Here is a 57671-nt window from a genome sequence, read left to right on the forward strand (position 1 = left end):
TCCTATTCCAACTCTCACCCTAATAAAATCATCACTCTGTAATTGAGCTATTAGACTTTTTATACCATTATGTCCTCCGGAACTTCCTCCCTTCTTTATCTTAAAAGTTCCAAATGGTATATCCATATCATCATATATTACTATTATATCTTCTATTTTTACATTAAAAAATTTTGATATATAAACAGCGGATTCTCCAGATAGATTCATGAAAGTTTGAGGTTTTAATAGTATCAAATCTATATTATTATATTTTGTTCTTGTAAACAAAGATTTTTTTTTGTTGTTATCGAATTTGAGAGATATGTTTTCTGCTAATTTATCAATAATAATAAAGCCTATATTATGTCTATGATTTTTATATTCTTCACCCGGATTACCAAGTCCAATTACTAATTTAGTCATAGATACTTCTTTTTAGATGTTTTATTATTAGATTCAAATAAAATTTTACATATGGCATTAACTACATCGTCAGTTATATCTTTTATTTTTTTTCTTTCATCTTTTGTGAAAGGGGATAAAACGAAGTCAGCCATTTCTTGATCTTCTGTAGGTGTACCTATTCCAATACCAACTCTAGTAAAATTATTGCTTTTTAATGATTCTTCTATACTTTTTATTCCATTATGCTTTATAGGGCCTTCTTTCTCTTCATTATCATTATCATCTGTATCATTTTTAGCAACTACGAGTTTAAACTCACCCACAGGTATATTCATATCATCATATATAACAATAATATCATCAACAGCAATTTTCATGAAACTAGCCATATATAAAGCGGCCTCTCCAGAAAGATTCATAAAAGTTTGCGGTTTTAAGAGAAGATATTCAATTTTACCATATTTAGCCTTGCCAAATACAGTTTTCTTTTTTTTAATATCTAATTCTACATTAAGTTTCTTGGCAACCTTATCGAGTATCATATAACCAACATTATGTCTATGATTTTGATATTTACTTCCAGGATTGCCAAGTCCCATAACTAATTTCATCATAAAATAAGATTATCCTGTAATATTATTATGCTTCAGCAGCAGCACCTTTGTTAGGAGTATCTTCTTCTTGTGTAGTAACAACAGTAACAACAGCTTTAGAGCCATCGCCTACAGGATCTACACCTTCAGGGAATTTAATATCGCTTATGTGTAAGCTGCTTCCAACTTTAAGTTCTGTAACATCAATAGTAATTTCTCTAGGTATAGAACCAGGGAAAGCTTTTATAGGTAATTCATATTCAACTTGTTCTAATGTACCGCCGCCTAAACGAACGCCTTCAGGGGTTCCTTCAATATGAATAGGTACGAAAGTTTTGATTTTTTTGTTTCTATCTATTTCGTAGAAATCTATATGTCTGATAGTTCTTTTAATTCCGTCTAATTGATAGTCTTTAACTAAAACTTCTCTTTTTTGATCATTTTCTATATCTAAAGTAATAATATCATGCTGTCCTGCTAAAGAGAATATTTTTACGAATTCTTTTAATTCTACAGCAATAGAATATTCTTTGCCTCTTCCATAAAGTGTAGCTAAAGCATATCCGTCATTGATTAATTTACGGCCAACGCTTTTTTTAGTAGTATCTCTTTGTAAAGCTTTAATAGTGTAATTTTCACTCATTTTCATTTCCTTCAAAAAATAATGTTTTACTGATCAAATAAAACGCTTATAGAACGTTCTAAATGTATATATTTAATAGCATTAGCAATAACAGGAGCAACAGAAAGCACTTCAATTTTACTGCCTAATCTATCTGTCATTACTCTTAAGCTATCAGTAATATAAAGTTTTTCTACTTCACTAGCATTAATTCTCTCATATGCATCGCCAGAACATACTGCATGAGTTATAAAGATGTATATTTTTCTCATACCGGCATCTTTAAGAGCTTTAATACCTTTAAGTAATGTTCCGCCAGTATCAATAATATCATCTATAATAATAGCGTCTTTACCTTCTACATTACCAATAACATTCATAACTTCGCATTCATTAGCTCTATCTCTTCTTTTATCTATAATAGCGATGTCAAGATTAAGAGTTTTTGCTATAAATCTAGCTCTTCCTACACCGCCTATATCTGGAGAAACAACCATAGCATTTGATATATCTATATCCTTTCTTATTTTATCTAAGAAAACATTTTTAGAAAGCATATGATCTACTGGTATATCAAAAAAGCCCTGTATTTGAGCAGCATGCAAATCAAGAGCTAAAACTCTGTGAACACCAGAAGCTTGTAAAAGGTTAGCCACTAATTTAGCAGTTATAGGTACTCTAGGTTCATTTTTTCTATCTTGTCTAGAATATCCATAATATGGAATAACAGCAGTAATTCTTTTAGCACTAGCTCTTTTTAAAGCATCTATTACACAGAATAATTCCATCCAATTTTCATTACTAGATGGTCTTCCTGTAGGCTGAATTATGTATGTGTCTTTATTTCTAGCGGTTTCTTCTATTTGAACAAAGGTTTCACCATCGGCAAATTTGCGTATCTGCATATTACCTAATCTAATACCTAAATTATCAACAACATCTTTAGCAAGCTGAGGGTTAGCTGTACCGCTTAAAACTAATATTTCTTCTTCTATACCCATAATTACAACCACATTAAAGAAAGTTGGGGTGGGAGGATTCGAACCCCCGAATAAATGGACCAAAACCACTTGTCTTACCGCTTGACGACACCCCAGTATTGATTTTTTATTTCTAAAAGCTTATGAGTACTGAATTATACTACATAATAAAAAATTGTCAAGAGTATTTATGTATTAATTTTAATAAATATATTGTATATTTTATTAGATAATAGTAAATATATTCTATATTTTATTAGATAATAGTATGAACTTTTATATTATTTGCTTGATATTTTGTGAAAAATTATTATAATTCATTTGATAAAATGGTAATTAAATTTAATATTATAAAAAGGAGAATTTTTTTATGGAGAAAAAAATAATAAAAACGCATAAAGCACCTCAGGCTATAGGACCTTATTCTCAAGCTGTTAAAAGCGGAAATTTTTTATTTGCTTCAGGTCAAATACCGCTAGATCCTGTTAGCGGTGCTATGGCTGAAAATAATATTCAAGCACAAACTGAAAGAGTAATGGAGAATATTAAAGGTTTATTAGAATCTGAAAATTTGACTTTTGCTAATGTTATTAAAACTACTTGTTTCTTAAGCGATATGGCTAATTTTGCTGCTTTCAATGAAGTATATGCTAAATACTTTACAGAAAATCCTCCTGCAAGAAGCACTGTAGCTGTTAAGACTTTGCCTAAAGATGCTTTAGTAGAAGTTGAAATTATAGCTGTTGTAGAATAATTTTATTTTTTAAGCCATGTGTTTTTATGCATGGCTTATTTATTTAATCACTTTAATAAAAAAATAAATCGCAAAAAAAATCTAAACAAAGAGAATAAAATGAACATAAGAAATTATATATCTTACCTTATTAAGGGAATGGCTATAGGAGTTGCTAATGCTATACCCGGCGTTTCTGGCGGTACTATAGCATTTGTTCTTGGAATATATGAAAATCTTACTTATGCTATATCTACTTTGCCTACTGCTATTATTAAATTAAAATGGAAAGAAGTAGGGGAGAGCTTAAAAATATTAGTACCTGTTTTTTTGGGGGCTGCTATTTCTATAGTGCTTTTTCTAAATATTATTAATTATTTATTTCAATACTATCCTGTACCTACTAAAATATTTTTTGTGGGGCTTATACTTGGTTCTTTTCCTTTTATTACTAAAACAGTAGATAAATTCGATTTTAAAGTATTTATATCTTTCTTTATAGGTGCTTTTATAATGGCTATATTTGTTTATTTTGATATTAATAAGCCTGCTGGAGAAACTACTTATACTGGAGATTTTTCTATATTTTATGGAATTAAATTATTTTTATGCGGAATAGCTGCTGCTGTTGCTATGGTGATACCGGGAATATCTGGTTCTTTACTTTTATTAATATTGGGCGAGTATGAGAATGTATCTAATCTTGTATCTACTCTTACTAAAAATTTTGCTAATGTGTATCCATTAATATTTTTAGCTTTTGGAGTTGCTATAGGTATTTTTACTATTTCTAAACTTGTTACTATTATTATACAAAAACATAAGTCTATTTTATTTGGTTTTGTGCTTGGTATAATAGTTGTATCTTTTTTAAGTTTATGGCCTAATATTACAACATTAAGTTTGGGAATGCTCACAGCAACAGTTTTATCTATGTGTTTTGGTTTTTTAATTGCCATAGTTATGGAAAAAATATAAAGTTTTTTATTTATTTTTTTATAGTAGAGTATAAAATTTATAATATATGCATCCGAGTATTATAGTAGTACAAAGAGGATAATAAGATGAAAAGATTAAATAACAATAAATTATATCTATTATTAACTTTAGTATTAGTGGCTTTTGCATACTTATACACTAGTTTGATTGCACAGACCTCTTCTGACAGAATCAGCATGGAAAATTATAATGATTTGCCTAACTCTAGAAGACTTGTAACTAAACTTAATATTAAACATATAGAAGAAAATAAAGTGGAAGTAAGCTGGGTTGGTATATATCACCCAAATTTGATGTACTATGTTTATAGAAGTGAAGACCCTATATTAAGTAAAACAGTACTTACTAATGCAAAAGTAGTAGCTTCAACTAAAGCAACTAACGCCTCTACTACATATACTATCTATGACAATTTGCCTAAATATGATAAATATTATTATGCAGTTATATCATATATAGATAATATTAATTTTTATACTGCTACTGAAAATATGGATTTGATGCAATTTGAATATTATGATCCATTTAAAGATAATATCACTGATTTAATAGATATGACTAACGAAATAAATGATATTATTACCAATGAAATGCTTACGAATGATATTATTACTAATGATTTTGATACTAATAATACTTATTTTACAAATGATATGATTACTAATATAGTAAATAGTAATGATTTTTTAAGTTATTATCCTAATACTAACTTATTTGATACAAATTATAGTATATTGCCTCCTACTAATTATGTTGATCTCTATTACACTACTAATAGAATAGACTCAAATAGGGGAATAGTTTTTACTACAAATTATTACAATTATACAAATTATTATAATTATACTAACAATTATACTAATTACTATAATACTACTAAAATATATATAATTAATCCCACTAATGATTCATTGAGTAATGAGATTAATACTAATGATTTGAATATTAATACAAATGATTTTATTAGTACTAATAACTTTACTAATCAAAGTCGTATGATTGAAAATGTTACCAATGAGTTACAAGTTACTAGTTTTACAAATGATAAGAATGAGAATATAGTTAATGTTGAAATAAAAAAAGATAATACTACTAAAACAACACCAAAAACAACAGCACCTACTGAATATCAGAGATATAGTTCTGAATATCAGAGGGCTTTAACACAATTTAAGGCTAATAATTATGCAGGAGCTATTACAATTTTAGAGCCTATATCAAGAAAAAAAGTTGATAGTGCTTTATATTATGACATTAATTTATTACTTGGTAAATCTTATAAGAATGCTGGAAGAAAAAAGAATGCTTTAGATACATTAAAAAGAATAAGATCTATTAATCCTAATGAAGTTAATTTCTGGATTAATCAAGTTTTAAGTGATTTATAATAAAAAGGAGAGATTATGAAAACTTATGCAGCAGTTCTAGCTTCCGTTATTACGGTTGTAGCTATATTGATAGGTGTTTTTATTACTAAAGTTTCTACTTTATCTTCTCCTGAAAGATATTTCCAGAAAGGAAAAAGATATTATGAATTAGAAAATTATAATGAAGCTATCAATAATTTAAATGAGTATTTGTCTATAGACAGCAGATCAAAACCTGTTAGTAATGTAGCTGAGTCTTATTTTATTGTAGCTGATTCTTTAAAAAAGATGAAAAATTATAATTTAGCTAAAGAACGTTTATCTGAAATAATAGATGGTGTAGGTTTTGAGGCTTATCAGCTTGATGCTATAATAGCTTATGCAGATATAGCAAGATTGCAAAACAGTGCTGATCAATATATTATCACTAAATTGCAAAATAATTTAAAACCTTATGATAAAAGTTTAGCTTCAACTATAAATATGCAATATGGATATCAGTTGTTCTTTGAAAAGAAATATGGTGAAGCTTTAAGTTATTTTTTAAGATCAGAAGGTGAATTAGCTGTTTTGGGAAGAGCTAGAGTTTATTTTGCTATGAATGAATATGACAGAGCTTTTGAAATATATGAGGATTTCTTAAAGTATTATCATACTAGCATATATTATAATGAGGTTTCAAGAACTTATCTTATTCAAGTGCCTGCTATAGCTCATAGAATGTACGTTGAAAAGAATTATGTTAAAGCTAGGATGTATTATAACAAAATAGCTACTCTTTTCCCTAGAACAAAATATCAGGAAGAGGCTTTATTTAAAATTGGTGAATCTTATTATAATGAGAAAAATTATAATAGTGCTGTAGATTATTTTAATAGAGTAAGATTAAATAATGTTTACACTCTTGATGCTGAGGCTTTGCTTTATATCGGATTATCATACTTCAAAGTTGGAAGATATTCTGATTCTTATAAAGCTTTAGATACATTTGTTAATAACTATCCAGATAATCCAAATGTTTTAAGGGCAAAAGATTATATGGCAGCATTACAAGAAACATTATTAACTATTAATTAAGTAAATAGTTTATTGATATATAAAAAGACCTTTAGCAAATTAATTTTTGTTTAAGGTCTTTTTTTGTTATTCTCTGAGCTTGATAACTTATTTATATCATCTATTAAATTAGATATAATATCCAATTTATTAGATTCAACTTTTTTTAATTTCTCATAAGTATTTAAAAGTTTATCATCTCTATTTTCTAAATTGCTGCTTTTTATAGTTAATAGACTTTCTGGAGTTGTTTCTAAGGCTCTTGCTATTTTATTTAATCTTTTTACTGATATATTTCTATTACCAACTTCTATACCTTGTAAATATTTACTAGAAACTCCTGCTTGTTCTGCTAAGGCATCTATAGTCATTTTTTTGCTTTTTCTAAGTAATCTTATATTATAGCCTAAATTATATAGTAATATTTCATTTTCCATATATAAAATCCTTCTGTAATAGAATATTTTATATTATATGAATTTTTAATCTTTAAAAAAACAATATATAAGTTGTATATTACATAAAAATACCTATTTTTTGTTTTAAATGTAGTAACTCAATATTAAATACTTATTGTATAAAAATATTGTGTAGAGTTTACATAATTTTTTGTATTGTTTTTTAAAAACTATCCGAGAATTATAGTAGTATTATGTAAACAATATATAAATAATAGGGGTAGTTTTTTAATGGTAAAAGCAATTATATTAGGATTCATTCAGGCAGTTACGGAATTCTTGCCTGTATCTAGTTCGGGGCACTTAAGAATAGCTGAGACTTTTCTTAATTTTAATACAACAGAAAATATATTATCTTTTGAAATAGCACTTCACTTTGGTACATTTTTAGCTACTTGTTTAGTATTTCGTAAAGATATTATCAATGCAATAGTTGGATTTTTTTCTGGATTAAAAGACGTTAAATATTCAAGTAAAAATAATGAAGGTTTTAGAGTTGGGCTTATGGTAATTATAGCTTCAATACCTGTTGCTATAGTGGGATTATTTTTAGAGGAATATTTAAGTAATATAGACACTCAAAGAGTTGGGCTTAACCTTATTATAACTGGTTCTATACTGCTTCTTACAAAAAGAGCTGACAGAGGAATCAATAAAGATGCCCTTACAACAACATATTATAATGCTTTATTGATTGGCTTTGCTCAGGCTATAGCAGTTTTTCCGGGAATATCAAGGTCTGGTATGACTATAAGTACAGCTTTATTTTTGGGGCTTAACAGAGATTTTGCGGGTAGATTTTCTTTTTTAATATCTTTGCCTGCTATATTTGGTGCTTTGCTTCTTTCTTTAAAAGATTTAACTGATTTCAATATTACTTATGTAATAGTTGGGCTTCTTACTTCTTTTATATTTGGAATTATTGCATTAAAGTTTTTGATGTCTTTTCTTAAAAAAGGAAAGCTCTATTATTTTAGTTTTTACTGCATAATAGTTGGTTTAGCTGTGTATATATATTTTTTTAATGTTTAAAAAATAGCTGGAGTTTTTATAATGTTTACTAAAAGAAAATTAAACATACAAAAAAGAGCTGAGAGCAAGAATATTTATCAATCTTATGATGATAAAAACAGAAATCCTATATATGATATTATTGGTTTTTTATGCATACTTTTTGCAGGAATATTAATTTTATCATATTTGAGTGCCAATATTGGAGAGATGAATACTACACTTACAACAAAAAATTTACTTGGTAAGTTTGGAGCTTATATTGCCGAGTATTCATTTTCGGCTTTTGGAGTTTCCTCTTTTGTAATACCTGCATTTTTTGTATATGCGGGAGTAAATATTATATTAAAAAATTCTGTTAAAAATATTTTGATGTTTGCTCTTCTTTTATCATTTGTTATGATGTTATCCAGTATACTTTTTGATATATTGCTTGGAGAGAGAGCATTTTATTATAAAGGCGGAATAATGGGAGAAGTTATAGGAGGTTCACTTGCTTCATTATTTGGAAATATTGGCTCTATTATAATAACTTCTGCTATACTTCTTATTACAATAATAGCATTTGCTAAGATTTCATTGCTTGATTTAGCTAATTATTGTAAGGATATGATAAAAAAGATAGACTTAGAAAAGATAAAAGATGTTGAGAGAAAAATATCTGATACTATAAAAACTAAAAAAGAAGAAATGAAAGAATATAAAAATGCAAAAGATGAAAACGAAAAAAATTATAAAGAAGAAAATAATAATAAAAAAGATACTTCATTAAATTACTTGCCTATGTTTAGCAAAAGAGAAGTATCAGATTTTGAGTTTAATAATACTCCATTTATAGAAAAAATATCTTTCAATCATTATGATTCATCTGAGAGAAAATACTATAACAAAAATGAAAACATAATGGAAGACTTTTTCAATAAGAGAAATGATTTTGATGATGATAAAAATAAAGAATTAGATTATATGGTTGAGAGTTTAAATAATTTGAAAAGAGATAATTATGGAAGAATTAATGTTAATGCAATAGAAGATAGAGAAGAGGATATGGGCAATTCTTTATTTGAGGCAGCATTTGGAAATGACATAAAAACAGATATAAAAAAAAAAGAAGACACTTTCAGTCAGTATGATGTATTAAAACAATATGATGATGAATATAATAAAAATGTTCATGAAGCAATAGAAAATATTGATTGGGATTTTAGCATTAATAGATCTAAGAAGTCAGATTTTAAAAAGGCTGCTTACGAGGATAATGTTAATTATTATGATACAACAGAAAATTATTTGAAAGCAGTAAATAGTATAAGTAGCGATTATGATGAGAGTGTTATACTTGAAAATATATATAAAAACAGAGAGAGAAAGCTTCAAGAATTAAATAATAATAATGGTGATGATAAATTAGAAAACAACAAAATAGAATATATTGAAGACTTAGATAAATTATATAAAGAGTATAAAGAGAAAACTCTAAGAAAAGAAAATACTACAAATCATCAGCCTTTTAATGATTTAAATAATACTAATGTTTCATATAAAACTTCTGTTAATACTGATAATAAAGAAAATATATTAGATAAATTGAGAAGAGTTGCTAATGAAAATAAGCAATTAAAAGAGATGTATGACAGAGAGCATGGAAAAATAAAAAGAGGAAGCAGCAACAAAGAACAATTAAATTACTCAGAACAGACAACTAATAAAAGCAGTCATTTTGAGTTTCCTATGGGCTATGCTTCAAAGAGAGCATATAGAAGAGAAGACCATATACCAAACTACAATAATCATGTCATTGAAGATGATGATAGTATATTAAATTGTTTTGATTTGGACGAAGAAGAGCTTTACAATGTTGATAAATCTTATAATGATATAGAAGACGTAAAAATAAAAGATGATTCAAGAGAGTTAAACAATTTTTTAAATGATTATGAATATCATAACACAACTAACGAAGAAGAGTATGATGTTGAAAAAGAGCTTCAAAAATATGCTGAAAAACTAAACTCTATAGAAGATATAAAAAACGATAATGAGGCTAGCACTGGTTTTATAAATATAGAATCAGAAAAAAAAGTAAACACACTAAAAGAGCCTCAAAGACCTATAATACATAAAAATCACAAAAATGATTTTGACTTAATACAATCAAACTTTAACAGCAAGTATGTAGATAAGCATTATAAAGCTCCTCCATTTGATTTGCTCAATAGATCAATTCCTGTAAATGATAATGCAATGCTTGAATCTATAAAACAAACAGCAATACAATTAGAAAATACATTGCTTGATTTTAATATAGAAGCTAAAGTTACAGGAGTATCAAGAGGACCAGTTATTACAAGATATGAGCTTGAATTAGCGGCAGGAACTAGAGTGTCAAAAATATCAAACTTAACAGACAATATTGCTTTAGCACTTGCTTCAGAGAGTGTGAGAATAATAGCACCAATTCCGGGACGCTCTGTTATCGGTATAGAGATACCAAACAAGGTGAGAAATGCAGTTTTCTTAAGAGATGTATTAGAAAGCAGCGATTTTAGACAATCTAAACTTGATATACCATTTGTATTAGGAAAGGGCATATATGGAAACAATGTTGTATCAGATATGTCTGAAGCTCCTCACTTGCTTGTTGCTGGTACTACTGGTTCTGGTAAAAGTGTTTGTTTATCTACAATAATACTTTCGCTTTTATATAAGTTTAGACCTGATGAGCTTAAGTTTATATTTGTAGATAAAAAGAGAGTTGAGCTTTCCATATATAACGGCATACCACATTTAATGTCTCCGGTTGTTTCTGATGAGAAGAAGGCTACTATAGTGTTGAGATATATTGTAGACATAATGGAGAAAAGATACGAAAGAATGGAGAGATTCTTCGTTAGAAATGTTAAGACTTACAATGAAAAAGTAAAACAGCTTCTTAAAGAAGGTGAAACAGAGTTTAACGGCGAGCCTTTAGAGTTATTTCCATATATAGTTTTGGTGATAGATGAGCTTCACAATTTGATGGTTGTTGCTTCAAAAGAGGTTGAGGATTTAATATCACGTTTGGCTGGTATGAGTAGGGCTGTTGGCATACACTTAATAATTGCCACACAAAGACCTTCTGCAGATGTTGTTACTGGTGTTATAAAGGCTAATTTACCAACAAGAATTGCATTCCAAGTGCCTAACAAAACAAACTCTCGTATTATAATAGATATGTCTGGTGCTGAGCAGTTATTAGGTAAAGGAGATGCTTTATTCTGTGCCTCTGGAAGTCAGATGCCTGAGAGGGTTCAGGGAGCTTTTGTTTCTGACAATGAAGTTAAGAAAGTGGTTGACTATTTATCTGGAGAGATGTCTCCTATGTTTGACGAGAGCTTGATTGCGGCATTAGAGGGAAGTGATGATGACAAAAACACCGATGAAGAGGATATATTAGACGAAGAGCTTTGGGAGGATGCTGTTGAGCTTGTTGCTAGAACTGGTAAGGCTAGTGCCTCATTTCTACAACGAAGATTAAAAATAGGCTACAACCGTGCCGCTAGAATAGTTGAGATTATGGAGCGTCAAGGTATTGTGGGTCCAGAAAATGGTTCTAAGCCAAGAGAAGTTTTAATTACATTAGATGATAGATAATAAGATTTTAAGGCTCGTTTACAGTTGGTAGGCGGGCTTTTTTATATAATAAAGTTTATATAAAAAAACTTATTTTGAATTGCTTTCTACTATTTTAGTTATATATTCATCATCTTGCAATCTATTGTTTATATTATCTTCTTTATTGTCTTTGTCATTGCAAGAAACAATAAAACTAAATAATATTAGAGTTAGTAATAATAATATTCTTTTATACATAACAACTCCTAATATTACTAAATATTATGTAACATACTTTTATATTATCGGAATATATATTATACAAAATTAATTAATTATTTTAAATATGTTTAACAAAATATTTTTTATTTTTTTTACTTTATTTTTTAAATAAAAAAGTTTTGAGAGTTCAACTCATTTTATTATTACTAATTATTTTTTTAAGAAAAATCTGTTCTAATATTTCATATTCCTTTAGTAAGGATATATTATTACATGTTTTACAATAATACCAATGAATATTATTAGTGTATCTTTCATATCCTTCAAAATTGATTTTCTTTTCTTCTATTTTTCTTAAAACTTTTCTAGTCCTTTTCTCATCGTTATAAGATATTTTTTTTCTCAAACCACATTCAAGACAATAACCATCTGTGGTAAATCCAACTAAAACTTCTTCGCCTGCTATTTCTATTTCTTTAGCCAGACTAACCCATTCATAACAATATAAAACTTCCTTATTTGGATATCTTAATATTTTTGATTTATCAGTAATTTCAGGATTATCAGCTCCATTATAATAGTATAATTTAAAGTCTGTATGTTTTTTCAAGAATTTAGCAAACATTGTATGCACTTTAGTTGACAATGGTATATCCCAATGAGTTCTAAATCTATACTGAGCATATAAATAATAACCACTATAGATATGTTGTTTTACTTCTCCTGAGTATGAATATTGATCATTGTATAAATTTGCACTGTTATTATTAACATCTTTAGCATCTTTTATTATCAAATATTTCCAATGACTATCTTCTTTATAATCATATATTATAGTATAGCATTTATCTAATACAGTTTCATTTATTTTATCATTAAATATAGCATTGATAAATTCTTTTAATTTATTTTGATACCATATTAATAATGTTTTATTATCATTATCTTTATTATTTCTAAATATGGATATGGTTGTAGAATAGTAAGGTCTAAAATATTCTATTTCATCATTACCAATGAATGCCAATATAGCCCTATGTATTAAATAATTTCCATTTTCATTATTAAAGCCATTTTTAGTAAAAATATAATCTACTACATCAACAATATTTTCATTATCTATATTGTCTAACAAGAAATCAATATTACCTTGTAAAAATATATTATTCTCACAAGCGTAAATTCTTTTTCTAATATTTTGATTACAACTTTTTAATATATTTAATTTATTTTTTTCTGATTCAACTATTATTTTCAATATCTCTTGATTATTATTGTTATAAGATTTTAATGATATTTCTCCATTTTCTATGAATGATTTTATAAAACTAATTTGGAATTTTAGCTCATCATCATCGCCAGTATGTTCATAATAAATAAATATAAAATTCCTTATAAATCTCAATATATCTTTATAATCTTTTATTTTTTCAATTATTGAATCTATATTTTCACTTTCTTTATAATTTTCTTCTTCATATATTTTATTTAAAATAATGAAAAAACTAAATAATAATATTTGATATTTCAAATCATAATTATTTATTTTAAGCAAAATAATATCTTCATCTTTTCTATCAAAAATATTTATATTTTTTTCAAAAGTAGATATTTTATTATCATAAATAATTTCATCATATATACAAAATATATTATTGAATAGTTCAATGTTTTTTTCAGGTTTTAATTTATAAAATATATCCAATATATTAATTATAAATTTTATATTACATTCTAACACAAAATTTTTACTGTCGTCAATATATTTTAACATTTTTTCATCTGTTTTTTTTACAAATAAATTAAAGAAATCTTTTAGATGTACACCTATTTTTTCATTTTTTTCTTTTATATATTCACATTGTTCAGAATATAACATTCCAAATACAAAATCAAAAAAGTTTTTAAAAAGACTGTCTATTTCAGGATTTTTATTATCTTTCACAAATTCCCAGAAAAAATTAGACCAAGTTGTATCTATTTTTTCTCTAAATTCTCTTAAAAGATTATAATCTATTTTTCCATCTAAAAAACTTTCGAGTTTTGATTTAAATATTTCAAAATCTGTTAATTGCTTTCCTCTTGAATTCATTTTTATATATAAATCATCAGGGTCGCCTTTTATATATTCATAGTAAAATTGTATCCTATTTAATTTACTGCTATTAATATCTTTTTTATTTTTAACTTTTTCATGAATATCATCTATTACCTGAAGCATTCCTTTAACTGTTGTATCTTTTTCCCAGAAATTTAAAAACTTAATATTGTCTTTTAATTTGTCTGATAAATTTTCATTTGATTTTAACTTAATTTCTTCTCTTTTTATGCTTAATAAAAATGATATAAAATTTTTTGATGAATTTCTAGTTTCATAAGTAAACCTTTTTAATATTTCATCATTAAAATTAAAATACCAATGAAATAAAAATAATGTTGTTAATCTTTGCTGTCCATCCAATAAATAAAATACATCATTATCTTCTACACCATATATATAATCTAATATTAATTCTTCTTTATCGTTTGATAAAAAATCAATAATAACATCTAAAAAATCCTCTCTTATTTTCCTTACTTTATGAGTCTTTCTACCCTGAGCATAACCTCTTTGTATAATAGGTACAACAACATTATTTTCATATTTCTCTAATAATGATATAAAATTTTCCTTATTGTTACTCATAATATTCTCCTTATTTATTTTTTAATCCCAAATAATCAGTTATTGAATCTATTATATTATTTAAATAATCATATTTATCAGTTTTTGTCCATAATAGTATATCTTTTGGTTCATTTGTATAATATTTTAAAAATACATTTTTTGTAGATATGGGAATATATTTTTTATTATTTTTAATTAAGTCTTTTATTTTTTTTAGCTTCATTGGAAAAATAGAGTTACTTAATGTAGTGTTATTATTCACATCTATTAATGCCAAATTAGAAATATTATTTTCATTATCTAAATTATAATTTTTTTCAAATGTAACTGAAGATTCACTATCTTCTAATAATTTTTTATATAATTTTTCATAAATAAAAAATAATGCATCTATTATATAATTGAAGTTATCCTCTATTTTAAAATTATTAAAAGCTTCATCTAGATTTTTATATTCATTTTCTATTAATTCTTTATTTTGAAGTATATATAATTTATTTTCTTCTATAAATTTTTCTTTTTCTTTCTCAGATAATTTTTTTGAGTTTCTAGCATGTATATGTTCTAAAGATGGTGTTATCTTTTTATATTCATCAAATGGAAATCTTATATTTTCTTTTGAACTATCTATTATATTGAATAGTAGTAATATTCTTATTATTTCAGAATTATTTATATTATATTCCAATTCTGATATATTTTCTTCTAACTGTTTATAATTATGAGCTTTGATACTTTCTTTTATATCTTTTTTTATTTTAGTCTTAAATTCTTGTTTAGTGTTTAATTTTTTGTCTTCTGCATAAGATAAAATAGTTTTTAACTCTCTTGAACCTGAGGCTATTAAATAACCTATATTATTATATAATTCATCATCTTCATACCATTCTTTTAAAAGATAAAAATATTTTGAAAGCTCTTTCCATTTTTCATTTAAATTATTTTGATTATTTTTAAACTCTTTATAAAAAGAATTAAATATTTTATATTTTGTATTATCAGTGTTATTATTTTTTAGTTTTATATTATATATTAACTCAAATAGAAAATCCATTCTAATATTATTATCATCATTGTTGGAAATAAAATACCAGAATTTATCGTTTTCTAATTCTATCTCTATATTTTCCCATTGATTTGCGATATTTATTTGTTTTAATTCTTCCAGCTTTTTTTTATTATTACTTTCTTCTTGTTTTGATTCTTCTGCATTTTTATTGTTGCTGCTTTCTTCTTTAAAATTTGATTTATGTAAAAATATAGCCTTTATCAATTCACTATCAGTAAGTGCTATTTTACCAGCATTAAGTCTTTGAAAAACTTCATTTTCATCATCTTCACCTACATTATACCATATTATATTTACATTATCTAATAAATTATCTTTAAAATCTTTTTTATCTATCTCATTTTTCTCAAACCATTTTTTTATAAATACATAAGCATTATAAATATGATAATAGTCTATATTTGATTTATAAACGTTTTCTGGGGTATCTTCCTTAATATTTTTTAAAACATTTGATTTTGTATCATAATTAATATTAAAATTATTATCTTCATTTTTTAATTTTAATTCTTTATTTAAATATTTTAATATCAAATAAATTGTAGTTAATCTTTGCTGACCATCTACTAAATTATATTGTTTATCATCTTTTTTTACAGCTTTTACAGCTATAGGATTAAGACAATACTTTTCATCTCCTTTTTTATTTTCTATAAACTCTTTTATATCTTCTAATAAAGCTTGAACTTCTCCATTTTCGCCTCTCCATCTATATCCTCGCTGATAACTAGGTATAACAAAATTATACTTTAATAATTTTTTTACAGAGCACATTTCTACTGATTTATTATTTGATTCATTCATAAATATTCCTTTTATTTCCTTTACTAAAAAAGAATTTATATTAAATTAACATTTTAAAATACTAAAAATATTTCTTCTATATATTAGAAGTTATCATAATATATTAAAGCTGCAGTATAACATATTTTTATAATAAAACAATAATTATTTTTTATTTATGATAATAAAAGACGGAATAACTATAGAGAAAAATATTGCCGAACAAAAAAGAAAATCTTTTATTGTAATGTTATAACTGTATTTTATAAAACTCTTGTCATGTCTAAATGGTGTAGGTTTAGAGTCTCCATCTGGACCTTTACATTCTTCTTGAGAGAAAATAACGATGATAGATAATATTGCTATAAATAAAAGTTTTTTCATAAAAATAAACTAAAGAAATAATTTTTTGCAATAATAATATATATTAAAAAAATATGCAATTATTGGTATTATAATAATTAAAAAATTTTATTTTTTATTAGAAATATAATATAATTCAGACATGAAAAAAAGTATAATGAAACTTCCACAATCTGTAGCAAATCGTATAGCTGCCGGAGAGATAATAGAGAGACCAGCTTCAATGCTTAAAGAACTTCTTGAAAATGCTGTTGATAGCGGTGCTGATAATATAGAAGTGAGAGTAGAAGATGCAGGAATAAAAACTATGATAGTAGAAGATAATGGAAGCGGTATAGCTTTTGATGAACTTCCTTTGGCAATTACTCATCATGCCACTAGTAAAATTTATTCTATAGAAGATTTGGATAATATATACACTTTAGGTTTTAGAGGTGAGGCATTAGCTTCTATAGGAGATGTTACCAATTTAGAAATAGTTTCAAAGAGTATTGATGAAAAAACAGGCGGGAAGATTGTTGTTGAGGCTGGAAAAATATTGGAGCATAAGCCTTATGCTTCTGTTGATGGCACTAAAATTACTGCTAAAAACCTTTTTTTTAATATACCTGCAAGATACAAATTTTTAAAGCATATATCAAGAGAGTTTTATTTAGTTAAAGAAGTGTTTGATATGGAGGCTTTGGTGCAGCCTAATATTACTATGAAGCTATATAATAATGGTAAGCTTGTAAATAGTTATTTGAAAGTTGATAATTTAAAAGATAGAATTGAAAATTATTTGAATGATAGTAATGTTTTTTCAAATTTAATAGAATTAAATATAGAGAAAAATGATATAAACATATACGGACTTTTTTCTAATTCTAAAATAAGTCAGTCTATGAGAAAGAATAATTTTATATTTCTAAATAATAGACCAATAGAAAATAGAGTTATTGCATACGCTATAAAAAATGCCTATTCTAACACCATACCAAAAGAGAGATATCCGTTTTTCTTTTTATATATTAATGTTGATACAAATAAGGTTGATGTTAATGTGCATCCAAGTAAGAAGGAAGTGAGAATAAAAAATGAAAGGGATATTTCTGGTATAATTTATAACGCCATATACAATAATATTAATAGTGTGAATAATTTCTCTTCTGTTAATATTGAAGTTGATGTTGATAAAGATATCACTCCAACATTTCCAGTACAAAGTAGTAATAATAATGTAACTACAAATAGTTCTAATAATAATTTTTCTAACGATAATTTTAATGAAACAAAAACTAGTAATAATTTTCAATTTAATAATGAATTAGCTTCTAATGTTAATAATGAGTTGTATAATAAAAACGATTTAAATAATAATAATCTAGAACCTCAAAAAAATAATATAGAGTTTGGTGAGTATGTAAAAGCAGTAGGGCAGGCTTTCTCTTCATACATCATAGCTGAGAGAGGAAATGAAATGTATATTATAGATCAGCATGCTGCATACGAAAGACTTAATTATGAGAGAATATACAAAACTTTAGTGAGCGGTAAATTAGAATATGAGAAATTGCTTATACCTTGTGAAATAGAATATAGAGATTATGAAATAGATATATTAAACTCTTCAAAAGAACAAATAGAATCTATAGGTATAAAGTTTGAAGCTAATTCAAAAAATAGCATTATAATAGATGAAGTTCCAATATATATTCCAAAAAATCAAAGAATAGAGAAAATTATTAAAGACATTTTGGATATATATATTTCTAAAGAGAGCAATAATAGTTTAGAGAAATTAATAAAACATACATGCAGTACAATATCTTGTAAATATTCACCAAAGGCGGGAGATAAACTTTCTCTTAATGATATGCAAACCTTGCTTGATTTGCTTGAAGAAGAAAATATATTAACTAATTGCCCGCATGGAAGACCATTTGTTTTAAGACTTTCAAAAGATTATCTCGATAAAAAATTCTTTAGATGATTCAGTTATTATATATATTTTAAAAGCGAATTAATGAATATTTATATTGTTTTTAGTTTAATATTACGCATGTAAAATATAGTTAGTATTATTCTCTTAACTTGCACTTTTTGCAACTTTTTGCGGCGTGAAAAAGTTGAATAAAATAAAAACTTACATTACAAAATATAGCTGTTTAAATACATGCTAAAATTAAATTTTAAAATTTATTATTTGTGGCGGTTTTGCCCCCTGCGAAGCGTGCCCTTAGGGTACACACCCCAAGTTCTTTTTGTGATCAAAAGAACCAAAAAGACTGCATTTGAGTGAGATAGTATTTAATTATAATCAAAAATACAATATATATTATGAATAACACTGAAATATTTATACTTTTTATTTTATTATATCTTAATGGATTTATTGCTTTTCTATAGATTCAAAATAACAAGCCATAAAGTCGCCTTCGCCGTTTTCAAAATCGGCTACCATAGAAGAAACTTTTTTGTTAAGTTCTTTTATCATTTTGTATGCTAATTCATTTGCTTTAGCTTCTGTTATATTAGGGTTGGTTTTTAATATTTGAGATATTACTTTATTGATATTTACTCTTTTATAAACGCCGTCGCTATCCATAAACCGCCTTTATCAATAAATAAAGTCTACAAAGTATATAATATAGCTATAATACTCTATAGACTTAAATATTTTTATATTTATTGATTAAATATTATTTTTTTAAGCCATAACGTTTTTTGAATTTATCAACTCTACCAGCAGTATCCAATATTTTTTGTTTACCAGTAAAGAAAGGGTGACAATTATGACAAATGTCAACGTGTAAAGTTTTTTGAACTGAATGTATTTTGAAATTAGCACCGCATGCACAATTTACATCAGTTTCATAGTATTCTGGATGTATATTTTTTTTCATTGATTTATCTCCAACAAATTAAATTATTCTAAACTATCTAAATTATTATATTATAAGTTAAAGTTTATTGCAATAGCATAAAACAAATTATTTACTATTTTCTAAAGCAATAGACAGTTCTATATAGCCTGCATTCATAAGGTTATTTAAATGCTTGAAGCCTTTTTTTAGCATATATTGCGATACAGCAAAAGAACGTCCCCCGCTAGCACAATATAATAAATATTCTTTGTCCCTATCTAAATTTTCTATAGTTTCTATAATTTGACGGTCGTTAGGGTCTAAAAGCATACTTCCTTTTATAAATCCTGTAGCTTTTGCTTCATATGGGCCTCTAATATCTAATAATTGTAAATCTTTATTTGTTTTTATTAATTGAACTGCAGTTTCTACATTTACACTATTAACTTGATTTTCCATTTATATTTATCCTCATAGTTTTTTGATTTATTATTTATCATTATAATATATTTTAGATTTTTTTAAATAATTGACTTTAATTAAAATTTACATTATTATAGATTCATATATTTTAAATTTTATAAGGGTTAATATAAGTTATGGAAGAGAAACAATACAGTTTAGAAGAATCTATAGAATTAATTTCAAGAGGAGCAAGCGAAATAATAGGCTTGGAAGAGATAAAAGAAAAACTAAAAAGCGGAAAAAAATTAACAGTAAAAGCAGGCTTTGACCCCACAGCTCCAGATATACACTTAGGACACACTGTACTTTTAAGAAAGATGAGACATTTTCAATTACTTGGACATAAAGTAGTATTTCTTATAGGAGATTTTACTGGAAGAATAGGAGACCCATCTGGTAAAACAAAAACTCGTCCTAGATTAAGCGAAGAAGACGTATTAAGAAATGCTGAAACTTATAAGCAGCAAGTATTTAAAATTTTGGACCCTGAAAAAACTATAGTTGAGTTTAATTCAAAATGGCTTGGTAAAATGAGTTTTGCCGATGTACTTGGACTTACTTCAAGATATACCGTAGCACAAATGATAGAACGGGATGATTTTTCTAAGAGGTATAAAAATGGTCAGCCTATAAGTATGATGGAGTTTTTATATCCATTAGCACAAGGTTATGATTCTGTTGCTTTAGAATGCGATGTTGAGCTTGGAGGTAATGACCAAAAGTTTAATTTGCTTGTTGGAAGAACCCTAATGAAAGAATATGGACTATCTCCTCAGGCTGTTTTAACAGTGCCTTTACTTGAAGGCTTAGATGGTGTTGAGAAGATGAGTAAGTCTTTAGGCAACTATATAGGTGTTTATGATAGCCCTAAAGATATGTATGGTAAGGCTATGAGCATACCTGATAGTTTGATTCTAAAATATATGGAATTAGTTACAGATATACCTATGAATGATATAAGAAATTATAAGAAGGCTATGGAAGAAGGGGAGAACCCTAGAAATATAAAATCTGTACTTGCCAAAGAAATTGTAAAATTGTATCATACAGAAGAAGATGCTAATAATGCAGAAGAGGAGTTTAAGAGAATATTTAGCTCTAAGGGTATACCAGATGAAATAGAAGAGGTTATTGTTAGTAAAGATGATAATGTTTTAAATATTTTATCTGTATGCATGAAAAATGAAAGTAAATCTAATTTAAAAAGATTGATTTCTCAAGGCAGTGTTACTTTAGATAATGAAAAGATTACGGATATAAACTCTAATATAAATAAAGAGGGTATACTAAAAATAGGAAAACGTAATTTCTTTAAAATAAAATTTTCTTAAAAAAGATAAATGTGATTTTTAAGAGGCAATAATGCGGGTCTTGATATTACTATTATCTTTAATAATATTTAATGCATACTTATATGCACAAGATAATAATCAAGATAATAATAATATTCCAAGAACAAACGAAAACGCATTAATGCAAATAAATCAATTTGATGCCAAAAGAAATCCTGTTTCTTTTATTAATATAGTTAATTTCACTCCATATTATGTATTAACAGAATATGCTAGAAATTACGGCATAGAGATTTACCCTTATGATGATGAGTCTAGTTTAAGAGCTAGAATTATCAAAAGACAAGTTAATGTGGACGTTGTAAAGATTGTAGGGGAAGATAATATAAGAAATGTAGCACGTGCTAGTATTAATACAGGCGGAGGGCAGATAGAGTTTAGAAGTGCTGATTATGTTGAAAGATATAGGATAGAAGAAGCTGGGGAGGAGTTAATAGCTCTATACGGAAATGTACAGCTTAAAATGTACAATAATGTTATGACAGCTGATAGAGTTGTTTATAGTTTAAAAACAGGTGAAGTATTTGCTTCTGGTAATTTGAGAGTTGAATCTGGAGCTAGTGTTTTAAATGGTGAATGGTTCATGCTTAATAAAGATGATAAGAAAGGTATTTTATATAATGGTAACACAAAATTCCAGAGTTTTACAGTTCAAGGTAATATAATAAAATTCAATGATCCTGATTTTTTTGCTAATGACAGCAGTGTAAGTTTTTCAAGGCTTACTCCTGTAGCACATGATTTTTTAGCATCAAGAGTTTATTTATGGGATACAAAAAAGATATTAATATTTAATAGTATATATAGAGTTGGAAGGCAGCCTGTATTTTATTTTCCTCTTTTTATTCAAAATAATTTTGGTACTGGTATTATAAGCACTTTCGGACAGAGTTTGAGAGAAGGTGTTTATATGCAAAACAGTAAGACTTTTGATTTATACGGAGTTAGCCATAGAATAAGATTTGATGCTTATCAAAAGTTAGGTTTTCTCATTGGAGATGAAATTAGATATACTAGTCAGTATCATAATTTGTCTTTAGATGCTATGTTTGCTTTGGGAAGACAATATTATTTGCTTGATTCTTACATATCTTCTAGTCTTGGTTTTGGTACTAGGTATGTTAACTATTTTGCTGACGGTAAGCCGGGTAAATTTGTACCTAGATATAAATTTCAATATGATCATACCATACAATTACATAATAGTGAAAATATTAATGCTTATCTTACTGGCAGGTTAAATTTAAATAGTGATTTATATTTTAAGTCAGATTTTTATAATCAAAGGGGTGCTTTAGATATATTATCATTATTTACTGCTATTACTGGAAATTTAAGCGATATAGGAGATTCGTATCCAGAAAGTTATATACAAAACTCTGTGTATATTAATAGTACTATATATGGTGTTAGTTTGAGTGCGGGTGCTGAATGGAATCTTACAGCTGTAAGAAATTTATCTGTAAATTATAATACTAATTTTGACTATTATATGCCTAAACCAAGCAGATTAGTTTTACCTTCTTTATCAGCAAGTTATAGCTCTGTTTTTGGAGATGAAACTTCTTATTATTTCCCTGATTTAAATATTAATTATAATATTAGCATGAATTATTCTCATACTATAGATTATAAAACTTCTGAAGGTATAGCATTTTATGATAATCCTAATCTTAATGAACAATTAAATGAGAAATTGGCTGAAAGAAATAATTTACAATTAAACGGCGGATTATCAAGGAGTTTTACTAATTTATTTATGAGATTTACTCCTAATTTTAATATTAATTATGCTTATCAAAAAAGTATTAATCCAAGATCTGAAGATTTAATTTATGATAGAGATAATACATATTTGGGTTTAGCTAGTACTATGAACCTTTCTGTATTTTTGCCTAATTCAATACTGCCATATAAACTTGATAATTATTTTTCTCCATCTGTAAGTTGGGATACATCATATAGTATTGGCTATAGATTTAAAGAAAAAGATGCTGCATATACTAATGAAAATCAAAGCGGAGATTTTAGCAGTCATAGTATTAATACAAGTTTAAATGCAGGAGGAACTGGTTATAGTATATTTTTTATACCTAATTTAAATTGGGATATTAGAGGAACTATTAGAACAGGTTATGACCTTATACCAACATATAATGCACAAACTAAAAATTATGAACTTATACATAACACCAATAGATTCTTAACAACGGAAGTAGGAGGTTCTACTAGGCTATATTATGATTCTTCTTATATTTCTTATGATTTATCTAAAAACTTATTAGGTACGAATTTTACACAAAATGCTATAAATACTCTCATACATGTACCTATTCCTATAGATAAGCTCACAGATTGGATATTAGTGAGAAATGGTAAAAAGAAATTTTTTGATGGTTATAAGAATGATTTTAGATTTTTCTTTGATATATCATATAAACATGATTTTATTAACTATAAATATAATTATGCCGCTTTTTCACTTGGATTTGAATTAAAAATATTAGAACAATTTACTTTTAGCTTCTCTACTACAAGCAGAAATGACAGAGCTTATAGATATATAAAATCTTATGCTGAAAGAGAAAATGAAACTTGGGTTAATCCTTTCTGGGATATTGTTGATTCATTTAATTTTAGAGATTCTCAAAAAAGGATAGATAGTTTATTTAAACTAAGTTCTATAAATACAAGTGTATGGCATGAATTAGATGGATGGCAATTAAGGGCTACTTTCTCTATATCTCCTTCTGCTCTTCCTTCAGATATTGCAAGCGGTTCTGTTAAGGGGGCTTATTGGAATAAAGAGTTTTGGATTGAATTTACTCTTACTGATTTCCCTAGTGCTGGTTTACCTAGAAGAGAATATGATCTTAATTCTACTATTACAGATTTGAGAGATAATCAAACTACTACTACTTTTTAATTTATGGGTATAAAATGATTAAAAAAATATCTATTTTGTTTATTATACTAATATCTGCTTTTTTACATGCTGATGAAAATTATATAAATAAAATATTTATTGCTATAGAAAATAATGATATTAATTATATAAAATATACGATAGAAAATGACTCACAAAGCTTAAAATCTAGGCTTCCTAAAGATTATGAAAACAATTTAGAAGGAGCTACTCCTTTACTTTATGCTATTTATAATGATAAAAAGGATATTATTAAACTATTTATAGATAATCTAGATACATTATATTTTAAAGAGAGAGATGACAAAAATTATAATAGTATTATGTATGCGGCTGCTTTTTCTGATATAGATATTTTAAAATTGTTAGCAGAAAAATCTCCTAGTCTAATTAATAGTGAAACAGAGTTTAGAGTTAATATACTTCATATAGCAAGCAGTCATAATAATTATGAGGTTATAGAATATATATGCACTAATTTTAATATTGATATTAATTCTCAGGATATTGACGGTTGGACTGCTCTTTATCATGCTGCTAATTCTCAAAGCATTGAATCATACAGGCTTCTTATAAAACTAGGAGCTAATACTCAGATTACAGACAATAATGGAATGTATCCTTCAACTAGGCTTAGAGAGCTTGTGATGATGAAATATAATGAATTAAGAGATATTGATAGGGAATTATTTGAGGCTATAAGAGATAATGATATAAAAAAATTAAAGAAGAGCATAGAAGAAGGTGCTAATGTTAATGCTGAAGATGGTTATGGGCTTAGTGCTTTGCATTTTGCTATAAGAAATAAAAACATAAAAGCGGTTGATGTTTTGCTTGACTGCGAGAATATTAATTTAGAAGCAACTCTTCCTAACGGATATTATACGGCATTAGATAATTTTAGCGGTGAAGCTGTATATATAGGAGGGGCTACTCCTTTACTTTATGCTATATTTAAAAGCAATGGAGACAGCAGAATAGTAAACAGGCTCATTAAAAAAAATGCTAATATTAACACTTCTGATGAAGAGGGCTGGAATAGTTTTTTATATGCGGCTGCTTTTGGTAATGTTCGTATAATTAGCAGTTTAGTAAACAAAAATAAGAGTTTAGTTAATAGCAGAACAAAAAAAAATGTTACTGCTTTACAAATGGCTGTTGTTTACGATAATATTAAAGTAATTAGTTATTTAGTAAAAAGGCTTCATGTTGATATTAACGCGAGGGACAATGATGGATGGACTGCTCTTTATTATGCTGCTGCTAACAACAAGGCAGAGGCGTATAATTTACTTATAGAGCTTGGTGCTGACAGAGAAATTGCTAATAATGAGGGCTTAAAGCCTGATGATATATTCTTTAATAATTAATTATATTTTTAAGTTTGTTATTTTTTTGTTGTTCTTTTTCCCGCAGCTACATACCGAAGGCACTTCCTACGGTCGCAAAAGAAGTGGGCGGTGTACCCTAAGGGCACGCTTCGCAGGGGGCTAGTCCCCACAAATTACAAACTAAAAAAAATTCTCACATAAGTTTTTTATTTTCTTCAACTTTTTCCCGCCTTCGCTGTGCGGACTTCGTCAAAGTTTTCGCCCTACGGGCACGCTTCGCGAAAGTGTAAGTTAAGCAAGTAATACTAACTATATTTTACATACTAAATATTAAAACAATATGAATATTTATTTTTTAGTTCTTAAACCATATAATAAATATATAAATATTTCATTATATGGTTTTATTTTTTTATTTTATAAATGTTATAATAATATTATATTTTTTCTTTATAATGTTGTTATTAACTTATTATTATTATATAATTTTTTATATTATGTTTACTAGGAAATTTATGCTATGATTAGAAATGTATTTTTATTAATTATATTACTTTTTTCTGTTAATTTTAACATATACGCTATAAATCAAAAAGAAAGTGAATTATTTTCGGCTATAAAAGAAAAGAAAAATGAAAGAGAGTTAAGAGAGATTTTAAAGTATAGAATAGATTTTTCTGCTACAAATGAAATGGGATTAACACCTCTTTTGTATGCTATTGAATGCAATAACGAAAGAGCCTTAAGGGTACTTCTTGAATATAGTAATGTTAATATTGAATATAGACTTCCTAATGATTTTGCTGCTTATCCGTTTGTAAATAAATATGAAGGAGACAGCGTTAATATTGGAGGGGCTACTCCTTTAATGTTTGCCATATTTAGAAATAATTCAAAAGCAGTTAAAGAGCTTATAGATAAAGGAGCTAATGTTAGAGCTAAAGACAATGAGGGAAACTCTGTATTTTTGTATGCATGCGGTTTTGGAGACAGCAATATTATAAGAATGCTTCTTCAAAAAGATAAACTGATAGTTAATGATAAAACTCCTAACGGCAATCTTAATGGACTTCATTATGCTGCTGCTTTTAATAATTTAAATACTATTAATTTCTTAGTTAAAAATGTTGATATGAATATTAATGACAGAGATTCAAATGGATGCACTGCTTTATATTATGCGGCATATTATCAAAAACAAGATGCTTATAATCTGCTCATTAAACTTGGTGCTAATAAAGACATAGGTGATAATTATGGAGTAGCTCCAGAATATATATTATCAGGCGGAAGTTCTGCTTTTGACTTAGAAAACAAAGAGGAAGATAATAATAATAATAATAATAATAATACAAATACTTACTACGAAAACATGTTTATTGCAAGGGTTATTCAAACTTCAGATACCAATGCATTAAGAGATATAATGATGTATTCTAACTTTAATATGAACTCTATAATTATGGCTTATGAAACTCCTCTCACTTATGCTATACATCTTGATAAATATGATATGGTTAATGAACTTCTTAAATATGAAATGAATAATACAAATATTATAAATATAGAAACTTCTTATATACCAGCTGATGAAGTTTATTTTAATGAAGATAGAGCAGAGTTTAGAGGCAATGTATATTTGGGAGATGTTAGCCCTTTGCAGTATGCTATATTTAAAAATAACACTAATATAATAAACACACTTTTACATTATGGTGCTGATATAAGCAGAAAAGACAGTTTAGGCGATAATGCTTTAATGTATGCTGCTAGATTTTCAAGTGCTGAAGTTATTGATACAATTTTAAATTATAGCAGTAATTCTTATAGAGTAGTAGATATATACGGCAACACTCCTTTACATAATGCTTCATCACTTGGAAACACTAATGCTTTAATTGCACTTATGAATAGAACTCCTATTAATATAAACATACAAAATATTGATGGAGATACTCCTTTGCATTTAGCTGTAAAAAATAATAACAGCAATACTTATAGATTTTTATTATTAAAGGGAGCTGATTATACTATAAAAAATTATGACGGCAAAACTGCTTCAGATTTGTTGTATGGGGATAATATAGAAAATATAATGGGTAGTTTTTCAGATACTAATATCTACAGCACAAATTCATATAATAATATAAATCCAGTTGAGGCAAATAATGTTAATAATATTGTAGAAGATTTTTTATATGACAATATGCCGGATGATGATGCCTCCTATTATAAAAAAGAAAATAATGAATATCAACCAGCTCAATTAGAAAGTAAGATTCTTTTCGATGCTATTTATAAAGATGATGCAGCTTTAATACATAATGCTATTTCTAATACAGTTGATCTTAATGCAAGAAACTCTGAAGGTTTTACTCCGCTCCTTTATGCTATTCATTATGACAAAACTAATGCCCTCAATATACTTTTAAGCTACACAAATAAAATTGATATAAATAAAACATTAGACAATTATACTAATTACTATTCTAAAAAAGGGGTTAACTTTAGCGGAGAATTGGTATTTGATAAAACAACTCCTTTAGAATATGCAATATTTAAAGGAAATATTGATATAGTATCTATGCTTATGAATAATAATGCTGATATATATCTTGAAGATTCAAAAGGATATAATGGAATATTTTATGCTTCTGCTTTTGGAGATTATGCTCTATTAAATAAAATAATGCAAAAATATCCTGCTATATATAATTTCAAAAACTCTAATGGCGACAGCGTTCTTCATATTGCAGCAAGCTATGGAAACAATAATGCTATAAGTTTTTATTTATACAATACATTTTTGAGCATAAACACAAAAAATAATGAAGGTAAAACTCCACTAGACTTAGCAAATGCCAATGGATATACTAACACCGTAGATTATTTAATAAAAGGCGGTGCTAAATACGGCAATCAATAAAATATTATTTTAGTTAATATATGTTATCCTATTAAAAACAGTATATGCTATCATATCCCTAAACAACTATACTTTGTTATGTAATTTTTTATTCAACTTTTTCCCGTCGCAAAAAGTGCAAATAAAAATAGTGCCAAATCATAATAATTGTCTATTAAATAAAATATAAAACCTTTATTTTAATATCTTCAAACAAGATTTAATAATTTTCAGTATTATAAAAAAGAGCCTCATAACAATGAAGCTCTTATAATTTTATTAAAACTAATTTTTTTATTGATTTTTTATTCTAAAAATAAACTAACAGCCTGTTCATTAGCACTATTAACGGCAGTAATAACAGAAGTGCTTGATATAGTAGCTCCACTTATGGCAGCTATTTGAGCATCAAGTGCTTCTTCTGGTTTTATACCTTTTACAACAGTAAGAGGTACAACAGAACTCTTATTAGTAAATTGATTTCTAAAACTCTCCTCTACAATTTTTGCACCAAGTCCGGGAGTTTCAGCTTGCTCAGTAACAACAATTCCTGTAACAGTAGTAGCATCGCCGCTAAAACCAACTAACACCTTATTTTGACCATTATATCCGCCAGCAGAAGAAAGCACAGCATAACCTGCCACAGAACCATCAGCCTTTTTACCAATATAATATGGATAAGTAGCATCATTAATAGGCCCTTCTATATTATCAGCATCAGGTATAACAGCCTTAACACCATTTAATACAGTCTTTTCATTGTTTGCTAAAATATCTTTCTCAAAAGAAGAATAAACAAATGATAATAAAAATCCAGCAATTAGAGCAGTTATTGTAACAGATATTACAGCTTTATATGTAACTTCTTTTTTCATTATTTTGCTCCTTGTTGTTGTTTTTCTATATTTATAGCCTCTTTCTTACCAAAAGGTTTAGGACGAGTATACATAGCTATTAAAGGCATAAACATATTTCCTATCAATATAGAATACATAGTATATTCTGGAGAAGAACCAAAAGCTCTAAGTATTGCAAGTACAGCACCTATTAAAAGAGCATATATCCAAGCACCTAAATGACTAGAAGGACAAGTAACCATGTCAGTAGCCATAAAGAAAGCACCTAAAACAAATCCGCCTGCAAATATTTGATATATAGGAGAAGCAAACTCTCCGGGCATAGCAAGAGAAAGTATTAAACTTATTGTAACTAAAGAAATGAGCATTCCTAAAGGTATTCTCCAATCTATAGTTTTAGTAACAATGAGGAATATTCCGCCTATTGTAAGAAGTATAACAGAAGTCTCTCCTATAGCTCCGCCAGTGCTTCCTAATAACATTTGTAGATAATAATGTGATTCAAATTTAATTTGTTCTATTAGAGAAGTGCTAATTCCGTCAGCATAACTAAACTTCATAAAAGTTAAAGGAGTAGCCTGTGATAAAGCAGTAGTCATATCTATAGCTTGAGTACCGCCGCTTACAGTATTAACTAAATTACTAAGTCCATCAGCAAATAAATCAAAGAAAGGCACTCTAACAGGAGGAGTATAAGTACTCATTTGAGCAGGGAAAGCAACTTGTAAAAAAGCCCTTCCTACTAAAGCAGGATTAAATATGTTAGAACCCAAACCTCCAAAAACTTCTTTAGCAAATATAATAGCAACAGCACCGCCAATAACAACCATTGTTACAGTAGTGCTAGGAGGTAAAGTCATCACTAAAAGCAAAGCAGTAACCACTGAAGCATAATCAGGAAGTACAGGCTGCTTTCTCATCTTTCTAACAATTATATTACATAAAACACAAGTAATAATAGAAGCAAGATATAATATAATTACTCTATTGCCAAACAACACTACGCTATATATAATAGCAGGCAAAAGAGCAATAATTACTCTTAGCATAATTTTTTGTGTAGTATCTCCATCTTTTATATGAGGAGAAGATTCAGTGTATAACTTCATTATCTTATCTCCTTAACAAATCTTTACCGTATCTAATCCATTGTACCAAAGGTATTTTGGAAGGACAAATATAAGAACAACATCCGCATTCAAAACAAGTAGCTATATCCAAAGCATTTAATCTATCTTTAACTTTAGCCTTAGCAGTATGAGCTATCTCAGTAGGAGCAAGATGAAGCGGACAAGCATCAGCACATCTTCCGCATTTAATACAAGGATATTCCACTTCTTTAGGCAATTTATTTTTATCTAAGAAAAGTAAAGAGTTAGTACCTTTATTAACACATTGCTCCAAATTAGGAACACTTGCCCCCATCATAGGACCGCCCGCTATAACAAGCACATCTTCAGAAATAAGACCCCCACACTCATTAACTATATGAGAAATAGGAGTACCAAGAGGCACCCAAATATTTTTATGTTCTTTTATAGCATCGCCAGATACAGTAACAATTCTCTCTATTAAAGGTTTATCTTTAGCAACAGCTTCATATATAGCATATAAAGTAGCTATATTAACAACCAATACACTCACATCCATAGGAAGCTTACCTACAGGTACCACCCTACCAGTAGCAGCATCAATAAGCATTTTTTCAGCCCCCTGAGGATAACGAAGCCTTAAAGGCATTACTTCAACATTATAATTTTTAGCAACCTTGCCCATTTCTTCAATAGCCAAAGGTTTATTAGCCTCTATACCTATAACAGTTCTTTTTACAGAAGGAATAATTTTTCTTAATATTTCTATACCTTTGAATAAATCTTCAGTATGTTCCATCATAAGCCTATAATCACTAGTAATATAAGGCTCACATTCAACACCGTTAATAATTAAAGTATCACAATTGCCCTTAGCAGCACCATCAACTTTAACATTAGTAGGGAAGGTAGCTCCTCCCATACCAACTATACCGGCATTTTGAATCTTTTTAGACATTTCTTCTGCAGATAAAGTCATATAATTATTATTTAGAGTAAAATCAACATTATTAGCTTCAGCATCTAAATTAATAAGAAAAGCATTAGCCCCCCTTCCTAAAGGCGGAGGAGCAATTTCTATATTAGCAATAGTTCCGCTAACAGAAGAAAACACATTTCCAGATACATATCCGCTAGCCTCGCCAATCATTTCTCCTCTTTGAACTTTATCCCCTTTATTTTTTAACATTTTAGCAGGTGCACCTATATGCTGTGCCATAGATATTAAAACTGATTTCGGAGCTTGGGTCATAGTAGAAGAAGCTATCTGAGCAGTATCTTTGCTATCATGAGGATGCACACCCCCAAAACGAAATTTACCTAACTTCATAATATATGTCCTTATTTTTTACAATTTTTTATATAAACTAATATTTAATCAATATTTAGTCAATGTTTAATACAGCAACAGCTCTAGTATAACCGCTTCCATAACTGCATAAAGCTAATTTAGTGTTTTTCTTTATACTGCCGTCTTCTAAAGCCATAGAAAGAGCAACTCCAGAAGAAGCACTCAATGAAGAGTTAGCATTCTCCATTTTTGTATAAACAATGTCTTTAGGAACATTCAAAGTATTAACAAAAGCATCAAAAGCATTTTTACTAGAATATGAAGGTATGTAGTAAGTAGGTTCTATGTTATTTTTAGATAAAGTTTCTTTTATGTATAGAGCAGCTTTTTTTGCTTCTTCTTCAAATATATCATCATTTTTTATAGAAATGAAATGTTCTTTATTATTAACACCTTCTTTAGTGTATGGTTTAGCAGTTCCGCCCATAGGGATATAACAATTTTCTAAGGCACTGCCGTCTGTAACAGAATCTATGAAAGATATTTCAATATTTGATTTTTCATTAGAAACCATAGCAGCAACAGAAGCATCATCGAATCTATTAGTATCATCACAAATATAAAAAGATTCTGCAGCTACTACTAAAATATTTTTATATCTATTGCTTTTTACAAAAGCATAAGCAAGTCTTAAAGCAGATATAAAACCAGTAAAATCACTTTCTATATCAAAACAAAAAGCATTTTTTGCTTCAATTTTACCTGCTAATATACAAGCAGTAGAAGGATAAATATAGTCTTTAGTAACAGTAGCACAAATAATAGCATCTATAGATAAAGGATCTATGTCTTTTATAACATCTTTAATAGATTCCATAGCTAATTCAGATGCAGGCATAGATGTTTGTTTATTTTTATAAGTAGCCTTACAAGATTTAATATATACCATATATAAAAACCCTTTTAAAAAATTCTTCTTTTTACACCAGAATCTAAAAGTTCTTTAGATATTTTTTCATTTATTTTGGCATCTAAGAATTTATACATATTAAGCACAGCGTTAGTTACACCAGCTCCGCCAGTAGTACCATGTCCAACAAAAGCACCGCCATTTAATCCAAGCAATATAGCAGAACCATAAGAATCAGCACTCATTTGTGTCTTTAAATTTTTAAATACAGACTTCATCATAACCGCCCCCATCATATTAAGAGGGTTCTTTTTTATTTCAGTTTTTAGTAAATTTACCATTAAACTAGCAGTTCCTTCAATGCTTTTTAATACTATATTACCATCAAATCCATCTGCAAGTACAACATCAGCAATATCTGATTTAAGCATGCTGTTAGGTTCAACATTACCTACAAAATTTACTTTTTTCATTTTTTCTAGTCTTTCAAAGTATTTTTTTACAGCAGCATTTCCCTTACTGTCTTCTTCGCCTATATTTAAAAGAGCAACTCTTGGATTATTTATGTTCATATATCTTTTAGCGAATACTCTGCCCATAACGGCAAATTGAGCCATATAATCTGGAGTACAATCAACATTCGCCCCCATATCCATCATACAAAACTCCCCACCTATTTTAGGAAGTGTGGATACCAAAGGGGGACGCATAACACCTTTTAAACGACCTATTTCTGTAAGTGCAGCAGCCAAAGTAGCTCCAGTGTTACCCGGTGAGAAGAAACCTTCTGCTTTTTTGTCTGATACCAAACGTGCTGCCACTAATACAGAGGCATTTTTTTTATGTTTTACCGCAACAGCTGGAGTTTCTGTCATTTCTATAATAGAATCACTATGTTTTACATCTATACGATTCTTATCATATTTTAATGATGATAAAGATTTAACAATATCTTTTTCATTGCCTACTAATATTAAATTTACATCTCTATTTAAAGACAATGCTCCAATTGCACCATTTACTAATTCGTCTAGAGGTTTTTCTCCGCTAGCAACATCTATGGATAAATTCATTGATAATCCTAATTATTTTTATTAACCAGCATTTTGATTTTTATTAGCTTTTACTACTCTATCTTTATAGAAACCGCATTCAGGGCAGATTCTGTGCGGCATTCTTTCTGCTCCGCATTGAGGACAGATTGATAAAGAACCTAAAAATCTTTTATCATTAGCAGCTTGTCTTGATCTCTTTTTTGATTTCGATTTTCTATGCTTAGGTACAGCCATTTTTTTCTCCTTAAAAGTTATATATAATACTCAAATTCATAATAAGTAAACTCTATTTTACTATTATGTATCATTTTTGTCAAGTTTAATTCTTAGTTACTTCTATACCCTATATTGTTTTTAAGCATAATAGATATTATGAATAAATCCTAAAAAAAATTGATATTTCAAAAAATAGCTATTGGTATAAAAATAAAGTAATAAAAAAATATAAGGTATACTATTTTGTCTATCTTCACAGAGCTAAAATAAAAATATAATAGCAATATATTATATTTTATGTTATTATAAAAAGAGTATAATATTTAAGGTTTAATAAATGAAGAATATTGCTATACTTGGAAGACCTAATGTAGGTAAGTCCACGCTTTTTAATAGATTTGCAGGAAGAAGAAAATCAATAGTTGATCCTACAGCTGGAGTAACAAGAGATATAAGCATAGCAAAGACTTATATTGATGATATAGCCTTTAATGTGTTTGATACAGGCGGGCTTTTAGATATGAGTGAAGATGTTTTAAATGAAAAAGTGAGAGAAAAAGCATTAAAAACTGCTACAGATGAGGCTCACTTGCTTTTATTTGTTGTAGATGCTCATGAAAGCCATCCTGATGACAGGCATTTTATTAATACTATAAGAAAATTAAATAAACCTATTATACTTGTTGTAAATAAAATAGATTCTAATTCTCATAACAGTTTAATTAATGAATTTTACTCTCTTGGCATAAAGGATATTATAGCTATAAGTGCCGAGCATAATAACGGCATTGATGATTTGAGAGAAAAAATCCTTGAAGTTTTTGAGAGGGTAGGCATTGATTTAGAAGCAGAGAGGGAGAATACTAAAAGAGAAGAAGACAAGAAAAAAGAAGACAATGTTTTAGATGATGATGAATTGTTTGAAGAAGAAGATTTTGATGAAGAATATGATGATGATAGCGAAAAAGATAATAAAAAACAACGCAGACTCGATGAATATATATCAAAAAAGAAAATCATAAATATAGCCATAGTAGGAAAACCTAATGCAGGAAAATCTACTTTATTAAATACATTAATTGGCAAAGACAGAAGCATTGTTTCAAATATTGCAGGCACTACGAGAGATTCTATAGATGAAACATTTAATTTTAAAGGCGATGATATTTGTCTTGTAGATACTGCTGGTATAAGAAAGAAGAAGAATGTTAATACAGATGTTGAATATTATAGTGTAAATAGAGCTATAAAAGCGATAGAGGCTTCAGATGTATGTATACTTATGCTTGATGTTTTTGAAGGTTTAACCGACCAAGATAAAACTATAGCAAACTTAATAATAGAGAGAAAAAAGGGCATAATAATAGCGGCTAATAAATGGGATATAAGAGAGAAGGGCACTACTTGGAATGATTATGAAGCTTATATGAAGTCTGCTTTTCCTGTGCTTAATTATGCTTTTTATGCTAGGGTTTGTGCCGCTAGAAAAAATGATGCTGAGAAACTATTATCTTTGGCTGTTAGGGTTGCTAAAACAAGGCTTCAGAGGTTTGAAACACATGCACTTACAGAAACTATGGTGAGAGCCACAAGAGAATATTCTATATCTGCAGGAGGTAATCCATTTAAGATATTCTATGTTACGCAAACTGGTATTAATCCGCCTGCTTTTGCTGTATTTTGTAATCATCCTCATAAATTAAACTCACATTATAAAAGATATTTAGAAAACAGATTTAGAGAGATGTTCGACTTTAGAGGAACACCTATTATACTTAACTTTAGAAAGAGAGGAAAGAAATATGATAATTAAAATTTTAATAAGCCTAGTTATATCATATATAATTGGTGCTATACCATTTTCATTTATAATAGGAAAAATTAATGGTCATGATGTGAGAAAAGAGGGCAGCTGCAATCCGGGTGCAAGTAATGTACTTAGAGTATGCGGTAAAAAGGCTGGTATTGCTGCTTATATTTGCGACATAGGTAAGGGAATGATTGCTGTTATTGTACCCAGCATTATTCTTTCTAATATTATTTTAAGCCATAGCTATATTTTAATTTTTTGTGCTGTAGCTTCTATACTTGGGCATGTATTTTCTATATTTTTAGGTTTTAAAGGCGGTAAGGGAGTTGCAACTAGTGCTGGTTCTATGTTTATGCTTGCTCCAGTGAGTTTAATTATTACTATGGTGTTTTTCTTTATAGGTTTATTTGCTTCAAGAAAAACTGTTGCTGTTGGTTCTACTGTTGCTGCTTTGGCTTTTCCTGTTGTATTGAGTTTATTATATTTTAAAGCTAATTTCTTATATAGAATATTTTTTAATGTTAATTATATTGCTTTGCTTCCAATAGCTATACTCCTTGCAATATTTATTATAATAAAACATATACCAAATTATAAAAGAATATTAAAAGGTGAAGAGAATAGTTTTTCAAAAAAATAATTTTTATATAAAATTGACAATGCTTAAAAAATGTCTATAATTATACTATACTCTATGACAACTGTATTTATAAAAGATGTATATGAAGAATATTTTTCTAAAGATAAAAAAGAAGCTCCTTTATCTTTTTTGATGATTGTATCTGCTATATTAGGTATTATTATAATTATATTTGTACTAGTTGGATTTAAAGGGTCTGTAAAATCTGTGTTAGATGTTGTAGGGAGCTATATATCTTATTTTTCTGGTCCTGCATGCGGAGTTTTTCTCCTTGCAATATTTTCTAAAAAAGCTAATGATAAAGGTTCTGCTCTAGGTTTTATATTTGGTTTTATAATAGGACTTTATTTAGCTAAAACTTATAATATATTTTGGATAATTAATCCTGCTATAGGGGCATCCATTACTTTTATAACAGGATACATTTTTAGCTGTATTATACACAACAAAACAAATAAATCTGATATAGAAAAATACACTATTTTTGGAATATCAAAGCTTCAAAATCAATCTGAAGAAGATATGAAGTATGGAATACCTTTAAAATTTGATAGATATTCTGTATCTGTATTAGTATTTTTCCTTGTTCAATATGTTATTTTGTTTATACTGCAATATTATTAAGTTTGTGAATATATTAATTAAAAACTATATTTTTTGATTAGTAAGCAATAAGAAAAAGTTTATTTGTAAAAATAATTAAAAAGGCTTGAATATATATTCATACTCAAGCCTTCATTAAAAATATTTAGAATTATTTATTACAGATTAATTTCTAATATTTCTAATACCTTATCTCCAGCAGGCACTTTTATAGTAACAACATCTCCAACTTTTTTTGTAAGAAGCCCTTTAGCAATAGGTGTAACTATAGTAATTTCATTTTTAGACATATCTGCTTCCAACTCTCCTACAATTCTATACTCAGAAACTATATTAGAGTTTTTATCTTTAACTTTTACTCTTTTTCCAAAAGTTACAATGTCTTTATTCATTTTTGAAGGGTCTACTATTTCAGATGCTGCCAAATCGCTTTCTAATTTAGAGATTTGTGCTTGAAGAAGTCCTTGTTTTTCTCTTGCAGCATGATATTCTGCATTTTCTTTCAAGTCTCCTTTTTCTCTTGCTTCAGCTATTATAGCAGGTAAAGTATCAAACTCTGCTTTTAATTCTGATAGCTTTTCTTTTGCTTTATCGTATCCTTCTTTAGTTATAGGTTTTCTCATATTGATATATCCTCTCACAGACTTATTATAGATAAAACTTTATTATATAATAATTTCTAATATTTACAAGCATATAAATAAGGATTTGAATATTTATAATATATTCTATATTGAAAATTATTATAATTAATATATTATTATACCAAATAAAAAATATATATGAGGAACAAAAATTGATACGTCATTCTAGGCCTACTATAAGAAAAAAAGATTTAGAATCTGCTTTAAGGGTAATGATTAGCGATAATCTTGCCACTGGAGATATTATATATGAATTTGAAAGAACTTTTGCTAGTTATTTTGGTAAGAGTTTTTCTGCTATATTTGTTAATAGCGGTACTAGTGCTTTAGAATTAATATTAAGGCATTTAAATGTTGGAGAGGGTGATGAGGTGATTATGTCATCTTTTTTAAATAGTTCTCCTCTTCAGGTTGTTACAAATCTTAAGGCTACTCCTATATTAATAGATATAGATGAAGATAGTTTTCAAATTTCTATGGATAATGTTATAGAGGCTATTAATGAAAAAACCAAAGCTATTATAGTTTCACATATGTTTGGTAATTGTGCTTTAATTGATGAGCTTGCTGATATTAAAGTACCTGTGATAGAAGATGCTTCACATAGTTTGGGTGGTAAATACAGAGATACTTTGCTTGGAAGTTTTGGTGATTATGCTTATTTTTCATTATCTGCTACTAGAATGATTACTTCAGGCGGTGCTGGCGGAATGATACTTACCAAAAAAAAGGGAATGGACGCTATAAGAGATATTATTAATTATGATAAAAAAGATAATTTTATTCAGAGATTTAATTATTGTGCCACAGATTTGCAGGCTTCTATAGGTATGGAAGAGCTTAAACATCTTGAGAGAATGGTTGAGGTGAGGGCAGATATTGCTTCTTTTTATGATAGTGCTATATTAGAGAGTAATTTAATAAAGTTATCTATGCATGACAGTGAAAGTCCTTCTTATTATAGATATGTTTGTATGCTTAATGGGTCTATGAATATTTATGATGTAATAAAGATGTTTGAGCGTCATAATGTTGAAGTGGCTAGACCAGTATTTAAGCCTTTGCATCAGTATTTAAACTTGCCTAATGAAGATTTTCCTAATACTGAAAATGCATATTTAAAAAGCATATCTTTCCCAATATATCCTACATTACAAAAAAGCGAGGCTGAGCTTATTTGCAAACTTATAAAACAAATAAGATAAAATTGTATTAAAATATTTAAATAATTTTGAATACTAATCCAGCATCCATATTAAAATAAAGCTTTCCTGTAAATGAAGGGTGAGAAATATATTGACCTATTTTTAAGTTTACTTCTGTATAGAATCTGCTTAAAAACTCATATTCAAAATGAGCATATGCTCCTATAGAATGCCAAAGCTGTTTTGTGTTATTCATATAAGCTAACATATAATTGATACCTACTGCAAGTGGAGATAAATCAAATAGTATTAAGCTGTCAAGCTTATAAGATACATCATTTTGCTCTCTAACAAGAAGAAGCTCATAATCTAAAAAATATTTTCCTCTATTAATATAAGCATATTTGAATGTTAAACCAGCCTGTAATATTAAACCTGTGCCGTCAAAGAGATTATCAAATAAAGGAAGTATAAAAGTAGGAGTTATTTCTGCTTCAAAAGATGTATTATCTGTTTTTAATGCTTTATTTATTGCATCAGTGTTAACTGCAATATTTGAACTATCAAAATTAACAAAACCTCTTTTTGCTGAAGTATAATAATTCACTAAAGCAACACTGGTATTTATATTAAAATATTTTGAAATAGAAGAGTCCACATATATTTTTAACTTATTTCTTTCAGCATCCAAATGATCACTTATACCAACATCCGTTCTTATACCTTCCCATATGTAACCGGGGAAAACATCTGTAATAAATCTATAGTATAGCGATAATTGTCCGCCGCCATCTAAATATGGAAAGAAATATCCATCTAAATGACCTCTAATATAAAGCCCGGGCTGTATATTGGTTTGGGCATATAGTATTGATGTAATAATTAAATATATAACAATTAAAAATTTTATTAACTTCATTTACAAAACTAAAAAATAGTATAAATTATATTATATAATATATTAAAAAAAATTGCATATTTATTAAAAAAATTGGGGACAAGTTATAGGCAACCTATCCCCTTAATACATTTATTTAGTAGAAAAATTGAAAAAAGATAATGTCTTATTTATAGTCTATAAGAAAGCTGAGCACCCCAAGAGTCTATATTTAATAAACTTTGTGGTGTAGTAGTAATAGTACCTGTTGTAGGAGTAGTACGAGCAACTAAGAATAAGTCAATAAAGAAATCCTCTCCAACTATGAAGCCCATACCAGTAAATAGATTCATTGTAGATTCAAAAGCATAGCTGAAAGATTTATATTTTCCGCCAGCTAATACTTCAGTTGTTCCATTTTCCATAGCAAAACCTAATCTATAACTAACACCAGCTCTAAACTCAAACCAATCAACAGGTCTGAAAGCTGTACCAAAAGGAAGCTCAACATAAGGAGTAGTTACTATTAATGAAGTTTTGTCTCCTGAAGTAGTAGTATTTTCTGTTGCTGTTTGTCCTGTACTTTCTGTTTTTGATACAGTTTTTACATTACCAGCATTTGTAACAGCAATTGCAACACCAATTTTTGGCTCCATAATTAATCTTACTCTGTCATCAGCCAAGCTCCATTCTAAAGTAGGATAAGCATTAACATCAGCATACATATTAAATACTTTATCTTGAGTTGTAACTGAATTTGTTTTAGTTTCTGTAGCAGTGCCACTTACAGGAGTATATTTATATGTCTGATAATAATCAGATTTTTGTCCCATACCATATATATCAAAACCTAAAGTAAGACCGAAATTTAATCCAGTCATAGGGCCAGCTACTAAAGGCATATAAAACTCTGGACTTATAGAAAGATTCATAGGATTATTGCTTGTATTTGTTATTCCTGTTTGTCTTTCAGAAGAACTTACATTAGGTGTATCTGATTTATTTAAAGAATAAGATTTTGAATATGAGTTTCCTGCATCGTTTATAGTTAATCTTACAGGTATTTTTAATTTCATTTCACCAAATACTAAACCTACTGCTACTTCATGTACCCATTGAGAAGTGCCTGTAGTATTTGTAATAACTAAGAAATTTTTATCGTTAGTAGGATTAAAGCTTGTATATCCTTCTTCTACTTGTTTACTATTTCCTCTTGCTATTAAATAATGAATAGATATCATATCATTGATTTTGAATACTGGTCTAATAGCAAAAGTAGAACCTGTAGTAACTTCTTTWCCAAGAGTAAYTCCATTTATAGATGTAGTACCACTATATGGATTATAATCAATTCTTGATTCATTCATAGAATAAATACCAGCAATACCAAAATACATAGCATTATTTAATATAGGCACGCCGAAAAATGCTTGTACAGCAGTAGAATCACTAGAGTTAAAACCGGGTACATAACCAGCTGAGAATATTGTTCTGTTTAAGTCAAATATATCTTTAGCGTTTAATTTATCAGTGTCTGTAGAAAACTCGCCAGCAGTAGCTCTTTTTACAGCAGAGTTATCCAAGTTATCTATAAAAGTATTCATATTAGCAGTAGGAATTTGTGCGAAAGAATATGCAAAAGTTATACATAAAGCAGTAAGAATTAATATTAATTTTTTCATTTTCAATCTCCGTTTTTATATTAATAAAGCCATAGTTTATAATTACCAGATGTTGTAGTTGTTGTTAATGATATTATTCCAGTAGATGGTACTATGTTATAAAAATATTCAGCTGTAGCAGAATTTGGATTAACTACACATATATAAGTTTTACCAGCATCATTTTGAGTTAATGTTATTGTAGTAGTAGTAGAAGAAATTGTACCTTCTTGGGTTGGTTTTTCTATAATTTTATCTATATCCATATATTGATATTTTATTGTTACATTTCCAGTTATATTGTCTGGTATAAGTACTGTAGGACCACCATAATAATTAAAATGTATATCATTTCCTGAAGCATCTTTTACAGAGATTACATTTTTTTCGAATAGGAATAATGGATCATTTATATTAACAGATCCGCTAGTGCCAACTGTTGCAATAGTTGTTCTTGTTACTACAGGAGCTATTAAAGTTTTAGTATATTTATATATAACGCTACCATAACTTGGAGCAGTAACAGTAGTAGTAAATTGATATATGCTGCCGTCTGTATTTTTTGTAACATTTGCTGCTTTATATACTTTACCAGCACTGTCAACTACTTCAACTATTTCTGTTACTTTTTCTCCAGCACTTGCAAAATTTTCAACATTTACAGTAGTATTAACGGTTATAGAAGCTTTTTTTGTTCCTGAAGATACTTCTGTTTTTTTAAAGTTATAGGCATCTGATGGTTTTGTTGAGTCTGCTCCGCAGCTTATAACGAATAATGATGATACAAGCATTAGAGCTAATAAAGTGTTTTTCATTTTACTTTTTCTCCTTGTTTTTTTTGGTTTTTTTTACTTTATTTGAATATTATTGTTATAATAATATCAGCGAGTAGAATAGATTTTAAAATACAAAATGCAGCATACTTTTTGTGTAATGCTGCATTTTGTGTGTGCAATGAAAGTTTATAAATCTTTATGAAATAAATAAGATAATTGGCAATTTTTTTTAATGATGTGGTTATAGAATTAGTGTAGTGTAGTGTAGTGTAGTGTAGTGTAGTGTAGTGTAGTGTAGTGTAGTGTAGTGTAGTTACACATAGTAGTTATCCCAATAGCCATATTTGTAATTTTATAAGTGGTATTTTAATATAAAAACCTTAAAAGTCAAATGAAAATTTGATATTTATTTAATTTTTTTAAAAAAATAACTTTTTTTTCTACACTTTTTTTAAAATTTTATTAAATTTACCTTAAAATATAGTAAAAAATATTTTTGAATGTAAAAAATGTTTTATGCTAATAAATAAAATATTCTCGCACTTTTTATTAAAAACTATACTAAAATACATAGTTATTACTTTATATTTTTATAAAACTATTCAAATGTATAGAAATATATTATAATAAAAATTACTCTTCGCCAATACTCATAGGCATAATGATGAAATAATAATCTTCTCTCTCTATTTCTCTCACTATAGTAGGGCTTGAATCTTTATTTACCATAAATGTAACTATTTCGGAATCTATTTGCTTTATTACATCTTGAATATAAGTATAATTATAAGCAACAGAATGCTCTTCGCCTGTATATTTTATGTCTATCTCTTCTAAAGATTCTCCCATCTCTTGGTTTATACCTTTAACTTTTAAAGACTCCTCAGAAACAGTAAGTATCATTCTCTTAGAGCGAACATCATAAATCATAGGAACAACTCTTCTAATAGCATCAAGTAAGTCATTTTTGTTTACTCTAAAACTATAAGCAAACTCTTTAGGTATAACCTGTCTAAAATTAGGATATTTTCCTTCTATAAGGCTAGATACAAAGTCATATTTACCAACTTGGAAATATACCTGCTGACCATCAACTCCCATTTTTACCTGTTCAACTTCGTCATAATTAGCAGTAACTAATATTTCATTTAATACTTTAGGCTCTATGATTATTGAAAAAGAACCAGCTTCAATTCCTTCAAACTCTCTCTCTATAATAGCCATTCTTCTTCCATCTGTAGCAACTGCTAAAAATTTAGAGTCAGTTTTCTCAAAACATATACCTCTCAAAGCAGGCTTGAAAGGTTCTTTAGCTATTGAAGATATTGTTTTATTAATCATAGTAACCAATTCTTTTGTAGGAAGCATTATATAATTAATATCACTATTGCTTTCAGGATAAGCAGGGAAATCATCAGTTTTCATACCAATGATTAAGTGTTTAGTTTTACCATTTTCAGATTCTATATTAATTTTTTCATTTTCTTCAACGTTTATAGTAATCATACCATCAGGCATTTCTTTAAGTATAGAGCTTATTTTTTTAGCATATACAGCAACAGTACCTTCTCCCTCACAATCATCAAGCATAATTCTACTTCTTGCCCAAACAGAACCATCAGTAGCAGTTAATGTAAGCATATTACCAGCAAGATGAAAAAGCACATTACTTTCTATATTGTATATTACTTTTCCTTCAACAACGTTTTCTGTAACTCCAATAGATTTTACTATATCTTTTTTTAAACATCTAAATTTCATTGCTTCCTCTTTATTCTATAGAATATTGTATAAAACACTAGTTTATATAAGGCATTATTTTAACATAAAAAACTTTTTTTACAACACATTATTATATTATTAATTTATCTTATTGACCTATAAAAAATATTGTATATATTATAATTGATAGCTTTGAAATATATAAGGAGTGTAATTATGAAACTAGTAGAAAATAAAATAGCATTAGTAACTTCATCAACTAGGGGTATTGGTTTGGAATGCAGCAAGAAGTTGGCAGAAAATGGAGCTAAGGTTTATTTGGCAGTGAGAAGGCTTGATGCTGGTAAACAAATAGCTGATGAAATTATAAAAAATGGCGGTGATGCTGATGTTGTTTATTTTGATGCTGCAAAAGAAGAGACTTTTACATCTATGGTAGAAGATGTTGTAAAAAAAGAAAACAAAATAGATATACTTGTTAATAATTTTGGTACTACTGATGTTAATAAAGATTTAGATTTAGTTAATGGAGATACTGAGACATTTTTTAAAATTGTAAATGAAAATATAAAAAGTGTTTATTTGCCTTGTAAGGCTGCTGTAAAAAACATGAAGGCAAATGGGGGAGGAAGTATAGTTAATATTTCATCTGTTGGAGGATTATTTCCAGATATATCTCGTTTGGCTTATGGCATATCTAAAAGTTCTATTAATTTTTTAACTAAAAATATAGCAGTTCAATATGCAAGAGATAATATAAGATGCAATGCTGTACTTCCGGGTTTTGTTGCAACAGAAGCTGCTATGGAGAATATGTCTCAAGAGTTTTTAAGTGCTTTTTTGAAGAACGTTCCTTTAAATAGGCCTGCTACAACAGAGGATATAGCAAATGCTGTGTTATTTTTTGCTAGTGATATGTCTTCTTTTATTACAGGAGAGACTATGCCTGTTTCTGGAGGTTTTGGAGTGCCTTCTCCAATGTATGCTTTGTATCAGGATATGATGAAAAAAGGATAATAAAACTTTAATTAACATAATTATTTTAATTGACAAAAAATAAATTTATAATACTATTAAATAGTTTATTTTTAACAATTTTACATTTTTGTTAAAAATAAACTTATAATAATATATTTTATTTAAAGGCTTCCTGTTTATGCTATATGAGATTTTTTATCCGCTTAGAGAGAGTTTTTTTGGTTTCAATGTTTTTAGATATATTACTTTTAGAACTGCGGGTGCTGTTGCTACTGCATTGATTTTGGTATTGGTATTTGCTCCGAGTATAATAGAAAAATTAAAGAGGTTACATTTTGGGCAGGTTGTAAGAGATGATGGGCCAGAGACTCATTTAGTAAAAACTGGTACTCCTACAATGGGCGGCATATTTATAGTTGGAAGTGTGTTAATAAGTATATTATTATGGGGAAAATTGGATAACATAAAAATTATACTTCTTACTATATCTTTAATTATACTTTCTATAGCGGGTTTTTTAGATGATTTTCTTAAGATTAAATATAAAAACTCTAAGGGGTTGCCCGGTAAATATAAAATTGTGTTTCAGGTAATTGTTGGATTAATAATAGGTATATATTTATATTATTTTGATAAATCCACTTTTTTAATGAAGTTTGATTTGGAGAAGGGTATAAGTGTTTTGGAGGCAGTAAAAGTTGCACAGGTTCCTTCATCTACTTTATTTATACCATTTTTTAGCAATATTTATATAGATTTAAAAATGCTTTATATACCTTTTTCTATATTTGTAGTTGTGAGTATGAGTAATGCTGTGAATTTAACTGACGGACTTGACGGTTTAGCTATAGGTCTTTTAATAATAATGTCTATGGCTTTTGCTGTGCTTTCTTATGTATCAGGTAACTCTCTTATTTCTACTTATTTAAAAATACCTTTTATATCTGATGCTGGAGAGGTTACTGTATTTGTTGGGGCTTTGATTGGGGCTGGTTTAGGATTTTTATGGTTTAATGCTCATCCTGCACAGGTTTTTATGGGAGATGTGGGTAGTTTATCTCTTGGAGGTGTTTTAGGTATAATTGCATTATTTATCAAACACGAACTTTTGCTTGTAATAGTTGGAGCTGTTTATGTATCTGAGGCTTTTAGCGTTGTTGTGCAAGTGTTTTCATATAAGCTATTTAAAAAAAGAGTATTTAAAATGGCGCCTTTGCATCATCACTTTGAAAAGTCTGGTTGGAAAGAAACTCAGGTTGTTTTTAGGTTTTATATAATAGGTATAATAACTGCTTTAATTGGAATAGCAACTTTGAAAATAAGGTAATATAATTTTTAGTAAGTTATAATATTTATATATTTATGTAGGTGTGTGAAAGTTTTATGAAAGGAAAATTGATAGTTATAGAAGGAATAGATGGAAGCGGCAAGTCTACAATTGCAAAAAAATTAGCAGAAACGCTAAATAAAAATAATATAGAAACAATATACACCTTTGAACCTACCAATGCCTACTATGGTGCTAAATTAAGAGATACAATGCTTTCTAAAGACATGGATTTAAATAGAGAATTAGAGCTATTTGTAGATGATAGAAAAGAGCATATAAGACTCATGATAAAACCAGCTTTAGAAGAAGGTAAAACTGTAGTACTTGATAGATATATGTATTCATCTATTGCTTATCAGGGTGCTAAGGGTATTGATATAGAAAAAATAAAAAATATGCATGAAAGTTTCATTTTAACTCCAGATATAGTTTTTATTTTTCATCTGCCTGTAGAAAAATCTTTAAATAGAATCATAGAAAAAAGAGGCTTCATAGACAGATTTGAAAATGAAGAATATCTAAAAAAAGTAGACAGCATATTTAGCAGTTTTAATGAGCCTTTTATATATCATATCAACGCTGATAAATCTATAGATGATATACACAAAGAACTCATTGATATATTAAAACAAACTAAAATGCTTGTTCCAAACTTTCCTCTATAACATCCGATACAATTTGATTATTTGCACTGTTATAATAATTATTTTTTTCTATAGTTTTTTTATCTAAACTTTTTACTTCTAATGCAAGTATATAAATAGAGTTTTTTCTAGTTCCGTCTTTAGCAATATAAGAGTTCTGTCTTAATTCTCCATGTACTAATATATGTCTTCCTTTAAGAAGATTAATAGCAACTTTTTCTGCAGTAAATCCCCAAGATATTAAATCAAAAAAGTAAACCTCTTTTTGCAAACTTCCATTAACATAATAATATCTATTGTTCGCTATAGAAAACTTGCATAATGATTTGCCATTTTTAGTTTTTATATATGAAGGGTCTCTTGTTAGTCTTCCTTCTACTACTATTATATTAGCATTTCCAGACATAATTTTTACTCCTAATTTTTATTATACTATTAGTTAAACAAAAATTATGAAAAAATATGCCTGATTTTATTTTTATTTTTTTAAGAATTTATTAATTTTTATAAAAATTATTAATCTTCAGAATCTTCGCCTTCATCATCATCATCTCTGTTTCCAGAAGCTTCTCTTAATACTTGTTTTATAGCATCAAAAATCTCTCTTGCCTTAGCTTTATTTATTTCAGTAGTTTTAGTTCTTTTAGTTATAGAAGCCCTTTTTAATATCATATCTCCGTAAGTGTCTCCTATACCGCTTATTATAAGAGGGTTTTTAATAAGTTTCTCTACAGTTGTAGGATTATCCGCAAGCAATTGGCAAAATAAATTATAATTAAATTGCTTAGTGAGAGGGTCATAACCTACTTGAGGCATTGTAGTATAATCTTTCCATATAGGTATAATGAGGGTAGCATCATCTTTATCTTTACTTTCATCTACAACAAAGAAATTGCCATTATCTGTTTCTAATTTTATTATAGCATTTTTGTAAGTACTATTTTCTGTAAGTACAAAAGAACCGCCAGAACCCAAATCTACAAGCATAGCATCTTGTGAGAACTGAAAATGCATATATCCGCCATGTCTTAATACATCTATTATTTTCTGTCCCTTAACATCTTCAAGCTCTTTGTATTTTTTATCTAAAGCAACAACATTATTAATATAAGAATAACAAATCTCACCCTTTAAAGCATTAATTAAATTAATTAAATATGGTAGTTCTTTCATACACTGCAACTCCGCATATATTATGTTTACTTTGATTTTAACATTTTTATAAAAAAAAGCAATCTGAATAAATGCTATATTGTTTTATAATGCAGTAATTTATTAAAATTATGTATATTATAGTTTATTGTGAAAAAACTACAAAAATAGTATAATAAAAGCACTTTAAGGAGTATGCATGAACCTAACTATTCCATATGAAAACAAAATAAAAGAATCTGACAAAAAAATAATAGAAGAATATATAGAAAATAATGTAGAAGAATATAAAAATAATTATGCTAAATTAACAGAGCTTACAATGGATGCTGTATCATCATTGAGTGCTTCTAAATCTAGAACACAATTTATTGCTAATCAGGGATTTATTAAAAATATATTAAATACAATTACAGGGCAAAATAGAAAAATAAGATATGAAATTGATTATAATTATTCTATAGTAAAGAATGCTTCCATTAAAATGATAGAAACTTTAGCAAGACAAAATAAAATAACTTATGAGGGTATAATATATTTAAACAACAAGCTCAACAACATAGGAAAAGATATAGATGAAGAATTAATAGCAGTATGCGAAAATGTGAGAGAGTCATTTAATGTTTTATTAAATAAAATAGATGAACAATCAAGCAGAATAGATAATATAGAAAAGAAGGTTCAGTTATTAGAATTTAAGGCTGCTAAAAATATATTAGAATATAATGGAATAAAATATATTGAAATGGACGATATAGAGAGATTAATATGCTTATCTAATGATTTGTATCATAGTATCACTTCAAATAATAAAAAAGATAATTTAGTGTTTAAAGATAATATTTTTATGATTAAATCAATATTATTTGATTTTAATATAAACTTAGAAGGCTCTACATCTTTAAAAGATTTTTATCTTAAATTTATTGAAAGACCTTATTTAATAGATAAATTATTTTTTTCAATTGATATTAATAATGATGTTGCTCAAATATTTATACCAATACTTGGTGCTGTAAAAAAATTAGAAAAGTTAAACGGTGAAGAGAGTTATATAGTATCATCCATATTAGAGAAACTTACTGCTTCAAATATAAAAGCCAATATAACAGATATAAAATTTGATTTAATAAAAGAATATGGAAAAAATATCTCAAATTTTGATTATGAAACAACTATTAATAATTATGAGCTTATAGTTTTAATAATGAATGAATTGAAAATAATATCAACAAAAATAGAAGCACCAGCTATAAGTTTAGAAAATAGTTTGGAGTTAATAAAAGAATATTATTCTTCAAAACAATATTTAAAAGTTATATTAGAAAGTAGTAAAATAAAAGGAAATAACAAAGAGATTTTAAATATGAAGATTGATTCTTTATATAAAATATTAATAAAAGAAGTATCCAAAACTAAAGACTATAAGGAAATTGCAAAAGTATATTTAATGAAAAGCGAATATGATAAATCTATAAAATATTTAGATAAATATTTTGAAGAGCATTCTAATAATAAAGAATTGTATAAGTATAAAAATAGATTAAAAGAGCTATATGATAAAACAAAAAAATATCAGGATAAAATATCTAAGCAAATAGAAAAAACTAAAGATGATAATAAAAAAGAGTATTTAGATTTTTTGAATGATTTTTGGGGACTTTATTTAAGTAAGTAAGATAAAATAGTTTGTATGATTTTTTGGAGATTATATAATGAATAAATTAGGATTAGTTTTAGGAGGCGGAGGCGGACTTGGAAGCTATGAGATAGGGGTATGGAAAGCTTTGAGAGAATATAATATCGATAGACAGATAAAGGCTATATCAGGGGCTTCTGTTGGTGTATTAAATGCATGCTTAATGGCACAAAATGATTATACTATAGCAGAGCATATTTGGACCAAAGAAATAGAAGATAAGATATTATCCAAAAAAAAGATAGACAGTAAAAACAAAAGCATATCAGCAAATGGAATATTCAGCAGAGAGGGACTGCTTGAGATTATAGATAAATATTTAAATATAGAGACTGTATCAAATTGCAAATATCCAATATATGCTGCGGCGGTTAATTTAGAGAGCATTAATGTTGAGTATTTTAAGTTAAATGGAAAAAGTGTAAAAGAGATAAAAGAGATAATGATGGCTACTAGTGCTATACCTATAATATTTGGAAGGCAGGAGATTAATGGTGTTAATTATGTTGATGGAGGTATTGAGTTTCTAAATGGAAACAATTTGCCTCTTACTCCTTTATATGAATATGGGTGTGATGAGATTATAGTTGTTAATTTATATAGAGATGCTATAGTTGAAAAGTCTGAAACTTGTAAAGTTTATGAGATTGTACCTAATGAAGATATAGGCAGTTTTACTAATGGAGGTTTAGATTTTACTTTAGATGGGGCTATGTATAGAATAGAGAGAGGATATATTGACACTATGGAGATATTGAAAGCCGTATTTGAGTTTAAAATTATGGAAGATGAAGTTAATTATATGAGTGATAAAATTAAAGATTATAATATGAAAAGTTATAATGAAAGAAGCAAATTAAAAAGTAAATTGTATAGAGCTATAGATGATTTGAAAATAGATGATTAATAAAATATGGAGCAGCAGAAGATGAAAATTTTATTTATAAGACATGGTCAAACAAAAAACAATGCAGAGCAAAGATGGCTTGGCTCTACAGATGTTTCACTTTGGCAAGAGGGGATAAATGCTTTATTAAAAAATAAAAGCACTATAGATAAATATAAGCCTTTTGATAAATTATATTCAAGCCCGATGAAAAGATGTGTTGAAACTGCTAAGATATATTTTGATGATATGAGTTTTGAAATTATGAATGATTTAAGAGAGAGAGGATTTGGAAAGTTTGAGGGTATGACTTATAGTGAGCTTAAGGATAATCCTTATTATAAAGAGTTTATTAAAAGTTATTGGAGAAGTGAAGTACCAAATGGAGAGCTATCTAATAATTTTTTTAATAGAGTTTATAATGTATATTTAAGTATAATAGAAGATATGAAAAAAAATAATTTAAAATACACTGCAGTGGTTACTCATGGAGGAATAATTATGACTATATTAGATAAATATAATATAGAAAAACATCCATTTTATGATTATCTTTTACCTAATGGTTGCGGATATCTTACCGAAATTATAGAAAATAACAATTTAAAAATAATAGAGAAAATTCTATTATAAAATAACGGAAATTAATTTTATGCAAACTTTATTAATACTCCCTATATCATTTCTTTTAAATATTTTTGTGTATAAGTTTAAAATTGATATATTTCAATATATAAAGATTCCAATAGAAAAATTGCAATATTTATTAAAAGATAAAGTTTATAAAAATAATGAAACATTAGAGCTTATTTTAGGAATAATAGTATCTTTAATAGTTTTATTTATTTCTTTTGTTGTGCCATATTTTTTATTTTATCTTTTATATAAAGTTCATTTTTTATTAGGAATTATAATAGAGCTTATAGCGGCATATATTATTATAGGAATAAGAAAACCTTTTGAAGTTAGCTCTTCAATATATTCTTCTGTTAAATATGTGAATTTAGATGAGGCAAAGAATATTTTGAAAGAAAACACTAATATAGATGTTAATGATATTGATAGAGAAAATATTATTAAAAAGACTATAGAATATTCTTCTATTAGTGTGGGAGAAGATTATATATATACTTCTATTTTCTTTCTTTTGGGAGGGATACCTCTTTGTTTCATGTATAAAATATTATGCATGCTTTCTGATATATCATCAGATAACGATGTTGCTATTGATGAAAACAGAGTTAAAGATAAATATGGAATGTTTAATATTAATTTTGCATACTATATTAATATGATACCTTCTATATTTGCATTTTTATCATATGCTGTAGCGGATTTTCTTTTGGGATATGATATAAAAAAGGCTTTTATGGTTTTTAAGAGAGATGGAAATGATAATAAAGCTAGGTTGGAATGTGCTGTTGCAGGAGCTTTGGATATAGAGCTTGGAGGAGAATATTTAAAAGATTCTGAGATTCATGATAGAATTTTAGTTGGAGATGCTGTTAACAAATTAGAATCTAGTCATATAGTAGCATCTAATAAAATACTTATTATGGGAGCTATATTTGCTTTATTTGTATTGATTGTTTTAAAACTATTATTTATGCTGTTTGGTATTATTTTTAATAAATTATTTTTTTAATTATTTATTGGGGGAATTTTTATGCAAGAAGATATTTTATTTACAAGAAGAAGTATAAGAAAGTATATTAAAGACAAGGCAGTAGAAAAAGAAAAGATAGAGTATATATTAAAAGCTGCCATGTATGCTCCTTCTGCAAACAATAGAAGAAATTGGGAGTTTATAGTTATAGAGAAAAGAGAGACATTAGATAAAATAGCAGATGTTCACCCTTATGCTAAAATGCTATATACTGCAACTTTGGCTGTTATAGTATGTGGAGATTTATCTGATGAATCTGGAAAACTTTATTGGCAGCAAAACTGTTCTGCGGCAATAGAAAATTTAATGCTAGCTTGTAAGGCAAAAGATTTGGGAAGCGTATGGCTTGGGGTGGCACCTCGTGAAGAGAGAATGAATGAGATTATCAAATTATTTAATTTACCAGATCATATAAAACCTCTTGGAATAGTTGCTGTGGGCTATCCTGACGGTGAAGTTGCTATGCCTGATAGATTTGAACCGAACAAAATTCATTATGAGGCTTATTAATTTTAATTATTTGATTATTTTATGAGGATTTATTTCCTCAATTTTATATTTTTATAATATGCATTAAATATATTATAAGAGATAAATTAAAGTAAAAATGCAGTTCTTTTGGTTCTTTTATACCAATAAAAGAACTGGGGGTGCGGGGGCTAGTCCCCGCAAATAATTAAAATATAAAATTTTTTCTATATATTAAAATAAGCTAGATGACTTTTTGGCATGTTCCAACAATTCTTCTGCATGCTTTATGCTTGCATCTGTTATTTCTTTGCCTGTTATCATTCTTGCTATTTCATTTACTTTATTAGAATCATTTAACTCTTCTATTGTTGAAGTAACCACATCATCTTTTTCATTTTTTATTACTTTAAAATGATTATTAGCATATATTGCAATTTGTGCTAAGTGAGTAATGCTTAATATTTGTTTTTGTTTGGATAATGCGGCAATTTTCTCTCCTATAACTTCTGCAATTCTTCCGCCGACACCTACATCTATTTCATCAAACACACAAGTCTCGCAGTAATCTCCGCTAGAAAGCACGCTTTTTAATGAAAGCATAATTCTTGATATCTCTCCTCCAGAAGCAATCTTTCTTAAAGGCTGAAACATAGCTTGCTTATTTGGTGCTATTATAAACTCTATATTGTCTATGCCATTAGAGTTTGCTTTTAAGTTTGTGCCGTCTATATTAAGTATGCCGTCTTCATCATCTTCATCATATGTAATCTCAACATCAAATTTTGTAGAAGTCATTCCTAAGTCGCACATTTCTTTTTCTATAGCATTTATAAAAACATCTTTCTTTGACTTTCTTATATCAGAAATCTCTTTTGCTAATATTGATGTTTTTGCTCTTATGTTTTCTATTTCCTCTTTTAATTTTAATATATCTTCTTCAGAAAAATTAAGAGACTCCAATTTTTCTTTAGCCTCTTTGGCATAATTAATAATTTCTTTTATATTGTTTCCATATTTCTTTTTTAATGTATTTATAAAGAAAAGTCTTTCATTGAGAGCTTGTAATTCTTCTGGGTCGAATTTGGCTTTCGCTCTTATTTCGCTAAATACTGTTTTTATATCTTCAAGATTTAATGATATAGCTTCTATTTGTGATGCCAAATCTGAAAGCCTATCATCATATTGAGAAATTGATTGTAATGTATTAATGCTTCTTGTAAGTTTTAAATAAGCACCAGATTCATTTCCAAATATATCTTTATTTATAACAGACAAAGCAGATGCTATATTTTCTGCATTAGACATCATTGCTATATCGTTTTTTATCTCTTCATCTTCATTATATTTTAAGTTAGCTTTTTCTATTTCTTCTATAGCATATTCTAAAAAAGATTTTTCTTTTAATATTGTATTTTTATTTTGTGATATTTCATTATATTGTTTTATTAGCTTTGTAAGTTTATTATAATTATCTCTATAAACTTGCAGCTTATCTTCAATATTTAAATAAGCATCATAAAAATTAATATGATTTGCAACATTAAAAAGAGATTGATGTTCGTGCTGACCATGTATATCTACTATTAAATCTCCTAACTCTTTTAACTCTGCCACACGCACACCAATGTTATTTATAAAAGAACGGCTCTTACCATCTTTTGTGATTTCTCTTTTTATATTAAGTTCATTTCCTGTAATTTCTATATTCCATTCTTTTAATTTGCTTTTTACTATATTTAATGATGATTGCAAAAAGAAAGTCCCTATTACAGTTAGCCTATCTCCATTTAAGCCTACCATTCTTGTAGAGCCTTTCTCACCTGTAATTAATTCTAATGCACTAATGATAATGCTTTTTCCAGCACCTGTTTCTCCTGTTAAAACATTAAATCCGTTTTCAAAATTGATTTTTACTTTATCTATTAATACAAAATTTCTAATATCTAAATATTTAAGCATTACTATATGCCCCAGTTAAGTTTGTTTCTAAGTATATCATAAAATAGTCTATTTGCACTCTGAAATATGTAACAATTTTTATCGCTTATACTTGCTTTTACAGTATCAGTTTTTCCAAATTTATATATATCATAACCATCTATTGTTATCATACCTTTTTTTGATTTTTGAGAAAGCTTTATCTCTACACTGTCGCCTTTAGGTATAACAAGCGGTCTAAATGTGAGCGAATGAGGTGCTATAGGTACAAAAGACATAGCATCTATTGTAGGAGCAATGATTGGACCTCCTGCACTTAAAGCATAGGCAGTAGAACCTGTAGGAGTAGCCACCACCACACCATCTCCAAGTATAGATGATATTTTTTTACCAGATATATTTATGTCCATATATATAGTTCTTCCATCTAGTTTGCATAATGCAAGTTCATTTATTGCTAAATAATTTTTTGTAGTTTTTGATGTTTTTATTTCTATGTCTAAAAGTGTTCTAGGCTCTATTTCATATAGAGTCTTTTTATTATTAAAATATTCCTCTATAATAAGATATGCTTCTTCTGGAGGAATTTCTGATATGAAGCCTAATGTGCCATTATATATAGGTAAAACAGATATATTATATTTAATAGCTATTTTTAATGCTGATAATAATGTGCCGTCTCCTCCTATGGATATAAGCATTGACACATTTTTTAATGTTTTTATTGCTTTATTAATATTATTATAAGATGATATATCATAATCTATAAGTATAGCATCTACATTATATTTGTTTATAATAGTTTTTATTTTTTTTACTATGCTATCAGTATTATTTCTGCTTTTATTTATTATGATGCCTATTGATTTATTTTCTAAATTATTATTTTTTCTCATCTTACTTTTCTTAAAATAAAGAGTTTTCAATTAGAATATTATATAAAACTTTTATTAATATATCAAGTAAAATAAAAATATATAATGTATTTAAAAGGCACAAAATATTATTTTTTATATTTATCTATGTTTTAACTCTATTCTAATTCCCTCCCTATTAACCTTTTTATATTATTAAAAATTTTTGCTTCAATATTTTATAATGCTTAATAAAAAAGCACTCCCGCCCAAGGTTTTTATTAAGCTTATTATATTATAATACCGCACGTTAAATAAAATAATAAATATAATTAAAATTGCATTTCAAATTAATTTATATTTCTTGCTTAGTTTACCGTGCGGTGAGTTGAATTTTAAAAATTATAAATGTTTTTTAAATTGAAAAATATTATTATTTTTTATTTAAAAGGAGGGGATTAAAAATCACCCTCTCAATTTAAATATTTTAATTTATTTAACTTCTTTTAAAGTACCTTTTAGTGTGAGAATATCATTTTCAAAAGTACCTTGTAAATCTCCTTGCCAATAAGTAATTCCATCTTTTGCCTTATCTGTAACCATTTCAATATTTGCAAAGTCTATATCATTAGAAATTTGTAATTTGCTCATTTTATTGTTTTCTAAGCCATAACCAATTTTAAATATTCCATTAGTATCAGACTTTAATTCATAAGCCCAAGGATAAACAGTAGGACCGCCTGCATGTGCATATCTAATGGTGATAACTCCAGTCTCATCTTTTGTAACACCTGTTCCTGTAACTTTTGGTCCATTAGTGCCGTCTAAAGTTTTTTGTGATATACCAGTTCCTGTCATACCGTCAAAAATGTAAGTTTGTGCAGGTGCAACTCCGTATAACACAAAAAATCCTAATCCTCTTTCAATTTTATTATTAGCAAATTGCTTATTTTGATATCTATATGAATCCCAAGATTTTGTAGCTCCTGTAGGTGTAGAAGCTCCTGTAACAGCATCTACTTTAGCATCTATGTCTCCATAACTTCCTGTAACTTTTAAATATGAGTTTTGCATTATAGTATTATCATCATTAGCTTTTTCACCAAATATAGCTTGAAAGTCTATAGCGAGTGTTGCAGGCTCTGTTGTAGTTTGATTGTTTGTTTCAGTGTTACTGCCACATGAAATAATAAAAACAGAGAGTGCTAAAATTATTAAATGTTTCATAAATATTATCCTTTTTATGTATTTTTAATTGATTATATATTATATACAAAAAAAATAAAATATTTTGAAATTTTAATAAAAAAGAGAGAAGCATAAAAACCTCTCTCTTTTTTTTAATATTAATTTCTATTTTCTATTAATCTAATTTATCTCCTACAATTTTACCACTATTATCTACATAAACTTCTCTATTGTTTCCTAGTTTTAATTTGTAGCTGCTATATTCTTTGCTTACTTCTAAAACAGGAACTTGAGGGTACTTAGTTTCTACTGCTTTCATTACAGCTGCAGGTATGAATTTTGTAGGTAAGGGCATTTTAGCAGATACATCAGTCCAATCACCATTTCTATCAAAGTCTATTTCAACTCCGCTAGCTAATTCCACCTTAAAGCTGTTTCTATCTTGTTCAGCATAAACTATCTGATCGCTTGGGAAATTAGCTGATACAAAATCTTGTGCTTTTTTTGGAAGCTGATTAGCCTGTATAGGCATGTCTGCTGCAAATACCGTAGCTATAGATAGCATCATAATAGAAGCAATTAGAATAATTTGTTTTACTTGTTTTTTCATTTTACTCTCCTTAACGGTTTTATTTAAGTATAATAATAGTATAGTATATTATTTAGCGTTTGTCAAGTTTTTTTACATTTTTTTGTAAAAAGTAAATTATTTTTACATAAAAAATGTAAAATTCTTTTTGTATTATATAAAAATCTTAATCTTTCAAATCTAAATATAGCATTTTATATATAAAAATTCTACAAGTAATAATAATTTATTTGACATTTTTTTTAAGC

Annotated in this window: 52 protein-coding genes and 1 tRNA gene (1 of these 53 running past the window's edge); 23 read left to right on the top strand and 30 right to left on the bottom strand. The window is 27.5% G+C overall.

The genetic code is table 11. From position 1 onward, the window contains the following. The 5 genes from pth (GQX97_RS09280) to GQX97_RS09300 all read right to left on the bottom strand — a co-directional run. Positions 1 to 405: the 5' portion of an aminoacyl-tRNA hydrolase gene (gene pth, locus GQX97_RS09280; RefSeq protein ID WP_157151656.1), read on the bottom strand. It extends 192 nt beyond the left edge of the window; 405 of the gene's 597 nt are visible here — the first part of the coding sequence; the start codon lies at positions 403 to 405; its stop codon lies beyond the left edge, outside the window. Next, positions 402 to 1001 carry an aminoacyl-tRNA hydrolase gene (gene pth, locus GQX97_RS09285; RefSeq protein WP_157151657.1) on the bottom strand — a complete coding sequence of 200 codons (600 nt, stop codon included), beginning with the start codon at positions 999 to 1001 and terminating at the stop codon, positions 402 to 404. Before pth (GQX97_RS09285) ends, pth (GQX97_RS09280) begins: the two co-directional genes overlap by 4 nt. A gap of 25 nt (positions 1002 to 1026) precedes the next feature. Beyond that, positions 1027 to 1623 (bottom strand): 50S ribosomal protein L25, encoded by a 597-nt coding sequence (locus GQX97_RS09290; RefSeq protein ID WP_157151658.1) that lies wholly within the window; start codon positions 1621 to 1623, stop codon positions 1027 to 1029. 26 nt (positions 1624 to 1649) lie between these two features. Next, positions 1650 to 2603 carry a ribose-phosphate pyrophosphokinase gene (locus GQX97_RS09295; protein WP_157151659.1) on the bottom strand — a complete coding sequence of 318 codons (954 nt, stop codon included), beginning with the start codon at positions 2601 to 2603 and terminating at the stop codon, positions 1650 to 1652. A gap of 23 nt (positions 2604 to 2626) precedes the next feature. Next, positions 2627 to 2698 (bottom strand) — tRNA-Gln (locus GQX97_RS09300). Positions 2699 to 2952: 254 nt separating this feature from the next. Between GQX97_RS09300 and GQX97_RS09305 the strand changes: the two genes are divergently transcribed. The 4 genes from GQX97_RS09305 to GQX97_RS09320 all read left to right on the top strand — a co-directional run bounded on the left by GQX97_RS09305 (position 2953) and on the right by GQX97_RS09320 (position 6758). Beyond that, positions 2953 to 3336 carry a RidA family protein gene (locus tag GQX97_RS09305; protein WP_157151660.1) on the top strand — a complete coding sequence of 128 codons (384 nt, stop codon included), beginning with the start codon at positions 2953 to 2955 and terminating at the stop codon, positions 3334 to 3336. A gap of 99 nt (positions 3337 to 3435) precedes the next feature. Next, complete coding sequence (locus tag GQX97_RS09310; protein ID WP_157151661.1) at positions 3436 to 4293, top strand: DUF368 domain-containing protein; 858 nt, start codon at positions 3436 to 3438, stop codon at positions 4291 to 4293. Between the two features lie 86 nt (positions 4294 to 4379). Continuing rightward, the gene (locus tag GQX97_RS09315) at positions 4380 to 5702 is read left to right on the top strand and encodes a M48 family metallopeptidase (protein ID WP_157151662.1); all 1323 of its coding nucleotides are present in this window, start codon (positions 4380 to 4382) and stop codon (positions 5700 to 5702) included. A 15-nt stretch (positions 5703 to 5717) separates the two neighbouring features. Then, entirely contained in the window at positions 5718 to 6758 is a 1041-nt protein-coding gene (locus GQX97_RS09320) for a tetratricopeptide repeat protein (RefSeq protein WP_157151663.1), read from the top strand. A 50-nt stretch (positions 6759 to 6808) separates the two neighbouring features. Here GQX97_RS09320 and GQX97_RS09325 read toward each other — a convergent pair whose 3' ends face one another. Further along, positions 6809 to 7174, bottom strand: coding sequence for a helix-turn-helix domain-containing protein (locus GQX97_RS09325; RefSeq protein ID WP_157151664.1), 366 nt, complete (start codon positions 7172 to 7174; stop codon positions 6809 to 6811). A 252-nt stretch (positions 7175 to 7426) separates the two neighbouring features. Between GQX97_RS09325 and GQX97_RS09330 the strand changes: the two genes are divergently transcribed. After that, on the top strand, positions 7427 to 8227 hold the full coding sequence (locus GQX97_RS09330) for an undecaprenyl-diphosphate phosphatase (protein WP_157151665.1): 801 nt from the start codon (positions 7427 to 7429) through the stop codon (positions 8225 to 8227). Positions 8228 to 8248: 21 nt separating this feature from the next. Then, positions 8249 to 11839, top strand: coding sequence for a DNA translocase FtsK (locus tag GQX97_RS09335; protein ID WP_157151666.1), 3591 nt, complete (start codon positions 8249 to 8251; stop codon positions 11837 to 11839). A 69-nt stretch (positions 11840 to 11908) separates the two neighbouring features. Here GQX97_RS09335 and GQX97_RS14810 read toward each other — a convergent pair whose 3' ends face one another. The 4 genes from GQX97_RS14810 to GQX97_RS09350 all read right to left on the bottom strand — a co-directional run bounded on the left by GQX97_RS14810 (position 11909) and on the right by GQX97_RS09350 (position 16926). Continuing rightward, positions 11909 to 12058, bottom strand: coding sequence for a hypothetical protein (locus GQX97_RS14810; protein WP_198391210.1), 150 nt, complete (start codon positions 12056 to 12058; stop codon positions 11909 to 11911). Positions 12059 to 12209: 151 nt separating this feature from the next. After that, positions 12210 to 14708 carry a DUF262 domain-containing protein gene (locus tag GQX97_RS09340; RefSeq protein WP_157151667.1) on the bottom strand — a complete coding sequence of 833 codons (2499 nt, stop codon included), beginning with the start codon at positions 14706 to 14708 and terminating at the stop codon, positions 12210 to 12212. A 10-nt stretch (positions 14709 to 14718) separates the two neighbouring features. Next, positions 14719 to 16563, bottom strand: a complete 1845-nt coding sequence (locus GQX97_RS09345; protein WP_157151668.1) for a DUF262 domain-containing protein — start codon at positions 16561 to 16563, stop codon at positions 14719 to 14721. A 144-nt stretch (positions 16564 to 16707) separates the two neighbouring features. Next, positions 16708 to 16926: a hypothetical protein gene (locus tag GQX97_RS09350; protein ID WP_157151669.1), complete on the bottom strand. Its 219-nt coding sequence runs from the start codon at positions 16924 to 16926 to the stop codon at positions 16708 to 16710. A gap of 121 nt (positions 16927 to 17047) precedes the next feature. Here GQX97_RS09350 and mutL point away from each other — a divergent pair, with 121 nt between their 5' ends. Beyond that, positions 17048 to 18877, top strand: a complete 1830-nt coding sequence (gene mutL, locus GQX97_RS09355; RefSeq protein WP_157151670.1) for a DNA mismatch repair endonuclease MutL — start codon at positions 17048 to 17050, stop codon at positions 18875 to 18877. 399 nt (positions 18878 to 19276) lie between these two features. Here mutL and GQX97_RS09360 read toward each other — a convergent pair whose 3' ends face one another. The 3 genes from GQX97_RS09360 to GQX97_RS09370 form a co-directional block, all read right to left on the bottom strand. Further along, complete coding sequence (locus tag GQX97_RS09360; RefSeq protein ID WP_014932694.1) at positions 19277 to 19492, bottom strand: hypothetical protein; 216 nt, start codon at positions 19490 to 19492, stop codon at positions 19277 to 19279. A 94-nt stretch (positions 19493 to 19586) separates the two neighbouring features. Next, entirely contained in the window at positions 19587 to 19790 is a 204-nt protein-coding gene (rpmE, locus tag GQX97_RS09365) for a 50S ribosomal protein L31 (RefSeq protein ID WP_013244860.1), read from the bottom strand. 87 nt (positions 19791 to 19877) lie between these two features. Continuing rightward, positions 19878 to 20210 carry a rhodanese-like domain-containing protein gene (locus GQX97_RS09370; protein WP_157151671.1) on the bottom strand — a complete coding sequence of 111 codons (333 nt, stop codon included), beginning with the start codon at positions 20208 to 20210 and terminating at the stop codon, positions 19878 to 19880. 140 nt (positions 20211 to 20350) lie between these two features. On the opposite strand from GQX97_RS09370, the gene tyrS reads away from it, so the two are divergent. The 4 genes from tyrS to GQX97_RS09390 all read left to right on the top strand — a co-directional run bounded on the left by tyrS (position 20351) and on the right by GQX97_RS09390 (position 28751). Continuing rightward, positions 20351 to 21547, top strand: coding sequence for a tyrosine--tRNA ligase (tyrS, locus tag GQX97_RS09375; protein WP_157151672.1), 1197 nt, complete (start codon positions 20351 to 20353; stop codon positions 21545 to 21547). A gap of 31 nt (positions 21548 to 21578) precedes the next feature. Beyond that, complete coding sequence (locus tag GQX97_RS09380; protein ID WP_157151673.1) at positions 21579 to 24494, top strand: LPS-assembly protein LptD; 2916 nt, start codon at positions 21579 to 21581, stop codon at positions 24492 to 24494. 14 nt (positions 24495 to 24508) lie between these two features. After that, positions 24509 to 25864 (top strand): ankyrin repeat domain-containing protein, encoded by a 1356-nt coding sequence (locus GQX97_RS09385; protein ID WP_157151674.1) that lies wholly within the window; start codon positions 24509 to 24511, stop codon positions 25862 to 25864. Positions 25865 to 26345: 481 nt separating this feature from the next. Beyond that, the gene (locus GQX97_RS09390) at positions 26346 to 28751 is read left to right on the top strand and encodes an ankyrin repeat domain-containing protein (RefSeq protein ID WP_157151675.1); all 2406 of its coding nucleotides are present in this window, start codon (positions 26346 to 26348) and stop codon (positions 28749 to 28751) included. 284 nt (positions 28752 to 29035) lie between these two features. On the opposite strand, the gene GQX97_RS09395 is transcribed toward GQX97_RS09390, so the two are convergent. Genes GQX97_RS09395 through rpmF form a run of 6 tightly spaced genes read right to left on the bottom strand, consistent with a single transcriptional unit; the run spans position 29036 to position 34168 of the window. Beyond that, the gene (locus GQX97_RS09395) at positions 29036 to 29605 is read right to left on the bottom strand and encodes an FMN-binding protein (protein ID WP_157151676.1); all 570 of its coding nucleotides are present in this window, start codon (positions 29603 to 29605) and stop codon (positions 29036 to 29038) included. After that, positions 29605 to 30696 carry an RnfABCDGE type electron transport complex subunit D gene (locus GQX97_RS09400; protein WP_157151677.1) on the bottom strand — a complete coding sequence of 364 codons (1092 nt, stop codon included), beginning with the start codon at positions 30694 to 30696 and terminating at the stop codon, positions 29605 to 29607. The genes GQX97_RS09395 and GQX97_RS09400 overlap by 1 nt, the downstream gene beginning before the upstream one ends. A gap of 4 nt (positions 30697 to 30700) precedes the next feature. Beyond that, on the bottom strand, positions 30701 to 32008 hold the full coding sequence (gene rsxC, locus GQX97_RS09405; protein ID WP_157151678.1) for an electron transport complex subunit RsxC: 1308 nt from the start codon (positions 32006 to 32008) through the stop codon (positions 30701 to 30703). Between the two features lie 55 nt (positions 32009 to 32063). Then, positions 32064 to 32918 (bottom strand): 3-oxoacyl-ACP synthase III family protein, encoded by an 855-nt coding sequence (locus GQX97_RS09410; protein WP_157151679.1) that lies wholly within the window; start codon positions 32916 to 32918, stop codon positions 32064 to 32066. Between the two features lie 14 nt (positions 32919 to 32932). Next, positions 32933 to 33952 (bottom strand): phosphate acyltransferase PlsX, encoded by a 1020-nt coding sequence (gene plsX / locus GQX97_RS09415; protein ID WP_157151680.1) that lies wholly within the window; start codon positions 33950 to 33952, stop codon positions 32933 to 32935. A gap of 21 nt (positions 33953 to 33973) precedes the next feature. Further along, positions 33974 to 34168, bottom strand: coding sequence for a 50S ribosomal protein L32 (gene rpmF, locus GQX97_RS09420; protein WP_147732075.1), 195 nt, complete (start codon positions 34166 to 34168; stop codon positions 33974 to 33976). A gap of 319 nt (positions 34169 to 34487) precedes the next feature. On the opposite strand from rpmF, the gene der reads away from it, so the two are divergent. The 3 genes from der to GQX97_RS09435 are packed head-to-tail and all read left to right on the top strand — an operon-like array spanning position 34488 to position 37224. Next, on the top strand, positions 34488 to 35963 hold the full coding sequence (gene der / locus GQX97_RS09425; protein WP_157151681.1) for a ribosome biogenesis GTPase Der: 1476 nt from the start codon (positions 34488 to 34490) through the stop codon (positions 35961 to 35963). Beyond that, complete coding sequence (gene plsY / locus GQX97_RS09430) at positions 35953 to 36600, top strand: glycerol-3-phosphate 1-O-acyltransferase PlsY (protein WP_157151682.1); 648 nt, start codon at positions 35953 to 35955, stop codon at positions 36598 to 36600. The genes der and plsY overlap by 11 nt, the downstream gene beginning before the upstream one ends. Positions 36601 to 36630: 30 nt before the next feature. Then, positions 36631 to 37224: a sodium:solute symporter family transporter gene (locus GQX97_RS09435; protein ID WP_157151683.1), complete on the top strand. Its 594-nt coding sequence runs from the start codon at positions 36631 to 36633 to the stop codon at positions 37222 to 37224. Positions 37225 to 37361: 137 nt separating this feature from the next. Here GQX97_RS09435 and greA read toward each other — a convergent pair whose 3' ends face one another. Then, positions 37362 to 37826: a transcription elongation factor GreA gene (gene greA / locus GQX97_RS09440; protein ID WP_157151684.1), complete on the bottom strand. Its 465-nt coding sequence runs from the start codon at positions 37824 to 37826 to the stop codon at positions 37362 to 37364. Positions 37827 to 37999: 173 nt separating this feature from the next. Here greA and GQX97_RS09445 point away from each other — a divergent pair, with 173 nt between their 5' ends. Further along, positions 38000 to 39052, top strand: coding sequence for a DegT/DnrJ/EryC1/StrS aminotransferase family protein (locus tag GQX97_RS09445; protein ID WP_157151685.1), 1053 nt, complete (start codon positions 38000 to 38002; stop codon positions 39050 to 39052). Between the two features lie 16 nt (positions 39053 to 39068). On the opposite strand, the gene GQX97_RS09450 is transcribed toward GQX97_RS09445, so the two are convergent. From GQX97_RS09450 to dnaN, 4 genes are all read right to left on the bottom strand, one after another. Then, positions 39069 to 39911, bottom strand: coding sequence for a toxin A (locus tag GQX97_RS09450; RefSeq protein ID WP_157151686.1), 843 nt, complete (start codon positions 39909 to 39911; stop codon positions 39069 to 39071). 149 nt (positions 39912 to 40060) lie between these two features. Then, positions 40061 to 41551 (bottom strand): hypothetical protein, encoded by a 1491-nt coding sequence (locus tag GQX97_RS09455; protein WP_157151687.1) that lies wholly within the window; start codon positions 41549 to 41551, stop codon positions 40061 to 40063. 20 nt (positions 41552 to 41571) lie between these two features. Beyond that, positions 41572 to 42345, bottom strand: coding sequence for a hypothetical protein (locus GQX97_RS09460; RefSeq protein ID WP_157151688.1), 774 nt, complete (start codon positions 42343 to 42345; stop codon positions 41572 to 41574). A 594-nt stretch (positions 42346 to 42939) separates the two neighbouring features. Then, positions 42940 to 44067 carry a DNA polymerase III subunit beta gene (dnaN, locus tag GQX97_RS09465; RefSeq protein WP_157151689.1) on the bottom strand — a complete coding sequence of 376 codons (1128 nt, stop codon included), beginning with the start codon at positions 44065 to 44067 and terminating at the stop codon, positions 42940 to 42942. A 177-nt stretch (positions 44068 to 44244) separates the two neighbouring features. Between dnaN and GQX97_RS09470 the strand changes: the two genes are divergently transcribed. The 3 genes from GQX97_RS09470 (at position 44245) to tmk (ending at position 47001) form a co-directional block, all read left to right on the top strand. Further along, positions 44245 to 45045: an SDR family NAD(P)-dependent oxidoreductase gene (locus tag GQX97_RS09470; RefSeq protein ID WP_157151690.1), complete on the top strand. Its 801-nt coding sequence runs from the start codon at positions 44245 to 44247 to the stop codon at positions 45043 to 45045. A 139-nt stretch (positions 45046 to 45184) separates the two neighbouring features. Further along, positions 45185 to 46333: a phospho-N-acetylmuramoyl-pentapeptide-transferase gene (gene mraY, locus GQX97_RS09475; protein WP_157151691.1), complete on the top strand. Its 1149-nt coding sequence runs from the start codon at positions 45185 to 45187 to the stop codon at positions 46331 to 46333. A 56-nt stretch (positions 46334 to 46389) separates the two neighbouring features. Then, positions 46390 to 47001 carry a dTMP kinase gene (tmk, locus tag GQX97_RS09480; protein ID WP_157151692.1) on the top strand — a complete coding sequence of 204 codons (612 nt, stop codon included), beginning with the start codon at positions 46390 to 46392 and terminating at the stop codon, positions 46999 to 47001. Here the strand turns inward: tmk and GQX97_RS09485 are convergent. Then, complete coding sequence (locus GQX97_RS09485) at positions 46970 to 47386, bottom strand: single-stranded DNA-binding protein (RefSeq protein WP_157151693.1); 417 nt, start codon at positions 47384 to 47386, stop codon at positions 46970 to 46972. The two genes, tmk and GQX97_RS09485, sit on opposite strands and share 32 nt — an antisense overlap. 110 nt (positions 47387 to 47496) lie before the next feature. Continuing rightward, a complete protein-coding gene (locus GQX97_RS09490) occupies positions 47497 to 48153 on the bottom strand; it encodes a DNA-formamidopyrimidine glycosylase family protein (protein WP_157151694.1) in 657 nt (218 codons plus the stop codon). Between the two features lie 178 nt (positions 48154 to 48331). On the opposite strand from GQX97_RS09490, the gene GQX97_RS09495 reads away from it, so the two are divergent. Genes GQX97_RS09495 through GQX97_RS09515 form a run of 5 tightly spaced genes read left to right on the top strand, consistent with a single transcriptional unit; the run spans position 48332 to position 52893 of the window. Next, positions 48332 to 49810, top strand: coding sequence for a hypothetical protein (locus GQX97_RS09495; RefSeq protein ID WP_157151695.1), 1479 nt, complete (start codon positions 48332 to 48334; stop codon positions 49808 to 49810). Between the two features lie 37 nt (positions 49811 to 49847). Next, on the top strand, positions 49848 to 50738 hold the full coding sequence (locus GQX97_RS09500; protein WP_157151696.1) for a patatin-like phospholipase family protein: 891 nt from the start codon (positions 49848 to 49850) through the stop codon (positions 50736 to 50738). A 21-nt stretch (positions 50739 to 50759) separates the two neighbouring features. Then, entirely contained in the window at positions 50760 to 51350 is a 591-nt protein-coding gene (locus GQX97_RS09505) for a histidine phosphatase family protein (protein ID WP_157151697.1), read from the top strand. A 19-nt stretch (positions 51351 to 51369) separates the two neighbouring features. Continuing rightward, positions 51370 to 52362, top strand: a complete 993-nt coding sequence (locus GQX97_RS09510; RefSeq protein ID WP_157151698.1) for a cobalamin biosynthesis protein — start codon at positions 51370 to 51372, stop codon at positions 52360 to 52362. 21 nt (positions 52363 to 52383) lie between these two features. Next, the gene (locus GQX97_RS09515) at positions 52384 to 52893 is read left to right on the top strand and encodes a nitroreductase family protein (protein WP_157151699.1); all 510 of its coding nucleotides are present in this window, start codon (positions 52384 to 52386) and stop codon (positions 52891 to 52893) included. 192 nt (positions 52894 to 53085) lie between these two features. Here GQX97_RS09515 and recN read toward each other — a convergent pair whose 3' ends face one another. The 4 genes from recN to GQX97_RS09535 form a co-directional block, all read right to left on the bottom strand. Then, a complete protein-coding gene (gene recN, locus GQX97_RS09520) occupies positions 53086 to 54813 on the bottom strand; it encodes a DNA repair protein RecN (RefSeq protein WP_157151700.1) in 1728 nt (575 codons plus the stop codon). A 2-nt stretch (positions 54814 to 54815) separates the two neighbouring features. Continuing rightward, positions 54816 to 55688, bottom strand: coding sequence for an NAD(+)/NADH kinase (locus tag GQX97_RS09525; RefSeq protein WP_157151701.1), 873 nt, complete (start codon positions 55686 to 55688; stop codon positions 54816 to 54818). Between the two features lie 450 nt (positions 55689 to 56138). Then, positions 56139 to 56873 carry a hypothetical protein gene (locus GQX97_RS09530; RefSeq protein ID WP_157151702.1) on the bottom strand — a complete coding sequence of 245 codons (735 nt, stop codon included), beginning with the start codon at positions 56871 to 56873 and terminating at the stop codon, positions 56139 to 56141. 136 nt (positions 56874 to 57009) lie between these two features. Next, the gene (locus tag GQX97_RS09535; RefSeq protein ID WP_157151703.1) at positions 57010 to 57444 is read right to left on the bottom strand and encodes a PepSY-like domain-containing protein; all 435 of its coding nucleotides are present in this window, start codon (positions 57442 to 57444) and stop codon (positions 57010 to 57012) included. Between the last annotated feature and the right edge of the window lie 227 nt (positions 57445 to 57671).

The organism is Brachyspira sp. SAP_772, assembly GCF_009755885.1.
GTDB lineage: Bacteria > Spirochaetota > Brachyspiria > Brachyspirales > Brachyspiraceae > Brachyspira.

What these genes read in the sequence shown, in the direction of transcription:
- pth (WP_157151657.1), bottom strand. Translation starts at nt 1,001, where the DNA reads ATGATGAAATTAGTTATGGGACTTGGCAATCCTGGAAGTAAATATCAA.
- GQX97_RS09290 (WP_157151658.1), bottom strand. Translation starts at nt 1,623, where the DNA reads ATGAGTGAAAATTACACTATTAAAGCTTTACAAAGAGATACTACTAAA.
- GQX97_RS09295 (WP_157151659.1), bottom strand. Translation starts at nt 2,603, where the DNA reads ATGGGTATAGAAGAAGAAATATTAGTTTTAAGCGGTACAGCTAACCCT.
- GQX97_RS09305 (WP_157151660.1), top strand. Translation starts at nt 2,953, where the DNA reads ATGGAGAAAAAAATAATAAAAACGCATAAAGCACCTCAGGCTATAGGA.
- GQX97_RS09310 (WP_157151661.1), top strand. Translation starts at nt 3,436, where the DNA reads ATGAACATAAGAAATTATATATCTTACCTTATTAAGGGAATGGCTATA.
- GQX97_RS09315 (WP_157151662.1), top strand. Translation starts at nt 4,380, where the DNA reads ATGAAAAGATTAAATAACAATAAATTATATCTATTATTAACTTTAGTA.
- GQX97_RS09320 (WP_157151663.1), top strand. Translation starts at nt 5,718, where the DNA reads ATGAAAACTTATGCAGCAGTTCTAGCTTCCGTTATTACGGTTGTAGCT.
- GQX97_RS09325 (WP_157151664.1), bottom strand. Translation starts at nt 7,174, where the DNA reads ATGGAAAATGAAATATTACTATATAATTTAGGCTATAATATAAGATTA.
- GQX97_RS09330 (WP_157151665.1), top strand. Translation starts at nt 7,427, where the DNA reads ATGGTAAAAGCAATTATATTAGGATTCATTCAGGCAGTTACGGAATTC.
- GQX97_RS09335 (WP_157151666.1), top strand. Translation starts at nt 8,249, where the DNA reads ATGTTTACTAAAAGAAAATTAAACATACAAAAAAGAGCTGAGAGCAAG.
- GQX97_RS14810 (WP_198391210.1), bottom strand. Translation starts at nt 12,058, where the DNA reads ATGTATAAAAGAATATTATTATTACTAACTCTAATATTATTTAGTTTT.
- GQX97_RS09340 (WP_157151667.1), bottom strand. Translation starts at nt 14,708, where the DNA reads ATGAGTAACAATAAGGAAAATTTTATATCATTATTAGAGAAATATGAA.
- GQX97_RS09345 (WP_157151668.1), bottom strand. Translation starts at nt 16,563, where the DNA reads ATGAATGAATCAAATAATAAATCAGTAGAAATGTGCTCTGTAAAAAAA.
- GQX97_RS09350 (WP_157151669.1), bottom strand. Translation starts at nt 16,926, where the DNA reads ATGAAAAAACTTTTATTTATAGCAATATTATCTATCATCGTTATTTTC.
- mutL (WP_157151670.1), top strand. Translation starts at nt 17,048, where the DNA reads ATGAAAAAAAGTATAATGAAACTTCCACAATCTGTAGCAAATCGTATA.
- GQX97_RS09360 (WP_014932694.1), bottom strand. Translation starts at nt 19,492, where the DNA reads ATGGATAGCGACGGCGTTTATAAAAGAGTAAATATCAATAAAGTAATA.
- rpmE (WP_013244860.1), bottom strand. Translation starts at nt 19,790, where the DNA reads ATGAAAAAAAATATACATCCAGAATACTATGAAACTGATGTAAATTGT.
- GQX97_RS09370 (WP_157151671.1), bottom strand. Translation starts at nt 20,210, where the DNA reads ATGGAAAATCAAGTTAATAGTGTAAATGTAGAAACTGCAGTTCAATTA.
- tyrS (WP_157151672.1), top strand. Translation starts at nt 20,351, where the DNA reads ATGGAAGAGAAACAATACAGTTTAGAAGAATCTATAGAATTAATTTCA.
- GQX97_RS09380 (WP_157151673.1), top strand. Translation starts at nt 21,579, where the DNA reads ATGCGGGTCTTGATATTACTATTATCTTTAATAATATTTAATGCATAC.
- GQX97_RS09385 (WP_157151674.1), top strand. Translation starts at nt 24,509, where the DNA reads ATGATTAAAAAAATATCTATTTTGTTTATTATACTAATATCTGCTTTT.
- GQX97_RS09390 (WP_157151675.1), top strand. Translation starts at nt 26,346, where the DNA reads ATGATTAGAAATGTATTTTTATTAATTATATTACTTTTTTCTGTTAAT.
- GQX97_RS09395 (WP_157151676.1), bottom strand. Translation starts at nt 29,605, where the DNA reads ATGAAAAAAGAAGTTACATATAAAGCTGTAATATCTGTTACAATAACT.
- GQX97_RS09400 (WP_157151677.1), bottom strand. Translation starts at nt 30,696, where the DNA reads ATGAAGTTATACACTGAATCTTCTCCTCATATAAAAGATGGAGATACT.
- rsxC (WP_157151678.1), bottom strand. Translation starts at nt 32,008, where the DNA reads ATGAAGTTAGGTAAATTTCGTTTTGGGGGTGTGCATCCTCATGATAGC.
- GQX97_RS09410 (WP_157151679.1), bottom strand. Translation starts at nt 32,918, where the DNA reads ATGGTATATATTAAATCTTGTAAGGCTACTTATAAAAATAAACAAACA.
- plsX (WP_157151680.1), bottom strand. Translation starts at nt 33,952, where the DNA reads ATGAATTTATCCATAGATGTTGCTAGCGGAGAAAAACCTCTAGACGAA.
- rpmF (WP_147732075.1), bottom strand. Translation starts at nt 34,168, where the DNA reads ATGGCTGTACCTAAGCATAGAAAATCGAAATCAAAAAAGAGATCAAGA.
- der (WP_157151681.1), top strand. Translation starts at nt 34,488, where the DNA reads ATGAAGAATATTGCTATACTTGGAAGACCTAATGTAGGTAAGTCCACG.
- plsY (WP_157151682.1), top strand. Translation starts at nt 35,953, where the DNA reads ATGATAATTAAAATTTTAATAAGCCTAGTTATATCATATATAATTGGT.
- GQX97_RS09435 (WP_157151683.1), top strand. Translation starts at nt 36,631, where the DNA reads ATGTCTATAATTATACTATACTCTATGACAACTGTATTTATAAAAGAT.
- greA (WP_157151684.1), bottom strand. Translation starts at nt 37,826, where the DNA reads ATGAGAAAACCTATAACTAAAGAAGGATACGATAAAGCAAAAGAAAAG.
- GQX97_RS09450 (WP_157151686.1), bottom strand. Translation starts at nt 39,911, where the DNA reads ATGAAGTTAATAAAATTTTTAATTGTTATATATTTAATTATTACATCA.
- GQX97_RS09460 (WP_157151688.1), bottom strand. Translation starts at nt 42,345, where the DNA reads ATGAAAAACACTTTATTAGCTCTAATGCTTGTATCATCATTATTCGTT.
- dnaN (WP_157151689.1), bottom strand. Translation starts at nt 44,067, where the DNA reads ATGAAATTTAGATGTTTAAAAAAAGATATAGTAAAATCTATTGGAGTT.
- GQX97_RS09470 (WP_157151690.1), top strand. Translation starts at nt 44,245, where the DNA reads ATGAAACTAGTAGAAAATAAAATAGCATTAGTAACTTCATCAACTAGG.
- mraY (WP_157151691.1), top strand. Translation starts at nt 45,185, where the DNA reads ATGCTATATGAGATTTTTTATCCGCTTAGAGAGAGTTTTTTTGGTTTC.
- tmk (WP_157151692.1), top strand. Translation starts at nt 46,390, where the DNA reads ATGAAAGGAAAATTGATAGTTATAGAAGGAATAGATGGAAGCGGCAAG.
- GQX97_RS09485 (WP_157151693.1), bottom strand. Translation starts at nt 47,386, where the DNA reads ATGTCTGGAAATGCTAATATAATAGTAGTAGAAGGAAGACTAACAAGA.
- GQX97_RS09490 (WP_157151694.1), bottom strand. Translation starts at nt 48,153, where the DNA reads ATGAAAGAACTACCATATTTAATTAATTTAATTAATGCTTTAAAGGGT.
- GQX97_RS09495 (WP_157151695.1), top strand. Translation starts at nt 48,332, where the DNA reads ATGAACCTAACTATTCCATATGAAAACAAAATAAAAGAATCTGACAAA.
- GQX97_RS09500 (WP_157151696.1), top strand. Translation starts at nt 49,848, where the DNA reads ATGAATAAATTAGGATTAGTTTTAGGAGGCGGAGGCGGACTTGGAAGC.
- GQX97_RS09505 (WP_157151697.1), top strand. Translation starts at nt 50,760, where the DNA reads ATGAAAATTTTATTTATAAGACATGGTCAAACAAAAAACAATGCAGAG.
- GQX97_RS09510 (WP_157151698.1), top strand. Translation starts at nt 51,370, where the DNA reads ATGCAAACTTTATTAATACTCCCTATATCATTTCTTTTAAATATTTTT.
- GQX97_RS09515 (WP_157151699.1), top strand. Translation starts at nt 52,384, where the DNA reads ATGCAAGAAGATATTTTATTTACAAGAAGAAGTATAAGAAAGTATATT.
- recN (WP_157151700.1), bottom strand. Translation starts at nt 54,813, where the DNA reads ATGCTTAAATATTTAGATATTAGAAATTTTGTATTAATAGATAAAGTA.
- GQX97_RS09525 (WP_157151701.1), bottom strand. Translation starts at nt 55,688, where the DNA reads ATGAGAAAAAATAATAATTTAGAAAATAAATCAATAGGCATCATAATA.
- GQX97_RS09530 (WP_157151702.1), bottom strand. Translation starts at nt 56,873, where the DNA reads ATGAAACATTTAATAATTTTAGCACTCTCTGTTTTTATTATTTCATGT.
- GQX97_RS09535 (WP_157151703.1), bottom strand. Translation starts at nt 57,444, where the DNA reads ATGAAAAAACAAGTAAAACAAATTATTCTAATTGCTTCTATTATGATG.